Here is a 43841-nt window from a genome sequence, read left to right as displayed (position 1 = left end):
TGAATCTTTATTTTAAGGGGTGACTATTCTATTTTAAAATTGTATTGCGAAAATTATTTTATTGTCATTTAGATACAATAAAAAAGCGGCTGAAAAGCCGCTCTTTTATAGCGTAAAAATGTATAAAATTAAAACATGGTATTAGAAACGATTAAAACATTGCATCTTCAGAATTTGCAGAAATTTTATGAATGGATAAATCCGCACCACGAAACTCTTCTTCTTGTGTTAAACGAATACCCATAGTGGCTTTAAGTATGCCGTATACGGCAAACCCACCTGCTAAAGCCAGTAAAATGGCAAGTGAGGTACCAATAAGCTGAGACATCAAGGATACTCCGCCGATTCCCCCCAACCATTGCTGACCAAATATGCCCACAGCAATACCACCAAATGCACCACAAACGCCATGTAATGGCCAAACCCCAAGTACATCATCAATCTTGAGTTTATTTTGTGTGTATGTGAACAGTTTAACAAACAGAAAACCTGCACAGATACCAATAAATAAAGCGCCAATTGGGTGAACAACATCAGAACCTGCACAGATTGCCACTAAGCCTGCTAAGGGGCCATTATGTAAAAAGCCAGGATCTTCTTTTCCAAAGAAATTTGCAGAAAGCGTGCCGCCTACCATTGCCATGAGTGAGTTCATTGCAACTAAACCTGAGATTGCATCTAAGCGTTGAGCACTCATGACATTAAAGCCAAACCAGCCAACAATTAAGATCCAAGAACCGAGCGCTAAGAAAGGAATAGAAGAGGGTGGATGCGCACTAACGCGACCATCTTTTTTATAGCGCCCATGACGTGCACCGAGTAGTAACACTGCTGCAAGCGCAATCCAGCCACCCATCGCATGGACAACAACAGAGCCAGCAAAATCATGGAAGCTTGCACCAAATGTATCCGCTAACCACTTTTGCAGGCCGAGATTACCATTCCACGCGATCCCTTCAAAAAAAGGATAAACCAGCGCTACTATAAATAGAGTTGCAATGGCTTGAGAACGCATTTTGGCACGTTCTGCAATGCCGCCAGAAACAATAGCGGGAATTGCTGCAGCAAAGGTCAAAAGGAAAAAACAACGCATCAAATTGTAGCCATGCTCAGTTGAAAGCGTAGCGCCTGTATGGAAAAAGTGTTGTCCATAGGCAATATAATAGCCAACAAAGAAGTAGGCGATTGCTGAGATTGAAAAATCAGTAATGATTTTACTGAGTGCATTGACTTGATTTTTATGGCGAACTGTTCCCAGCTCTAAAAAAGCAAAGCCAGCATGCATAGCGAGTACAAGCACTGCGCCAAGCAAGAGAAAGAGTAGATCAACGTTTTGCATATACGATTCTTTTTGGTGCTATTTGTCACAAATTGGTTCAAGTATAACCAACGATTTGAATCCGTGAAGCGTTTGGCTGTATGAAAAAATAGATCAACAATTTCAAAATATTATTAAGACTCGATATAAAGCAAAAGCATGCACTATATTGGAATTTATGCACTAACTTGATGCAATAAGATATTCTGGCTTATTTTTAAGGTACTGATAATTATTGATTTTTATTTGTTGTGTTTCACCTTAAACTCATGCAGTCAAATTTTAATCTAAAAATAAACCGATAAAATGTTTTAACTAAAATTAAAAAATAACTTAGAGATCAATTTTTGGAAACACCCAGACTGCAAACTTGATTTTTGTATTCGAAACGGTTTCTTTGAAATTTTTGACCGTTCCATCTATACACAGCAAAGCATTTAGTTGAGTCATTGATGGCAATATCTGGCCAACCATGTTTTCCTAAAGTAGATAGAAATTCAGGCGTCCCATGACTGTTAAATATTCTCACCCATTGTTTATTGGTCTGTTGGGTAACAATATAAAATCCAATTCCTGTGTTTGCGTAGCAACCGACACCACCATCGACTACAACGGCATCAGGACGACCATCTTTATTGAGATCACCATAATAGGAGATATTGCCAAGGCTACAGCGGCTTTCCCAGCCAAGATTGGTTTTTTGAAACTTTGCGCTTTTAAAAATTTGTGTTGCCGTTTCCTCAGGGACTTGCGGAGCCGCGGCATAATTATGTGAAGCTAAAAATAGTGATAAAACACCACTGCTGAATATTATTATATTTTTCATCATCATATCGATTATTTTGTGATTGAATTAACATTATTTTAAAAATATGTATTTTTATCAAGCTTTTGTTGTCATGCTAATGTATTCATCTTCTGGTTTAAGCTGTATCTTAGGGCTATTTAACTTATATCATTATAAATTTCAAATGGTTGGTGTATTAGTGTATGATTTAATGAGTTGTAAATAAATGTTTAATATAAAATCAATTTGCGATTAAACGATCAATGAAGTGTATAAAAATGATGGTGTCTAAAACATATTCCAATTTTTTAGTGTATTTGATGGCGTTCTTTGGTTTCTGTCTTTTTACTGAAGCAGTGAGTGCTCAGTCCAATCAATATAAAATCTATAAATCTAAACTGTTGCAGTGTGGAGAAGCAACTTTTCAAGTTATTTCACAATGTGATGATTCTAATGAGGATACAGAGTTAGGTAGTGCGGGTTCTTTTCGAGCATCATGTTTATCCAGTCAATTAACGGTAAACTGGAAAGGTCAGCAAAAGACACTGAGTTTTCCCATGGCAACAACACAGCAGAAGAAAATATTAGCTAGCAAAGGCTATGCTTTAAAACCTGAGATCAGAGTAGGGGATTGGTCGCCACAGAGTTTAGCTTGTGGTCAAGCGGCTGGTATTGAGGGGCATTTTGTGGTGGTCAATCAGGCAACCACCAACGATATTAATCAAGAGTATCACGGCAAAGGTTCATTGAGTGATGAACCCATTTTGCTGAATTTAAACGGGACTTTTACCAGTGAAACACTTAAAGCGAAAATCTATGCTTTATTAAAGCAAGACCAAGTGAAGATTTCTAAAGTCATTGGTGCAAATGCAATTTTTGCGGATGAAAAATAGATTTAACAAAGATAAATCCGTTTAATTTTGTCATCTGTTAAGAAAAAGGCAGATGCAGCACAGGTTTCTTCGAGGACATTGACTGAAACACCATCACCGTTAAACTTTAAATAATGTTTAGGATCAATCTGTTCGTTAGCAATAATATCGCCATTTTCTCCAAAGCGATATTCTTCATCAACATAAATATTTGTTTTAGGTGCGACTTCGAACTTAGCAAAAATATCTAAATCATCATCTTCTTCATTATTTTGATAGTAATAAACTTTATCACTGTCCGAAATACGGAATTCAAACAGATATTTCATGCCTTTTTTATTGGAATTCTTTAAGACTTGGAAAGCATCTAGTTTTCCATCTCCATCAAAATCGATGGGCAATGGCTTTTTAAGATATGTCGTATCGACTAAATAACCTTGAGGGAGCTGTGTTGGATTATTGACGAGGTGGTCTGGCTCTGGCTGAGCAGGAATCACAATAGGTTCTGCTTTGGTTTGAACATGTTGAGGCGTTTCTTGTTTGGTTGGCTCACTTTCAGTTGATGTACTGGGTTTCTCATGACAGACAAGGAGAAAAATAAGGATGATGCATAATAAAATTTTGTTTTTCATAGAATATGAATCATTCAATAATTTTGAATGCGGGAGATTCTATCTTAAAAATTGATTTTTTGATGCCCAATGTCCTAAATTGGAGATATAGTCGTGGGTTTTATCACGTGCCAGTTTGCTGTCCATACTGATTCATCACCACAATGGGGAATATTTTGAACACATCAAATTCTGATCAAGCTTTGTCTGTCGTGATTACAGGAGGTACGCGTGGAATTGGTTTTGCTTTGGCAGAAGCTTTTTTAAAGTTAGGTTGGTCTGTAATGATTTCAGCACGAAATGTAGAGCAGTTAAATCAAGTTGTTGCAGACTTTGCGCAACGCTATGTGCCGAATAGAATTTATGGGGTGACCTGCGATGTGGCTCAATATGAAGATTTACACAATTTATGGGAAGAAACAGTTTTAAAGTTAGGTCAGGTCAATGTTTGGATTAACAATGCCGGTACCTGTAATGCAGCAAGGGCATTTACCGAGATTGCTAGCTCAGATTTGGAAAGTGTAATCAAAACCAATGTACTTGGTACGATGTTGGGTTCGCAAGTGGCTTTAAAAGGAATGATGCAGCAAGGTTTTGGGCAAATTTTTAATATGGAAGGTTGGGGCAGTCGTGGCGAGTGGAGTGCGGGGATGACGCCTTATGCAACCAGTAAACGAGCAGTTGCTTATCTGAATCATGCTTTAAATAAAGAAACCAAGAATAGTGATATTTTGATTGGAACGCTCAGCCCTGGAATGGTGGCCACGGATTTATTGATTTCTTCTTGGCAGCAGGGTGAAGTTAAAAACTGGCATAAAATGAAATGGTTGTTTATGTTTGTAATTGACCCGCCTGAGCGAGTGTGTGGTTATTTAGCAGAACGCATCAGCAAGAATAAAAAGAGCAATACGCGTATTGTTTGGATGACACCATGGCGTTTGTTGCTTCGGTTTTTCCAACCTTATTATTGGAAAAGAAATCCGGTACAGGGGACGGCTTTAGATCAGCTTAAGGAATAGGAATTTTTGATTCTTTAGTTACCTCTATCCGTTTTTGTACACGAATTCATCTTTTTATATTATATTTGAGATTGATAATGGCGAGAAAACAATAATGAAAAAGTTAATAATAGGATTACTGACAGGATTTCTAAGTATGAGTGGATGGAGTGCTTGTACTTATGATTTAGATGTGACTCAAGCTACATTGAATTCTGAAGAACCAGGTTCTTTAATTTTTCCAAATAGATCAGGTCAAAAAGTTGGCTTTAATATTTTTTCAACTTCTACATTGAAATATTTTTTAGCGACAAATAATAATGTTACTCTCAATTCTAGCGGCATCACTGTACCATCAAGCTCTATTTATGCTTATGAATATAAATTTAAAGTTCCTAAAAATCAGTTATTAAGTACAGAACAATTATTATTTTTTCCTGTAGCCCATATCGGGAAAAATGGCGGTCAATCAACCTTTTTAAGTAATGTTGGGTATACCAATGCATCAACAGAAAATAGTGCTGTAAATAAATTTACTATAAGCGATCCTAATGCGAATACTTCTTTAGTCGAATTAAATATTTCAAACAACAGTAATGACTATCAATACATAGGCATTTATATAAACCCAATTTCAAAACAAGCAGGATTTATTGTGAATGGCGTGAATAAAGGTTACTTATCAAATTACACTTTACCTGTAATTAATTCATTTTTTATGATTGCTGCTGCTTTAAATGGAATATCACCCAACTCCCCCAATATTGGAAAAGAGGTTTCAATTGAATTAATTACAGATGCTACAAAAATGACACAGTCTTATCCAACAGGTACAACTGATATTTGTGGCAATACAATTTGAATTATTCTTTAAAATATAACGAACTAATTTCAATAACAATATTTTGATTGGAATATTAAGTCCCGAAATGTTGGCCACGGATTTATTGATTTCTTCTTGGCAGCAAGGTGAAGTTAAAACTGGTATGAAATGAAATGGTTATTTATGTTTGTGATTAATCCACCTGAGCAAGCATGTGGTTATTTGGCGGAACGCATCAGCAAGAATAAAAACAGCAATGTGCGTATTGTCTGGATGACACCATGGCGTTTAGTAATTCGATTTTTCCAACCTTATTATTGGAAAAGAAATCCTGTGCAGGGGACAGCTTTGGATCAACTGAAGGAATAGTGATTTAAATTTGGAGTTTGATTAAAAAATAACAATGGAAAAGCTTAGTCCAGCACTACTTATTTTATAAAATACAGAGTAGTGCATGCATCTGTTTTAGGAAAAAATAAAGGACTTGAACTTGAATGAATATATTTCTTATAATCTAACAAGATTTGGTAGAAAATCTTAATAAAAAATTTACCAAATTCACATCATGCTCTTGAGTACAACAGTATTTCATATGACTAGAGCATTTATAAATAGAGCATTCAGTGCTGAAAATATTTGAATAATTAAGGGGCTTTTATGTTTATTAAATTCAGTTTAACAATAATTAGTCTATTCGCTACAACAATACTTTGGGCAGGATCAGATTGGGATTATCAAAACCCCAAAGATTGGGCGAGTGCGAATCAAAAATTTCAATCGTGTGCAGGTGTAAATCAATCTCCAATTGATATTCGAGATACGGTGACTGCGAATTTACCACCATTGGAATTTAATTATCACACTACAGCAAAGTCTGTGCAAAATATTGGTCATACGATGCAGATTGAGTTTAATCAAGGAGCAAGTTTAGTTTTAGATGGGCAGACTTTTTTACTGGAACAATTTCATGTACATAGTCCAAGTGAAAACAATATTAATGGTCAAAGCTATCCCATGGAATTACATTTAGTGCACGCTTCAGACAAAGGTGAATTGGCAGTTGTCGCATTAATGTTTCAATATGGATTGGAGAATGAAAAACTAAAACATATCTGGAATTCCTTGCCTAAAAATGTGGGTGAAAGTAATCAGCTATATTCAAAAAATAAAGCAGACAGCTATTTACCCAATAACTTAGAGTATTACCGTTTTAATGGGTCTTTAACAACACCGCCGTGTTCAGAAGGAGTCCGATGGGTGGTGTTTAAGGAAATTCAGCAGGCGTCGAATGAGCAAATTGAGTCTTTTATGGAGTTAATGGGACATCCAAATAATCGTCCGATACAACCGATTGGCGCGCGGTTGATTTTGGAGTAATTCAGGGTAAAAAGTAGATCAGAGGATCTACTTTTTTAATTCTTTTGTGGGATTTGCTTAGAAAAATTCTTTTAATTTTTTTTTGCACTAAAGTTATTCGTTATTGGAATGATGATGTGTTAAATCAGACTGAGGCGGTGTTGGATGGTTTGTGGAATATCTGTATTGAATTGAAAGACACCTCTCCCTAACCCTCTCCTGGAAGGAGAGGTAACCTCATTGGGTATTAAATAACTATTAAATTCTCAAAGAATGTTCCTTCCACATTTTGGGGAAGATTGAGGTGGTGGAGTTTATGCAAATATTTTAGTTGCCTCTCTATTTAATCCTCTGTTGAAAGGAGAGAGAAACCTATTGTGTATCGAATGATTATTAAACTCTCAAAGAGTGTTTCTGCCACATTTTGGGGAAAATTAAGGTTGTGGAATTTTATGCACATATTTTTAGCCACCTCTCTTTAGCCTTTTTCTGAAAGGAGAGAACTCCATTGTGTATCGAATAATTATTAAATTCTCAAAGAATGTTCCTTCCACATTTGATGGAGATTGAGGTGGTGGAATTTATACAAACATTTTAGTTACTTCTCTTTAGCCTTCTTCTGGAAGGAGAGAAATTTATTGTGTATCAAATAAAGATAAAATTAGTAACGGAAGTCCCCTCTCCCCGTGGGAGAGGGTTAGGGAGAGGGAAAATAAAATGAAGCTAAACCCCAAATTATTAGAATACGCTAAATCTATGCGACACGATGCCACAGATGCCGAACATCTTATGTGGCAACTTTTACGAGCTCAACGATTTATGAATTTAAAGTTTCGTCGTCAACATGTGATTGAGCCTTATATTGTTGATTTTTACTGTCATGAATTGGACTTAGTGGTTGAGTTGGATGGTGGTCAACATAATACAGATGTGGTCGTAGCTTATGATAATGAAAGAACTCAGTTTTTAGAGGCCTTGGGACTTAAAGTTATCCGTTATTGGAATGATGATGTGTTGAATCGGAGTGAGGTGGTATTGGAAGATTTGTGAAATATCTGTATTGAATTGAAAGACACCTCTCCCTAACCCTCTCCTGGAAGGAGAGGGAACTCCATTTTTGAATTCAGATTTTCATGAAATCAAATGATACTCCCTCTCCCTATGGGAGAAGGGTGGGGTGAGGGTAATTAATATTTTTAAAAAACAAATATTTATTTTTAATAATTTAAATTATAATTTTGCGATAATTTAAATTTTTTAATAAAAAGTGAGTACTATGATTTTAAATTTGTTGATAATTTTGGCTTTGTTGATTTTTATCACTCTTGTTGTCATCGTAATAAAAAATAATAAAAGTTCAAAAGATACGTCTTATCCTCATCAAAAAGAAATGAATGATTCGCAATCAACATATTGGACTGAAAGTTTCAAAGTCCAATCAGATGAAAAGCGTAAAGACATGATTGATGCTGAAAAAATTGGCTTTTTAAAACTGAGTTTAAAAGACGATGGTTTAATTGATTTAAAGCATCAACTCAATCTTTCAAATATACAAATGGATGTATTGATTCAAGAAGCTCCTAAGTCGCTTAATCGATTGATTATAGATTTTGGGTGTGTCTATGATCATGATGGTGACGAAGATGTCCGATATGTACCTGTAGAGCTTTCTACAGAGAGTGTTACATTAAATTTTGATCAGGCTTTTTTTTGTTGTTTTTACTTGGCGGATCGAGAGATTTATTCATACAATATTTCTGATCGCTGGAGTGATGAAAATGCAACTTTGGAACAAGCTTATAAGCAATTTACTCAAAAGTTAGCAATCTTACTTAAACAGGGATGGAAAAATTATTATTTACCTCATGATGCTAGATATGCAGTTTCATGCGAAGAACGTTTATTAAAAGAGCAACAGCATACAATTTTACCTAATCAATCCATTTTATCTTTTGAACAATTTTGTAATTGTTTAGAGGGTGAACTTCATGCAATTGATCTCAATCTTTATTTAGATGGGATCTATATGAGTGTTTTTTATGATGATGCATTTTCTGTTTCGTTCGAAATAAATAAGGCAAATAATTTGTTATCTTATAAAAGTTATTGTCCAGAAGGTCTTGATGATGTGAATGAAATTGAAGCTTACAAAGTAAAGGCTAAACTACTTCGCTACAAAGCAGAGCAAGAAGCGAGACAACATGGTTTTGAAATTGATGAAAGTTATATTGACCCGATATAAATCAAGAAATTATTCAATTCAGTGTTCAGAATCATGAAAGATGATCACAATCATTTGTCATCATCATTGAGATAAACTCTTCAAAACTGTTACAAACCTTATTATGCGTATTACAGATTTCATAAATGCCGAATTCATTGCCATGTTCGTCTAGTTTTACTGCATATGCAGTCATCCAGAGTAAGAATTCAGAGAATACAAAACAATTTGCATGAGGAAAGTTTTCAATCCCTTTTAAATCTTTTACAGGTCTAAATTCAGCTAAAGAAAAGAAAGAATAGCCCTCATCACCAAAATTGGCTTCACCTGTACCATTGAAAAAAATAAAATATTCTTTAAAAATTTGTGGAAGTCTAACTCCATATTTTTGTTCAAATTTTAACGTTTCTAACAATGTAGTCGGTTGATTGATACGTATATTTTGATTGATGAAATGTTGTTTTAATTTTTGAATAACCATAATTATTTTACTCAAAAAAAGAAGGAAGCTTAATTAAGCTTCCTTCTTTAGAGGCAAAATTGCAAGCTTAGCTTAAAGCGCCGCAATCTGTTCCATATTGGCTTTAATCTTGGCTAACTGATCTACAAACTCAGCAAGTTTAACTTTTTCACCTTCAACAACAGCAGCAGGTGCTTTAGCCACAAAGCCCTCATTTGCAAGTTTAGAAGCAATTTGGTCATGCTGTTTTTGAACCTTATCTAAGTCTTTTTGCAAACGAGCAAGTTCTGCTTTCGGATCAATCAAGCCTTTCATTGGTACAAATACAGACACATGACCAACAACAGAAGATGAAGACAACGGTGGTTGCTCAGCATCGGTTAAGAAGGTAATGCTTTCAACTTTAGCCAAAGCCTTAAAAAGTGGTTCAATACGTGCAATTTGTGCTTTTTCAGCATCAGTGGCGTTTTGAAGCAATACAGGTAATAAACGTGCATTACCTAAGCCCATTTCGCCACGAATATTACGTACAGCGCCAATCAAGCCTTGTAGCCCAAGCATATCTGCTTCAGCCTGATCATTGATACGTTCAGGATTTGGAACAGGGTATGGCGCAAGCATGATGGTTTCACCACCAATACCAATCATTGGTGCAAGGGTCTGCCAAATTTCTTCAGTTAAGAATGGCATGATTGGATGTGCAAGACGTAAAGACGCTTCCATTACAGAAAGAAGGACACGACGAACTTCTGCTTTACGCTCAGCCGATACGTTTTCATCATTCAGTACTGGTTTGGTCAGTTCAACATACCAGTCACAGTATTCATTCCAGATGAACTCATAAATCGCTTGAGCAGCCAAATCTAAACGGTAGGTGGCAAACGCTTGTTGAACGGCAGCTTCCGCTTTTTGTAAACGGCTGACAATCCATTGTTCAGGAAGTTCCCAAAGATCTTGACGGATTTCCTGACCAATTGGCTGTTGTTCACAGTTCATCATCACGAAACGGGTTGCGTTCCAGATTTTGTTGGCAAAGTTACGATAGCCTTCAACACGTTTCATATCGAACTTAATGTCACGGCCTGTATTGGCAAGTGCACAGAAAGTAAAACGAACCGCATCTGTACCGTAAGCTTGAATACCTTCAGGAAATTCTTTACGCGTAGATTTCTCAATTTTTGGTGCATCTTTAGGGTTCATTAAACCAGTGGTACGTTTTTGTACTAAGGTTTCAAGATCTACACCATCAATCAAATCTAATGGGTCGAGTACGTTGCCTTTAGATTTAGACATTTTTTGACCTTCACCGTCACGAACCAAACCATGTACATACACAGTTTTAAATGGAACTTGCGGTGTGCCATCTTCATTTTTCATGAAGTGCATGGTCATCATGATCATTCGGGCAACCCAGAAGAAAATGATGTCAAAACCTGTTACCAATACATCCGTTGGGTGGAATGTATTTAAGAAATAGTTTTCTTTATCTTTTGCTTCATCACCGGTCCAACCCAGTGTAGAGAAGGTCCAAAGACCTGAAGAGAACCATGTATCCAGTACATCTTCATCTTGATTTAATTCAATATCAGCAGCGATATTATTTTTTTCACGAACTTCTTCTTCAGAACGACCAACATAAATGTTGCCTTCTGCATCGTACCAAGCTGGGATACGGTGACCCCACCACAATTGACGAGAAATACACCAATCTTGAATGTTGTTCATCCAAGCCATATACATATTGCTGTATTGTTCAGGCACAAACTTAATATCGCCGTCTTTTACTGCTTTGATTGCAGGCTCTGCAAGAGGCGCAATCTTGACATACCATTGGTCGGTCAATAATGGTTCAATGATCACACCTGAACGGTCACCACGTGGTGGTTTCAGCGTATAGGGTTGAATTTGGTCTAACCAACCTTCAGCTTCAGCTTGTGCAACCAATTTTTTACGTGCAACAAAGCGCTCTAAACCAATATAATCAGCTGGTGCTGGGATGGTTTTAGAAATCGCTTCGCCAGCTTTTGCGATAAACTCAAAATCAGCTAAAACTTCGGCATTTTTGTTGAAAATGTTGATGATTGCGAGTTCACAACGTTTGCCCACTTCATAATCATTGAAGTCATGTGCAGGGGTGATTTTTACACAACCTGTACCGAATTCTTTATCGACATATTCATCTTTAACAATCGCAACCGCACGACCTGTAATCGGCAGGATAATATTTTTACCAACAAGGTGTGCATAACGTTCGTCATCTGGAGCAACTGCAACAGCAGTATCACCCAGTAATGTTTCTGGACGGGTTGTTGCAACTACTAAATAATCGTGACCGTCTTGAGTACGTAGAGACTTATCTTCAAAGAAGTATTTGAAGTGCCACAATGAACCTTGTTCTTCTTTATCTGATTCAACTTCTAGGTCTGAAAGTGCAGTTTGTAGTTTAGGGTCCCAGTTTACCAAGCGTTTGCCACGGTAAATCAAACCTTGTTCATGCAGTTTTACAAATACTTCTTTAACAGCATTTGAAAGGCCATCATCCATGGTGAAACGTTCACGTGACCAATCTACAGATGAGCCAAGACGACGAATTTGACGGGTAATTGTGCCGCCAGATTGTTCTTTCCATTCCCAAATTTTGTCGATGAACTTTTCACGCCCTAAATCATGACGACTAATGTCTTGAGCTGCCAATTGACGCTCAACCACCATTTGCGTTGCAATACCCGCATGGTCAGTACCCGGTTGCCATAAAGTATTTTTACCAGACATACGGTTGTAACGTGTCAAGGCATCCATGATGGCATTGTTAAAACCATGACCCATGTGCAAGCTACCTGTGACGTTCGGTGGCGGAATCATGATACAGAATGAATCGCCTTTACGAGACGGTTGGAAATAACCTTTCTCTTCCCAAGTCTTGTACCATTTTTTCTCGATCTCGGTAGGATCGTAGGTTGTAGCAATATTTTGCGCTGAATCAGTCATAGTAAAAACAGATCAAAAGTAAGTAAAAAATTGCATTCATTGTAGCAAATATTCATTAGGAATGTTGATTCCTGTTATGGCATATTTATCTTGAATTAAATGCAGCAATCAAAACATGAGAATACAAGATGCATTTGTTGTTTTTATCGATCTTAAATATGACAAATGTTGGATATTGTGGGGTTTTAACTGAGTCATATTTACAAATGCGTGTTTTAGATATTTGATTTGTTGAGAGTATTTGTGATTGATATTCAACAGATAGCAGTAGTTAAAGACAATGCAAGATATTTCAAGTTTTGCTAAGATCAAAATTGAATAGGACAAAACAACAAAAGGACACATAACAATGCAGTATAAAATCGATTTATTGATTAAACAGCAGACTTACCAAGAGTTAAAAAGCATTACCCAAAGTTTGAATCATGGCGAAAAAAGAGATCTGGCAAAACAATTAGGTAATGTCTTTACGGAAATGTCATGCCAAGTGCTGGATCAGGTTTTTGGAACCTTACTTGATGAACAACGTAAAAATGATGCACTAGATGCGACAGGGAAGAAAAAGCTCAAAGAAGCTGAACAGATTTTTGATCAGATTGAAGGGGCATTAAAAAAATATATGCCGTGGTCAATTTCCTTTTTTAGTAATGATCGTCTAAAGCCTGTGGCAAACCATATTCTTAAAAAGTTTGAAGATTCAGATGCAACTGAAGTGGTGATGTATTACCAATTAGACCGTAGCTTAGGGCAAGAAGCGACTAGCAATATTCAAAAGGTCATTCAAGGGGATACCAGTGCTTTGCCTGTGACACTAAAAAATTTGGTTAAAATTATTGACCTCGGTGTATCAGAATTTATCCGTGACCCTAAGACTTTGTTAAAATTTAACTTTGTGGTCGATAAAACCTTAAATGGTGTGATTAATATGATCACCAGTACTGGCTATAAACGCTTAGAAAAAGTTGGCGATGAATACAATCCTCGCAATGTAGAAAAGGCGCAACATTATGCAGAACATTTTAAAAAGTTTTTAGTTGAAGGTTAGTTTTTAAAAGCAAATCACTTGATTGATTTGGTGGGTCACGTGGTCTAATATTTATTCACCATATTCAAGAGCATAATAAAATGGAAAGCTTAGAAGGAAAGGTGGTTTGGATTACAGGCGCATCTTCAGGGATTGGTAAAGCCTTGGCTGCTGAATGTGCTTTACAAGGTGCACAAGTGGTTTTAAGTGCAAGACGTTTAGAAGAACTTGAAAAAGTTCGTATAAGTCTTCTTAACCCAGATCATCATATTTCTGTGGCAATGGATATTACCGATGAAGCACAAGTACGCCATGCATATGAACAAGTCTTAGATGAGAAAGGGCGTATTGATTGGTTGATCAACAATGCGGGTTTAAGCCAAAGGGCACTGATTGCTGATACCACAATGCAAACTGAACGTGCGATTATGGAAATTGATTACTTCTCTCAAGTGTTTTTGACCAAATTGGTTTTACCAACCTTTTTAGCTCAAAAATCTGGGCGAATTGCGTATATTTCTAGCGTTGCGGGCTTATTGGGGACGCAATATCGGGCATCTTACTCTGCAGCAAAAGCAGCGATTCATATGTGGGCAAACAGTTTACGCGCAGAAGTGGCACAAGATGGTGTTAATGTTTCTGTTATTTTCCCTGGTTTTGTAAAAACCAATGTATCTTTCAATGCCTTAAATGGTGCAGGAAAAGCACAGGCACATCAGGATGAAGCCATTGAAAATGGATTAGAAGCTGATGATTTTGCGCAGAAAACAGTTTCCGCTTTATTAAAGGGTCAAGAATATATTGTCGTGGGTGGGCGTAAAGAAAAATTGGGTGTGTTGGTTTCTCGTCTATCACCATCGACACTTTATAAAATGATTCGCAAGATGAAAGTAAAGTGATTGAAAATTCATAAATTTTGCCTGTATTGATAAGGCGTTTATACATTGTCTAAGCGCTTTTTCTTAATATGTTCCGTCTTTATAAGCACAAAAAAAGATGTTAAATCTAATGAAAATAATTTTTAAAATCATCAGTCTACAATTCATATTGATCAGTGCTGTTTATGCAAATATTTGTGATGATACTCAAGTTGTTGCGCAAATATTGAAGCAGGCTAAAATTGTAAAGCTTGAACAGTCTTTAATCGACTGTAAACTCGATCCTGTTGATAATTCAAATATGATCATGGCCTATGCCCAATGGATTCCTGTAAAAGGACACCCAGAAGAAGGGAATTATGCTTTAGACTTATTTAAGTTTAATCCAAAAAATTTAAAGCTTATTTATCACTATGCTGTTGCAGAACGCATGGTTTCGGATGCAATTAGCTTAAATTCAATTGAGCTGGATACAGCAAATTATAAAGTCACTGATTCAAATCGAGCTTTGGGTCTAAGATTAAATTACTCAGGTCACTCACAGCCCTTTCCTTTTTCTATGCAACTTTTAAATTTATATGACCTTAAAAATAAGCAACAAATTCTGGACAGCTTGATTGTGACACGTAACCGGGCAGAAATAGATATGCATTGTAATGCAGATATTGAAGAACGCGCTTCTACCTTAGTGATGCAGTCAACCCAAACCAAGAAATATACGGATATTTTGGTCAATAGCAAAATTAAACGCTACCAGACGCAAGTGATAAACGAGGATTGCCAAGAAGTTAATCATCACTCATCGCAACAACGGTTTGTTTTAAAATTTGATGGGAAAAAATATCAATTTCCTAAAAGTTTTAAAGATGAATATCAGTACCGATAGGCAATATAAGCAGTTGGATAGTAATGCTGATTATTAAACATTCATCTTCTCGTTAGCGAGTAAAAATAGCAGTGAGCTAAAAGATGAATGCTTTTAAAATAACAGGATATTTGAAAGGGTAAAAATCGAATGCTTAATGTATTTTATTGAAGTAGTTTAATAATAATTCAGCATTTTTGCCTCTTAATTGCCATGACATACAGCGCACTCCACCGCCCATATGGCATACCTGTGCAGAGTAAATTGGAATGACAGTTCGTTTTGTTAGACGACGAATTTGCTGTAATGCCAGAGTATCTTGTTTAATACCAAATTGCGGAAAATAAATACGCTCAGGCGTGACCAGCATATTGGTATATAAACCACAAGCAGAACCAAATTTTTCATCATAGATCTCACTACCATCATAAGGTGTGGTGATTTCATGAATTTTGATATTTGGAATACCGCGTTTTAAATCAATTTTTAACTGTTTTGCATAGTCGGGATCTTCAGGATAGGAGTTAATCACTAAAGTGTTCTGATCTATAAAGCTCACCACGCCATCCGCATGTTCTAAACCACCTTGTTCATCCGCTTCAATAAATGCAATATGTTTAGCACCTGTCAAACGGATCAGTTGTGCTCTTGCTTGGGTTTCGGTTAAATGATTGTCAGCTAAGAACTTGGTGCTTAACACCACATTGCCATAGCCATCTTCAACCCAATTACCACCATCATTGAGCAGTTGGGTCTGGGTAAATTTTAAGCCAGCCTTTTGGCTATAGGCTTTAAAGTCTGATTGAACATCATCAGAAATAGCTTGAGCTTTTTTGGTTCCACCTTGTCCTGCAGCGGTATATCGAAAAAGAACAGGTTGATTGGGATTGGCACTGCTAAAATCACGCATCCAAATATCTTGCATAGGCGCGATGGTGACATGCTGTTTACCCAATGCTTTGACATAATCAGGGTAAAGTTGTTGATCGGTTAAGATCATCACATTGTCACCATTTTGAATAATTTTCTTTGCATAATCGACGTGGAAATCAAAGATATCATCGATTTTTTCTGCATAGTACTTATCCTGACTTTGTGGCGAAGCCAATACAATCAATTCTGCATTTATTGTGAATGGAAGCATAGACAGTAATCCGATACTTATTTTAAGTGCTAAAGCTTTCATGATGTCTAACCTGTTCATGAAGTTAAGATTTTTCCATTTTTGTTATGGTCAAGGTATTCCCAGAACTTTACATCACCAGAATACAAAACCAGACAGTCCAACAGTGATTATGTATTCTGATGAAAAAATCATGATTATTTAAAAAGAGGAGTGAGATTAAGTTGCTGTTCCATAGGCAAAGACTTCAACCATTCCACCTTGCATACCGAGTTCAGTGGTACTTAAACGTAAGCCCATAATATGCGTTGCTCCAATATTTTCAGCTTCCTGTTTTAATCTAACAATTGCTTCTCGACGTGCGCGATCTACGACACTCTCATAGGTGGTTAAACGACCACCAAAGAAGTTCTGAATTTGCGCGATAATATATTTAAAATAATCATGTGAAATCACCACATTACTACTGATGAGTTGCCCATGCTTTTCAGAGACTTTGAACTTATTGGTATCAATCCGAATATGAGCAAGCCGCTGTTCATTGTCGGCCAATTCTTTTAAATGCTTTTGTTCGATAAAACGTCCAAACCCCCAGCCAATAAAAAACAGAACCAGTGTGAGCCCAATTTTAAAAATTAAACCATCCATCTGTTTCGCCTATTTTGAAAATGGGTCAGGAAGTTGTGTTGTGGTCGGTTCAACAATGACCGCAGTACCATAGACAAAAAGTTCTGAAGCACCTTGCGCAATATTAGACGTAGAAAAACGGATACCGACAATTGCATTGGCACCTAAAACACGTGCTTTTTCAATCATACGATTCATGGCTTCTTGACGTGATTCTTCTAATAATTCGGTATAGCCTTTGAGTTCACCACCGACAATATTTTTTAGACCAGCCATAAAGTCACGTCCGACATGTTTACTGCGGACCGTGCTTCCATAAACGACATCAAGCTGTTGCTTTATGACATGTGCTGGAACAGTTTCTAAATTACTGAGTTTCATTTTAAATATTCATTGATGATGTCTTGCTTTAAACATAGGAAATTATCCATCAAAAAGCAATAAAAAAAGCCCACCGAAGTGAGCTTTGATTATCAAACTGAGATTAACTGACTTTTTTATCTTTTGAATGATATTTCAATTCAGATGAAGAGGCCGGTTGTGCAATTTGATCCGCAGTGTTGGCTTTTAGACCACCACCAAGGGTTTTATAAACTTCTACCTGATTGTTTAAGTTTGCTTGCTCTAATAGCAATAAACCTTGTTCAGCAGAGTAAGAAGTACGTTGAGCATCTAAAACAGTTAAGTAACTATCAATACCTGCACGGAAGCGGGCATTTGAAAGTTTATACGTAGTATTGGTTGCATCAACTAAACGTTTTTGAGCAGAAAGACGATCACCAATATTTTGGCGAGTCGCTAATGCATCATTGACTTCACGGAAAGCAGATTGAATTGATTTTTCATAGTCAGATAACGCAATTTGTTGATCTGTTTCTGAAATCTTAATGTTCGCTTTACGTGTGCCCCAATCCCATAACGGAATATCAAGACTAGGACCTAAAGACCAAACGAAAGCACCTGATTTAAATAAATCACTTAAATCAGTAGATGCATAACCTGCAGTACCTGTCAAGCTGATGGTTGGGAATAAGCGTGCTTTCGCAGCACCGATATTCGCACCAGCAGCAGAAAGTTGGTATTCAGCCGCTTTGACGTCTGGACGGTTGTTCAGCAAGTCACTTGGTAAACCAGAAGCGAACGCAGCATTTGAGGTAATACGCGTTACACGTTGTGTTGGCAATAAGTTGTCTGGAACTGATTGTCCAACAAGCAGATTTAGCAAGTTCTGAGCTTGTGCAATTTGAGTCTTATAATTGGCAACATCATTACGTGCGGTTTCAACAGAAATCTGAGCCTGACGAACAGGCACTTCACTGTCGATACCGACATCAAAACGTTTTTTGTTGAGGTTATAAGAGTCAAGCTGCGCTTTTAATGTTTGGTCAGCGAGCTTAAGTTGTGCGCTGGCAAAAGAGTAATTTAACCAAGCTTGTGCAACTTGACTAATTAAGCTGATTTGCGTTGCATCACGCGCACTTGCAGTCGATAAATAAGTATCAAGCGCATTGTCTTTTAAACTTTTTACCCGACCCCAGAAGTCTAACTCATAAGCAGTTACACCAAGACCCACATTATAACGTGTTTGAGCACCTACGCCTTGATCTTGACGTAACAGACCACCACTTGCACCAATCGTTGGTAGCTGATTGTTTTCAGTGATTTGATAGGCTTGTTGAGCACGTTGAATGTTCAATGTTGCTGTACGTAAATCACGGTTATTGGCTAAAGCAAGATCAAGCACTTGAAGTAAGCGTTGATCTGCAAAAAACTCTTTATAACCTTGTTCAGCAATAGATGTACCACCGTTATTTTGAATATAACCTGTTGGTATGTTCGCTTGAGCTACGGGTTCTGGGCCACGCATGCTTTGACAAGCTGTCAAAGCAAGCGCAAGTGCAGATACCGCAATGCTACGACCTGAAATAGACCATACTTTTTGCATCACGATTTATGCTCCTGAATATTTTGATTTTTAGGTTTGTACTTAAAGATACTACGAATCCATACGAAGAACACAGGAATAAAGAAGATACCTAAAAGTGTTGAGCTAATTACACCACCTAATACACCATAACCGACTGAGTGTTGGCTACCGGCACCAGCACCGCTTGATAAAGCAAGTGGTAATACACCGAAACCGAACGCTAAGGTTGTCATGATAATTGGACGTAAACGCATTTTTGCAGCATGCAATGTCGCTTCAAACAATTCTTCACCTTGTTCTTGCAACTCTTTTGCAAACTCTACAATCAAAATCGCATTTTTTGCAGACAAACCGATGACTGCAACGATCGCGACTTGGAAGTAGATGTTAAATGATAAGTTAGGATCACCTTTGATGACCATGCCCAACCAGGTTAAAGTAAATGCACCAATAACACCTAAAGGTACGACTAGCAATACTGAAACAGGGATCGACCAACTTTCATATAAAGCTGAAAGGCAAAGGAATACAATAAGCAAAGAAAGAATCAAAAGCGGAACAGTTTGACTACCAGATTCACGTTCTTCTAAAGACAGCCCCGTCCATTCATAGTCGAAACCTGTTAAGCCCATAGACGGTAACTTACCAATAATTTCTTCCATGGCAAGCATCGCATCTCCCGAACTTACGCCCGGTGCTGGAGTACCTTGAATGTTTGCAGAAGCTACACCGTTATAACGCTCAAGACGAGGTGAACCATAAGTCCATTGGCCTGTTGCAAATGCAGAGAATGGAACCATGGTGCCGCTATTGTTACGTACATACCATTTGTTTAAGTCTTCAGGCATCATACGAGCGTTTGATTCGCCTTGAACATAAACTTTTTTCACACGACCACGGTCAACGAAGTCATTGATATAAGAACCACCCCACGCCATGCTCATGGTCGAATTAATATCCGCAATACTGACTCCCATTGCACCAGCTTGCGCTTGATCAATGTTGATTTGATATTGAGGGGTATCTTCTTGACCATTTGGACGAACACCTGCAAGACGTTTGTCTTGAGAAGCCATACCTAAAATAGCATTACGTGCAGCAATGAGTTTATCGTGACCTTGACCACTGGCATCTTTTAATTGGATGTCAAACCCTGATGAAACACCTAATTCAGGCATTGCAGGTAATTGCAATGGCATGATGTATGATGCATCTTTTACAATCATATTCAGTGCCATACCGCGTTGAATAATGGCGCCAATTTGTGATTCAGGTGTGGTACGTTCACTCCAGTCTTTCAATTTAATAAAAGCTAAACCAGCATTTTGCCCGACACCTGTAAATGAGAAACCAGAAACTGTAAAAATAGTATCTACATGTGCTTTTTCCTTATTTAAGAAGTAATCGGTCATGGTTGTGATGACTTTATCTGTTCGTTCAAGGCTGGCACTTGGTGGTAGCTGAACCAACGTCATAACTACGCCTTGGTCTTCTTCTGGTAAGAAAGAAGAGGGGAGCATTTTGTATAGTCCAACTAAGGCAACAATCACAGCAATATAGATCGCACCAGAGAATATCTTATGATGGGTCATACGATTGACACCACCTTGGTATTTCTCTGCTACTTTTTCAAAACTGCGGTTAAACCAACGGAAGAAACGCGCAAAAATGTTATTGCTTGGTTCTTGATTTGGATCATGCTGTTTTAACAATGTTGCACAAAGAGCTGGGGTAAAAGTTAAAGCAACGATTAAAGACAAAACCATTGCTGTAACTAGCGTGATCGAGAACTGACGGTAAATTACCCCCGTAGTACCACCAAAGAATGCCATTGGCACAAATACAGCAGTCAATACGCTGGTAATACCGACCAAAGCACCTGAAATTTGTTTCATCGATTTTTCAGTGGCTTCAACTGGACCGGCATGTTCTTCTTGCATTACCCGTTCGACGTTCTCAACCACAACGATGGCATCATCGACCAATAGACCAATCGCCAGTACCATGGCGAACATGGTTAAGGTATTGATCGAGAAGCCAAAAATATTAATAACTGCAAATGTCCCAAGTACAACTACAGGAACTGCCATTGTTGGGATAATCGTTGCACGCCAGTTCTGTAAGAACAAGAACATCACGAAGAATACAAGAACGATTGCTTCAATTAACGTATGTACCACACTTTCAATTGAAAGCTTAATAAACGGTGTGGTGTCATAAGCAATTTTATCTTTTAAGCCTTCAGGGTAGTTTTTACGCAATTCAGTGAGGCGTTTTTCTACAGCAGCGGCTGTATCAAGTGCATTGGCACCTGTTGCCAATTTAATTGCTACACCGCCCGCAGGGTTACCATTAAATTTAGAATCGAATTGATAACTGTCTGAACCTAATTCTACGCGTGCAACATCACCCAAACGAACTTGAGCACCAGAAGACGTGTTTTTTAGGAAGATGTTTTTAAATTGTTCAGGTGTTTGCAACATGCTTTGCGCATTGACAGTCGCATTCAGGATTTGACCTTGTACAGCTGGAGCACCACCCAATTGACCTACAGCCACTTGTGAGTTTTGTGCACGAATGGCAGCAGCAATATCACTTGGTGTAACTTGCAAACTGGTCATTTTAGCTGGGTCTAGCCAGATACGCATTGCATATTGACCACCAAAGACTTGAATTTCACCTACGCCTGCAACACGACTCAGTGGTTCAGAAATATTTGAGTTTACATAGTCTTTAATGTCAGCGCCAGAAAGGCTGCCATCTGGCGAATAAAATGCAAGTACTTGCATAAAGCTCGCGCCAGATTTGGTCACTTTTACGCCTTGACGTTGTACATCTTCAGGTAAAAGTGCTGTCGCTGACTGTAATTTGTTCTGTACTTGAACCTGTGCAATGTCTGGATCAATACCTTGTTCAAAATTCAGGTTGATTGATGCCTGACCATTACCCGCACTGTTTGATGAGATATAACGTAAACCATCTAGACCATTCATTTGTTGTTCAATGATCTGAGTTACGGTGTTCTCAACAGTTTGTGCAGAAGCACCAGGATAAGTCGCAGCAATTGTCACTACAGGAGGAGCAATTGTTGGATACTGAGCAACAGGCATTTTTGTTAGCGTCAGAATACCCGCCAACATAATTACCAGTGCAATCACCCACGCAAAAATGGGGCGATGAATAAAAAATTGAGCCATATTCGTCTACCCCTTATGCATTTGAAGTAGCTTTTTGTTCACTGGATTTATTTTGTTGAACAGGTTGTGCTGCTGTACCTGGTTTAGCACCTGCTTGTGGTGCAGCCGCTTGAGGCTGATAAGGTTTAGCAACCACAGCTTGTTCTGGTTTTACTTTGGCAATACCATCAACAATCACTTTATCGCCAGTATTTAGGCCTTGAGTGACGATCCAATCTTTACCTTGAACACCTACAGTTGTTACAGGACGGCTTTCAACTACACCTTTTGCATTTACAAGCATTGCGATTGCTTGGCCAGTTGGTGTGCGTGTAATTGCTGCTTGTGGAACTAAGTAAGCATTTGGAATTACGCCTTGTACGATCTGCGCATTGGCAAACATACCCGGCAATAATAAATGATTAGGATTTGAGAAGACTGCACGTAAAGTCACAGAACCTGTGCTTGGATCTACACTAGCATCAGAAAATGCAAGGTTTCCTTCCACACCGTAGTAGCTACCATCTTCAAGTTTTAAACGAACTTTGGTGTTGTTGCTACGATCAATACTACCTTGGCTTAACTGTTGACGTAGACGTAATAACTCAGCACTTGATTGGCTGATGTCTACATAAATTGGGTCAAGTTGCTGAATCGTAACCAATGCATTGGCTTGGTTTGCAGTCACCAAAGCACCAGCAGTGACTGAAGAACGACCAGATTGACCTGAAATAGGTGAACGAACAGTCGAATAACCTAAGTCAATTTGCGCATTTTTAACAGCCGCATTTGATGCCGCAATATCTGCTTCAGCAAGTTTGATTTGTGCAAGCAAATCATCAAACTCTTGCTTAGAAACAGCATTGATGCCGACAAGTTGACGATAACGATTTGCTTTAACCTGCAAGGCATTTAAGTTTGCTTGCTGACGTACTAAAGCTGCTTTTGCACTGTCTAAGTTTGCACGATTGATGCTCGAGTCAATCTCATAAAGAGGTTGACCTTCACGAACAAAACTACCTTCAGTAAACAAACGTTTTAAAATTACGCCATTTGTTTGTGGGCGAACATCAGAGATTTGATACGCTGAAGTACGACCAGAAAGTTCAACACTTTGTTCTACGCTTTGTGGCTGAGCAACAATGACACCAACTTCAGTCGGCGGCATTTTTTGGGCAGCACCACCAGCTTGTTGTGCTGATTTAGGATCTTTGCTGCAGCCTACAAGTGCAATACTTGTTGCGAGAGCACAAGCAGTAAGGGCAGGAGCCCAAAGCTTTGCCGACATCATTATTCCACCTCGTTTAGATTCTTATCTAAAAATAATTTGTTCTGTCTTAACGTTTCTCGTGACAGTATGAGCCATAAAATTGCAGCCCATATGACACCTATACCCCATCCAGTGAGTACATCAGTTGGGAAATGTGCCCCTAGATAAATTCTAGAGCCCCCCATGCTTAGAAACCATAAAAAGCCCCCCAAGCTAATCCATTTAACTTGGCGATGCTTTTGAAATATAAACATAATCGAACAGCATACAATCGCTGCATAAATACTGTGAGCACTAGGAAATGAAGCACCATAGGTTTGCACCATTTGGTAGATTTCATCGGGTCTAGGACGATTGACCAGATATTTGAGTATCCAACCAATTGCCGCAGCACCGAGCAGTCCAATACTAATCATCAGCACATTTGCATATTGTTTTAGACGTATGAAATATAAATTACATAGCCCTGCAATCACGATCATTGACGGTAAGCCGCCCAGATAGGATAGGGTGAGTGCTAGACCATTTAAGACCTCTAAACGGTGTGAACTCATCCATACAACGCTTGAAAAATCAAACTGTTGTATCTGGTTAATGTTTAAACCAACACTCCCAATAAGTAAACCTATACAGCCAATAAGGAGCAATACGTAAGGCATAAGTTAACCTAGAGTATATAAATTGCGTACGTTAAGTTTATTTAATCAACCGAAGTGTACTAGCCAGTACACTTTTTTTCAAGTGAGTAAATTTAGGTAATTTATACTAATTTCTTTTTGTGAAATATTTAACAATTTGCACAAAAAATAACAAAAATCCTAGTGATTTAGTTTGCTTTGTGAGTTTGCCTCATCTTCAAGTTGTAAGGGTTGTTTTGGCGGCCAAAAGAAATCTAGCGGACGGGTAGAAAAATGGGTAAATATAAGTTTTGCCAATGGTTTCCATTGTGAAAAACGAACTTGTCTTGCTCTGAGTGCCACAATAATGGTGAGCGTGAAGCTGACAAATAAGTTGGTCAAACCAATACACAACACCCCAAGGAAAGACACTATGATGAGGCCAATATCAGGTGAACCATTGATGGTCATTAAGCCTTGAATAAAGTTGGCAGCAGCAAATGCAATATGGCGGATATCTAAAGGTAAACCTAAGATAAAACCAATGGTTCCCATACTTCCAAGCATGATCCCAAAGATAAAATTACCCGCTAAAGCGCCTAAGTTTCGCTCTATATAATCTGCAAATTTGTCCAGTCTGGCTTGTCCCATCATTTTTTTCAATTTTATGTGGGCTTTTAAGCGGGGACCGACTTTTCGATAGACTGACATATTGTCAAAATATCCAGCGATTAATCCTGATAAAAATAAACAAACACCGGCAATTGCTGCATGAGGAATTGCCAATGAAGTAAATGGATTTAGACTGGCGAGTAAGGTTGTGGCTTTAGCATGCGTCAAAAGTGGTTCATGCATTGACAGCTGCCATAGATAGGTAATTAATGCGGCAGTAGGAATCGCAATCGAAATATTTCCTAGAATTGCAATAAACTGGGTCCGAATAATATTAATAATCAGTCCGGCAAGTTCAGCAATTTGCGCTGTTTTTGAACCTTTTTGGTGCTGAACTGTTGATGCAAGTGCGGCCGCTGTCATAGCCGGTTGTTTGGTTGCTACAGTAAAGTGCAAAACATGGATCAGGATAAAACCCAATGAATAATTCATACTGTAGAGAAAAGCATGCAAAAAGGGTGCAAGGACTAAACGTGCAGTCAGTATTTTCAGGGTTGCCATGGTTGCAATAATCGCACCTGCACCTGCAGCTGCTTTATACATGCCAAAGAAACCTTTCTTATCGGTACTTACATAATGTTCGCCTGTCTTACTGGCATTTTCAGTGACTTGTAGTGCGATTAACTCACTGTTGGTTTTAAGTAAATCACGCACACTGGTTTCACTATAGTGTGCATTGACTAAGTCCGTGAGCAATTCACCGCAGAGCTGATAACGAATCTGATCATCTTCGACCAGAAGATTGAGTAAGAGTTCAATTCGATCAATACATTGTTCTAGTAGCGAGAGTAAATAAGTCAGGCTTAAGCTCACACCAATCCGTTTAATTGCTCGACGGATTTTCTGTACCACATCACGACATTGTTCAATCATGACCAATGCTTGGTCTGCATCGGGAGGAATGCCCACAGCAAACTCATCTTCATCGCGATGTTGCTTTTTATATGCTTCTATAAACTCAACAATTTCACGGTTTTGAACTAAAAATGGCGATTCATATTCTTGAAGCTCAGGGTAGGCATTGATAAATTCAGGATATAAGCCAATACCACTGATTCGATAGGAAAGCACCGTAATGGCTTTGACAATATCGCGTTTAATTCCCAATTTATCGTTTTTATAACGATGACCTTGATTGAGTAATCGGAACAATTGTTCCCATTTCTTTTCACTGATATTTTCCAGCCAATATTTATCACTACGCTGGTGAAACACTTTGCCAACCAAATCTTTGAGATCTGATTCGTCTGTTAATAAAGGTAGAAAATGTGCACCAATCCGTTGCCCAAGCTGATTCCAAAAGCCGTCTAAAGATAAAATCCCACTATCTGCATACAATCCTGCTTGTTTATAGTGATTGACCAGCTTGAGTAAATAACCTTGAAATGCAGAAGATGCATTGGGCGTAGTGAGCAGTGCTTGAATTAAAGCATCAAATTTATTTTGACTTTCTTCTAAATTGTGGCTGTCACTGGGTCTGATACGATTGATTAACTCAATTAATATATCAGGATTGGGAACAACTTTTATGCCATCGAGTTGTTCCTGCATAAGGAGGAAAAGATCATTAAATTGTATATGCATAAGCCTTGTTAAATTTTATTGAATTCGATGTAAGGCAAGTTGCGCTAAATTATACAATGCCTGGCGATACTCAGATTCAGGTAAATGATTCAAAGCTTGAATCGCAGCTTGAGTTTCTTCTGTGGCACGGCGACTACAATAATCTAAAGCACCTGAGCTCTGAACAATTTCAATCACACGATCTAAATCGCTTGTTCCACCAGTTGCGATACTTTTACGGATAATTTCGTGCTCTTCACCCTGAGTATTTGCTAAGGCAGAGATTAAAGGTAAAGTGGGTTTACCTTCCATTAAATCATCACCAATATTTTTACCTAATGTTTCAGCATCAGAGGTATAGTCTAAAATATCATCAATGATTTGAAAGGCATTGCCAAAATGACCTGCAAATAAACGTAATGGTTCACGATACTCAGGTTTCCCTGCAATGATGGCAGCACCTTCAGTTGCAAGTTCAAATAAACGAGAAGTTTTACCGTGAATAATATCTAAATAAGTTTGTTCAGTCGTTTCGGGTTGATGCTGTGCTTGAAGCTGTAACACTTCACCTTCGGCAATTTCACAAGTGCCAGTCGAAAAGTCTTTGAGCAAGATCATATTGTCGAGATCAACCAGAAGATCAAAAGCTCGAGAAATCAGAAAATCACCCACCAACACAGCAGTTTGGTTGTTCCAAGTTGCGTTTGCAGTTGGACGGCCACGACGTAAACCAGATTCATCTACAACATCATCATGTACCAATGTTGCGGTATGCAGCATTTCAATGATTGCTGCCAGTTTGCGATAAGGGTCCATCTGTAGATCTGTTGCACCACATGCTTTCGCTGCAAGTAGGCACATGATTGGACGCATGCGTTTACCGCCAGCTTCAACAACATGTTTACTGACGGCCATCACTAAAGCAACTTTTGAGGTAATCCCTTCATTAATAAACTTGTCCATTGCAGCAAAGTCGGTTGCAACTGGAGCGAGAATATCTTGCTTAAAGTCGATGGTCATCGGGTGGGAGCCTCATGCAAATGCGTTATAAGTTGCTAGTGTAACAATTAACATGTCTGAATGTTGCTTTTGCAAGCAGACATCGTGCCTGAATCTTAATGATTTGTTCTTTCTTTGTCCAAAGATGAATAAAGCATTGAACATTCAATCGATCATTCTTTTGAGCTACATAGTAGCGGATTTGTTTTAAAAATCTATTTCAATTTTAGCTGTATCTTAAAAAAAAATTCATATTATCAAAGGGGAAATCTTAAAAAAACCGTTTTATGTAGATTATTTTCTATACAATGATAATATTTGCTGGAAATGACTTGTTGTTTAATTCATTATCACTTAAAATCTTTGCCCTTGAATAACCCCCAGTGGCGTTCGTCTTAAGATCGATATATTCCTTTATCGGCACGACGACACGGGTAAGTTGGAGTACATTATGTACGCAGTAATCCAAAGCGGTGGTAAACAGCACCGTGTTGTTGAGGGTGAAACCCTTAAAGTAGAATTGTTGAAAGCTGAAACTGGCGCGACTATTACATTTGATGATGTATTAATGGTTGTGAATGGCGAAAGCATTCAAATCGGTGCTCCAGTTGTAGCTGGCGCAAAAGTAACTGCAGAAGTGGTTGGTCACGGTCGTCATGACAAAATTCGTATTGTTAAAATGCGTCGTCGTAAGCACTACCGTAAACAACAAGGTCACCGTCAATGGTTTACCGAGTTGAAAATTACTACGATCGCAGGTTAATCACTAGGAGTATATAGACATGGCAACTAAAAAAGCCGGTGGTTCGACCAAAAACGGTCGTGATTCGAATCCTAAAATGTTAGGTGTTAAAATGTACGGTGGTCAAGCTGTGACTGCTGGTAACATTATCGTTCGTCAACGTGGTACAGAATTCCACGCTGGTACAAATGTTGGTATGGGTCGTGACCATACTTTATTTGCTACTGCTGACGGCGTAATCAAATTTGAAGTGAAAGGTCAATTTGGCCGTCGCTATGTATCTGTTGAAGCGTAAGCTTTAATAGTGCAAAAAAGCCCGCTTTATTGCGGGTTTTTTTATCACTTTTTTTTATTATTAAAGAAAAACCCATCTTCATCATGATGAATAATTTTCAACATATTGCACCAATAACAATACAAAACTTCTTATTTTCTCAATTATTACTGACTCAATTTGGTTTAAGATAAGCAATCTAATAAATTACATTCTGTGCCAAATATTATTTGAATATTTTAATTGAGGTACAGACATAGAAAAGGTGAACATATGAATATGCTTCGTAAAACGATGGGTGCAGTGGCTATAAGTGCAGCGCTGTTTGCACCTGTAATGAGCACAACAGTTTTTGCAGCAACTGCTGCTTCGGAGCAACAAGCAACTGCCAATCTGGTTAAACAACTCAGTGGTGTAAAAAGCTTCACTGCAAATTTTGAGCAAACCACAAAAGCGACTCAAACAGGTAAAGTTGCACAGAAAAAGGGTTTGGCCGCTCAGCATATGAATCAAACCTTTAAAGGTACAATGAAGGTTGAACGTCCTGGTAAATTCTATTGGGAAACCACTACACCCGCAAAACAGACTATTGTGACCGCAGGTCGTACAGTGTGGATTTACGATCCTGACTTACAGCAGGCTGTACGCCAAAGTTTAGATGAGCAGGTTGCCAATACACCAGCATTACTCCTCAGTGGTAATACAGAACAAATTCAAAAGGCTTATCGTATTACTCAGCCAAATGCAGGTAAAACTTACTATACCTTGTATCCAAAACAAAAAGATGGTGCTTTCCAAAGTTTGACGATCAGTTTTGGGGCGAAAAATGCACCGACTTTAATGATCTTGCAAGATTCTTTAGGTCAAACAACCACTGTGCGTTTTAACAATGTACAGGTCAATGCCGCTATCCCTGCGTCTACCTTTAATTTTGTGCCGCCTAAAGGCACAGACATTATTGATCAATAAACGACTTTGATTGAATAGAAGAGCAACCGTAAGGTTGCTTTTTTATGCCGATTAAACAGAACACAGCAATAGACTCAGTCATGTTGATCAGGCGAAGGATGGATGTCTTTCAAGGAATACGGTAGCTTTCAATACAAGAGTATTCTATGCTCAAACAAGGGCTTGAATATAAAAACTGAGATGCTGTATGTATCGCAAAACACAATTGAAACTCAAACATTACCCAAAGATGACTGCGCAAAAGTCATTTTTGAATGTTTTGAGACAAAAGTTAATCAGCATGATTGGGCGATTTTTAAGACGGCATCGTCGTGATAAAGAAGTCAATCTTTATCACAAAAAGCTTTACCAGCCAGTTGAAGAAATTATCACAACCACCTTAAAAATATCAGGAATTATCCCACCACATTTAAATGGTTTATTGTTAAGAATTGGCTCAAATCCGATTGGAGTAGAAAAGCCTACATTATTTGAGTGGTATCTTGGTCATGGAATGATTCACGCGCTTAAATTACAAGCGGGTAAAGCAATCTGCTTTAAAAGCAGTATGCTGGCCACAGATACGGTGCAGCAATATAAACAACAACCAGCAATAGGCGGCTTTCGCCGTGGTGCACATGATGTTGTAAATACCAATATTTTTAAGCATGCGGGAAAGCTTTGGGCGGTGATTGAAGCTGGCGCGTTTCCGATCTGCCTAGATGATGAGTTAAATGCAGAACGTTATCAGTTGTTTAATAGTGATGCTGATTTACCGTTTACCGCACATCCTCGTAAAGATATTAAAACAGGGCATTTACATGCGATTAGTTATGATGCCTTAGATCGTAAAAATGCCTATTACCAAGTGATTGATCAACATGGCGATTTAATTCATGTAACGCAAATTTTATTACAACATGGTCCCATGATTCATGATTGTCTCATTACACAACAAGAAGTTTTGGTTTTTGATTTTCCACTTACTTTTTCAATGACTCGATTATTGCGTGGCGCAAGTGTTCCCTATCAATGGAATAAACAACATCCAGCACGCATTGGGATATTGCCTAAATATGCAAATGCTGAACAGATTCAGTGGATTGAGCTTGAACCATGTTTTGTTTTTCATGCAGCAAATGCTTTTCGTGATCATGAAAATAGAATTATTTTAGATGTTTTGGTACATCAGGATGATTTTGAACATTCCCAACACGCAGCTTATGAATTGCAACATGCACAGCTAGAACGTTGGCGTATTGATTTAAGCTCACAAACGCTACATAGAGCTGTACTCGACTCTCGGATTCAAGAGTTTCCGAAAATTGATGCGCGTTTTACTGGGGTCCCATATCGCTATTTATATACTTTGGGTTTTGCTGAAACTGCATTGTTCAATTGTTTATATATTCATGATTTAGAAATGCAAACATCTGTGAGTTATGATTTTGGTATACAGTGGGCAATTGGTGAAGTCACTTTTGTGGCTGAGCATGAACACAGTGCAGAAGGGCATGGTTATTTGATGGCCTATTTGCATCATGTGGAGGGAGCAGCAGCCAAAGCTGTTATTTTAAAAGTAAATGGATTGGAAATTCAGCCACAAGCTGAAATTGATTTAGGCATACATATACCACTGGGGTTTCATTGTAATTGGGTTGAGACCCATACAAATGTAGATTTCAATCAAAATGACAAAGTTGGCGCTAATTTGAATAAAAGAGTTAGCACATCGGGATAAACAACAAAATTTCAATAATTAACAATTATGAATATTAATTTAAAGGTTCTGGTTTTATGATAGGGCTATTACTAAATATGCTTTAAAGATATAGAAATGAAAGTAAATTTTAAAAGTGGTCTGATTTTTTTATCTCTTTTATCCAGTATGCTCATGTTTAGCGCATGCCAAGAAAAGCCAGCACCTCAAGCAGAACAAGCTGCAAGTACGACTCAACACGCGCAAATACCGCTGATTCAAGCCAAGGTTGAACGCGTCAATGTGGTAAAAAAACAGTTTTGTGATGAAGATGGTTGTACGCAATATGATTTGCAAACTGTTAAAAGTAATGTGCCTTGGCTAGATGAGTATTTTCTAAATCGTATTAAAAAAGATGTACCTGGCGCATTTGAGAAAGATCAAAATCATGCCCAAACTGAAAGTGAAGCACAATCTTCACCTAAAGGTTTAAATCAAAATTCAATTTATGTTCGTTTTATTTCACAACAAAATAATTTAGCCACTTTTGTGATCCAGACTTATACCTATGCAGCAGGTGCAGCTCATGGGATGTATCACAATGAATATGTGACATTCGATTTAAGCACGCAAAAGCGCTTAGCCTTGACCGATATTCTTAAACCAAACGTGGAAGCAAAAGTTGCTGAACAGCTTTATGATGCCAATGCGAATTGGTTGATTCAAAAAGATATTACGCGTGATAAATTGCAGTTAAGTGATAACTACTATTATGGTGTAAATGGTCTGGTTTTTGTTTATCCATTATATGAACTTACGTCTTATGCAGAAGGTATGCCTGAGTTAAAGCTGCCGTATCAAGTGGCAAAAGATTTGATTAAAGCTGAGTATTTACCAAGTCTACCTCAAGTCGAAGCGACTGTAGAAAAACCTGTTACACCTTAATTGTCTTCAAATCATACAATTCATGTATGTCTAATGCTCTGTCACTGTATTTTTTACAGTGAAGAGCTTACACTATAGTCAGTTTTTTTCTTACCCTTTAGATTGACTATGATCGACCCGAAATTAATCAGAAATAATATCGAGGCTGTAAACTTAGCCTTAGCCAAACGTGGTGTACAACTCAACGTTGAAGAATGGGCATCACTAGAAGCTCGCCGTAAAGAAATTCAGTCTAGAACTGAAAACTTACAGGCAGAGCGTAATTCGGGTGCGAAACAAGTTGGTCAAATCAAAAAATCTGGTGGCGATGCTTCAGAAATCATGGCACGTATGGGTGCGATTGGTGATGAAATTAAAGCTGCTGAAGTTGAATTGAATGAACTTCAAGCTGAATTAGAAGCAAAACTACTCTCGATCCCAAACATGCCACATGAGTCTGTGCCAGAAGGGAAAGATGAAAGTGATAATGTTGAAGTATTAAAATGGGGCACACCGCGCCAATTTGATTTCGAAATCAAAGACCATACTGACCTTGGCGAAATGATGGGTGGGTTGGAGTTTGAAACGGCAACCAAGTTAACGGGTACACGTTTCAGTGTATTGAAAGGTCCATTGGCGCGTTTACAACGTGCATTGACCCAATTTATGCTGGATACCCATACCTTGAAAAATGGTTATACCGAAGCTTATGTACCTTATCTTGTCAATGCAGACTCATTGCGTGGTACAGGTCAACTGCCTAAATTTGAAGAAGATTTGTTTAAATTACAAGGCGAAAAAGAATACTATTTGATTCCAACTGCAGAAGTTCCAGTGACGAACTTTGTCCGTAATGAAATCATCGATGCTGACCGTTTACCGTTGAAATATGCTGCGCATACGCCATGTTTCCGTAGTGAGGCAGGTTCTTATGGTCGCGACACTCGTGGTTTAATCCGTCAACACCAATTCGACAAAGTTGAAATGGTTCAAATCGTAAAGCCTGAAGATTCAATGGACGCTTTGGAAGCATTGACAGGTCATGCGGAAGGGATCTTACAAGCTTTGGGTTTACCATATCGTAAAATCGTTTTATGTGGTGGCGATATGGGCTTTGGTGCGTGTAAAACTTATGATTTAGAAGTTTGGGTACCAAGCCAAGATACATATCGTGAGATTTCTTCTTGTTCAAATATGGGCGATTTCCAAGCACGCCGTATGATGGCGCGTTATCGTGCAGACCAAAAGAAAACTGAGCTGGTACATACCTTAAATGGTTCTGGTTTGGCTGTCGGTCGTACTTTATTGGCTGTGATGGAGAATTATCAGCGTGCCGATGGCTCTATTGAAGTGCCAGAAGTGTTACGCCCGTACATGGCTGGTGCAACATTTATCGACTAAATGTCGAAAACTCGATATTTGGTTCAGTTTTGTGCATAAATATTGCTTAGTACAATCAGATTTGAACTTTTGAGGAACACTGTGGAAATTTTCCCAATTTCATTAAAACTACAAGGGCAACCTTGTCTGATTGTGGGTGGTGGGCATATTGCTTATCGCAAAGCAGTATTACTTGCAAAAGCAGGTGCAGTGATTCATGTGGTTGCACCAGATATAGAGCAAAACCTTTTAGATATTGTCCATTCAACTCATGGGCAATATCATGCCGATAAATTTGATCCTCAAATGAGCTTAAGTAGCTATCGTTTGGTGATTGCTGCAACCAATGATAAAGCTGTCAATCAAGCTGTTTTTGAAGCTTGTGAAGATTTAAATGTGTTGGTCAACAGTGTTGATGATCCTCCACATTGTCGCTTTATGGTGCCGGCGATCATTGATCGTTCACCAATGGTGGTTTCAATTGCCACCAATGGTGCTTCTCCTGTTTTATCTCGCCAGATTCGTACCCAGCTTGAAGCGTCTATTCCACATGGAATGGGTAAACTTGCTGATTTTTCTGGGAAATGGCGTAAAGCAGTTAAAGAACAGATTGCTAATCCTGATGAACGTCGAATCTTTTGGGAAGATTTATATGCCAGCCCTTTAAAAGAGCAGGTGTTTAATGACAATCTCATAGAGGCGGATCGTCTAATTGAACAAGCTTTAACAAAATGGCAAAAACCAAAAGGTGAAGTTTATTTGGTGGGTGCAGGGCCAGGTGATCCTGAGCTATTAACCTTAAAAGCACTTAGATTGATGCAGCAAGCGGATGTGGTGATTTATGATCGCTTAGTGTCCCCCGCGATTTTAGAATTGTGTCGTCGTGATGCTGAAAAAATCTATGTGGGTAAAGCACGTTCAAATCATTCTGTGCCACAAGATGGGATTAATGCATTACTGGTCAAATATGCCACTGAAGGCAAACGTGTCTGCCGTCTAAAAGGTGGTGATCCATTTATTTTTGGTCGCGGTGGTGAAGAAATTCAAGAGCTTTTTGCAGCCAATATTACGTTCCAAGTTGTTCCGGGCATTACCGCCGCATCAGGGTGTTCAGCTTATGCTGGGATTCCGCTTACACATCGTGATTATGCACAAAGCGTTCGTTTTTTGACGGGACATTTAAAAGAAGGTTCACCTGAGTTACCTTGGAATGAGTTGGTTTATGAAAATCAGACATTGGTTTTATATATGGGCTTGGTGGGACTAGAAAAAATTTGTGAAAACCTAATATCACATGGTCAACGTCCAAATATGCCAGTGGCTTTGATCTCCAAAGGGACAACCCCGGATCAAAAGGTGGTGGTTGGAACTTTGGCAGATATTGCATCAAAAGTTGAAGAAAACCATATTCAAGCACCTACTTTGACCATTATTGGTGAAGTAGTGAGTTTACGCGAACAGTTACAGTGGCAATAATATCTGCCTAAATTTTTCTTTAAAAACAGACATGGTCTTTTTTGAAGGACTTAGGTTGTATTCTGATAAGTAGAGATCTCCCGTGATTCATGTTGTTTTATACGAGCCTGAAATTCCTGCAAATACAGGGAATATCATTCGTTTATGTGCCAATACAGGTGCACAATTACATTTAGTCAAGCCTTTAGGTTTTGAACTGGATGATAAGAAGTTGCGTCGTGCAGGATTGGATTATCATGAATGGGCACATATGAAAGTTTGGGAAAACTTTGCTGAGTGTTTGGCTCATTTAAAAGGTCAGGGAATTGATCTTGATGCGATTTATCCTTTAACCACCAAAGGTACTGAAACACCACATACCTCAGATTTAAACAGACCTGTGGCTTTATTGATGGGGCCAGAAACACGTGGTTTACCAGAAGATGTCCGTATGATGTTCCCTCAGGCGCATTGGATTCGTTTACCTATGGCACCGAATTCACGTAGTCTGAATTTATCGAATGCCACCGCAGTGATTCTATATGAAGCATGGCGTCAGCAAGGGTTTAAAGAATTAAAATAAAAATCACAACCCATCGTATAGATGGGTTTTTATTCATATTCATTTATGATTGCCTTTTTGGGCGGATCAATGAAATTTGACTTGAATAAACGATTTCATCCGATTGGGATTTGCCTTTGAAATCCCTAATCCGAATATTTATTTTAATTTTTTGTCCTTTCTTCGCTGTGTAGTGAATGTCTGAGATGATCTTATCTTCTAACACCGTTCCTAAATAGTGTTGACAGCCTGTATCAGCTCGATGAGAAACCTGTGCTTTTTTTACAAGGCCTTTAAAAGAGATAAGATGGATATGACCCTTGTGTGAGAGTCCATCACTTCTAGCAACAGCTAAGGTCTCTATAGTCATATTCTCTAAAAGCTTCACCACCAAATCACAAGAGTTTTCATAAGAAGCAAACGCTTGATGGCTGTATAGGGTTAGGATAAAGAGGAATGGTATTTTCATTATTTTTTCCCATTTAACATGTTTTATTTATAAGATGTTATGTGTATTGCATCAGGTAAAATTTTTAGTTGAGTGTACATTGTATTTATAGCATTGGAATTGATGATTCATGCAAAGGTAATGACTCTTTGCTGCTTAAATTGTATCAAAGTGTCTTTGTGCAAAGGATCACAGCATGTATTGGATTGATTTCATAGTAGACTGATTAATTATTTATCTGGTCCTAAATAGGTCACCGTTTCAGATTTTGGTATACCTTTATAATCTGTGATTAAGATATTCAGTTTAATTTTTTGTCCTTTTTTAAATTCAGAGCGATTTGGGAAATCTCTTAAATTTTCTTCTAAGACTTTGCCGATATAGTGTTGACAACCACTATCTGCTCGGCCAGCGGCTTGCGCTTTTTTTACAACACCTTTTATGTTGAGTGTTGTTTCCTCAATTTCACCTAAGCCATCTTTATTGATATATAGCGTACGTGTAGACGTGTTTTCTAAAAGTTTAACCTCTAAATCACAAGAGTTTTCATAGGACGCAAACGCACTATGGCTGGATATTGTCAGCAGAAAGAGCAGTGTAATTTTCATTATTTTTTTCCCTTTGCTATGTTTTATTAAAATGATGCTGAGTTTATATCATGCTTACAACATCGCAAGCTGAGTATAAGTCATATTTAGAGTGTTGAGGTTTAGGCTTCCTGCAACAGTGCTGGCTCATTTTTTGCTTGAATTGCATCAAATTGTTTTTGAGCACGAATGATATGTTGCACATTGCCTTCAGCCCAGAGCTTAAATGATAAAGCGGTTTGTGCAAACTCAAAGCCTAGAGAGGTTAATGCATATTCAACACGAATCACATTGTTTTCATGAATTGTACGGGTGATAAATCCATCTCTTTCCAGAATTTTTAATTTCTGAGAAAGCACTTTAGGTGAGATCCCTGTTAAGTTTTTTTTCAGTTCATTGAAGTGCTGAGAATCTTGATGAAGTCGATAAATAATCATCAAAACCCACTTATCTGCAAATTTTTCAAAAAAAGATCGTGCCGGGCAATTTGGATGAAAAATATTAAAATTGAATGTATTAGTCATCAATCTATACCTCAATTTGGAAAGTTATAACCAAGAAATGACCAGTTACCATGTAGTAACTAATTGATACTAGATTTCAAAAGTATATCATAAATTAATCAGGTCAATACAACTTCTGCTGATTGATAGCGTTGATCGACCGTTTTATATTTATGAGCGTGGTTTTAATGAAAATAACAGATGCGGTCGTTTTTATTACGGGTGCAAATCGTGGTCTAGGTTTAGCGCTTGCCCAGCAAGCGATACAACGTGGCGCCAAGAAAGTTTATGCAGGAATGCGTAATCTTCAAGATTTTAATCAACAGGGTATTATTCCGATTGTTGTAGATGTTACAGATCCCGTATCTATTCAAAAAGCTGTTGCAGAATGTGGTGATGTCAATCTATTAATCAACAATGCAGGTATTGCACGCTTAAATGAAAGTCCTGTAGACGCAAATATTGCAGCAGTGACACGGACGGTTTTAGACACCAATCTTTATGGTGTGATCAATACGACTCAGCAATTCTCTCCAATTTTAGCAAGCCATGCGGAAAGTTATATCGTCAATATTTTATCGGATGTGTCTTGGGAACCCAGTACGATGCTAGCCAGTTATGCGATTTCTAAAGCGGCAGCATGGTCATTTACCAATTCAACTCGGCAATCGTTAGCTAAAGCCAATGTTCATGTGATGGGGGTACATGTCGGTTTTATCGACACAGATTTAACCCAGTCACTCGATATTGCCAAAATTTCACCACATACAGTGGCGCAACACGTATTTGATGGAATTCAACAAAATGCCTTTGAAGTGTTGGTTGGGGAATCTACCCAACAACTCAAACAAGGTCTAACTGCAACCCCTCCAAGTTATATCAAACATTAATATACCTATCATCTAGATCAGAGGACTTATCATGTCAAAAATCGCTGTTGTTTATCATTCAGGTTATGGCCATACCAAAGTCATTGCAGAAACTTTTGCTAATGAAATTCAGGCAACGCTCATCGAAGTGGATCAAGAGGGCAATATTCAAGATCAGGATTGGGACACTTTAGATGCCGCAGATGCAATCGTATTTGGTGCGCCAACTTACATGGGCGGTGTACCTTGGCAATTTAAAAAATTTGCAGATGCATCTTCTAAGCGTTGGTTTACTCGTGCATGGGCAGACAAGGTTTTCGGTGGTTTTACCAACAGTGCAAGTTTAAATGGTGATAAGCAAGTCACATTAATTTCTTTACATACCTTGGCTTCACAACATGGTGGTATTTGGGTCAGTCTTGGTTTGGCACCATCAAACACCAAAAGCGCTACACGTCAGGATGTGAACAGCTTAGGTGGTTCTGTCGGCTTATTGGTTCAATCACCTGCTGATGCCAGTACAGATGAGATTCCAAGCGGTGATTTAGAGACTGCAAAACAATATGCAAAACGAATCAAAGCGATTACGGAAAAATTTATTGCAGCATAATTACACCTGATATGACTAAAATAAGAAAGGCGCATAAAGCGCCTTTCTTATTTGATTACATATGCAATAATCAATTATTCATGTTCATTATGTTGTGGCGCAGGGTAGCGGAAACCACGAGTTTTATAGGCTAAATAGGCAACACCTAATACAGCCCATGCAAGCCCGAGTTTTAATGCCATTTCATCAATTTCTAACCACATCAAGAACACGCTGGCAAAACCAAGAGATGGAATCACCACATAATTGATGATTTCTTTCAGTGATTTTGTTCTGCCATCGCGTAAGGCGTAACGTGAAATCACGGAGAAATTCACAAAACTAAAGGCAGTTAAAGCACCAAAGCTAATTAAGTTGACAATATGTTCAAGGTCAAGAAAACCTGCTGATAACGCAACAACACCGACAATCAAAATATTATAAGTCGGGGTATGTAATTTTGGACTAATATGACCAAAAATCTTTTTGTTAATGACGCCATCACGACCCATTACATACATCAAACGGGATACCCCAGCGTGTGCAGAAATACCAGAAGCCAGTACAGCAATGACCGCAAAATACAATACTAACTTTTTAAATGCGATGCCTGTAATTGCCGTTAGAATGGTTGCATTGCCAAGTGCTTCAAGCATCACAGGTTGAGATTCATCCAGCGGATTAAAGTAAAGATTGGCATTACTTGGGAAAAATAGCTGAATAAAATAGGTACTAAAAATAAAGATAATACCCGCGATCAACGCTGTAGAGAAAATTGCTTTTGGTAAGGTTTTTTCAGCATCTTTGGTTTCTTCTGCAAGGGATGATAACGCATCAAACCCTGTGAAAGAGAAACAAAGAATCGTTGCACCACCGATTAACGCACCAATTGCAGTCATTTCACTCCAGAATGGAGCAAGTGACCATAATTCAGCTTTATCTGGGTTTAAGGTGCCATCTGCGTAAATACCCTGAGTTAACAGTAAGTAAACTTCATAAACAAAGTAGAAGATGATCGCAAGTTGCACCACTACAATGGTACTGTTAAATCGAGCAACAAAACGTGAACCAAACAAGTTGATCACAGTCATAATTGCCGTCAGTGCAATGACCCAGATCCAGTTATTCACATCTGGGAATAAGGCTCTTAAGTAAATATCAGCCAAAATGATGTTGACGAGTGGAGATAATAAATAATCTAACCAAGAAGACCAGCCAACCATAAAGCCGACATTCGGGTGAATCGATTTTTGCGCATAGGTATAAGCAGACCCTGACGAAGGGTAGCGCTTGATCATATGACCATAACTGATAGAGGTCAGGAGAATGGCAACAAGCGCAAAAATATAAGAAGTTGGAACATGTCCATGGCTTCCGTCGGACACTAAACCAAAGGTATCAAATAAGGTAAGTGGCTGAATATACGCTAGACCAATAATGATAATATGCCACAGCACAAGATTTTTTTTCAGTTTTGCTGTGGATTGAGTCCCAGAGATATCTGTCAACGGCGTTATCCTCTTAATCGTTGATCAAGGATCAGTCATATTTATAAGGATCGTTTGAGACGAACGATCCCCCCTAAGAATAAAACAAAAGTGCGCCAATCTACTCTAAAAGGTCACATTTGTCAGTAACTTTGTTGGCTTTTTTAGCAGAAAACGTGCCATCTTGATCAAAAAATAAGTGACTGCCCATTCTGCAAGATAAAAGCCCGATGTTTAGATAAACATCAGGCTATTTACTATCGGGGGCTGTCAACATTTCATCTGTAGACTACATCACTGCAAACATAGACTTAGTGCCAATAGCTCCCTCTATATTGTCGCAATTTTAGACAATTACCAAGCTTTTTCTAAGATTGACTTTAAATCTTTAAAGGTTGCTTCTTTCGGATTGAAAATAATTGAGCCGTCATTAAGTGCTTTTTCGGCAACTTCATCCAGCTGTGCTTGAGTAACTTTACCTGTTTCACTCAAGGTACGTGGAAGCTTAGTCAAATGATAGACACGATCACGCATGGTATTTAACGTCTCTATGGCCTTATCTGCACGCTGGTTTGCAGGGGTCTGTGCGTAAATATCAGCACCAGCAAGTGGCAATAATAGATCGGCAATCTTGTCACCATTCACTTCCTTGTTGTATTCCAAAACATAAGGAAGAAAGAGATTCATACATAAGCCATGAGGCAAATGCGCTACTGCACCTAAAGCATGACCAAGAGAATGTACAATACCAACCATCGAGTTAGAAAATGCAATACCAGCCATTGTTGAGGCTTGAGCAAGTTCTAAGCGACCTGTTGCATCACTAGGATGGTCCAGTACATCAAATAAACTTGTACTGATCTTTTTGATGGCAGCAGTTGCATACGCATCGGAAATTGGATTTGCTGCGATACAGGTATAGGCTTCTACAGCATGTGTCATGGCATCCATCGCTGTCATTGCTGTCAGATGTGGTGGCAATGTTTGGGTCATACGCGGATCGAGAATCGCCGCATGTGGCATTAGGTAATTTGAGGCAAATGCCATTTTCACATTTTTTTGATTGTCTGATACGACCGCAGCCAAGGTCACTTCTGAGCCTGTACCAGACGTGGTAGGAATCACAAAAAATGGTTTAAGTGGGCGAGGGAGGTTGTGTGCACCTGAATACTTAAGTAAATCATCGCCACCCTCAGAGACTAAAATATTGGCTGTTTTAGAGGTATCAATAACCGAGCCACCACCCACAGCAATAATCGCATCACAGTTATTTTCACGATACGCTTGTGCTGCAGCACGAACTGTTTCAAGGCTTGAATCAGGTGGAACATCATCGAAAATAATGCCAATTTCAATATCAGTAGATTCAAATGCAGCTTCAATAGGTGCTAAAAGGTGATTGGCACGCACACCTTTATCGGTGATGATCATTGGGCGTTTAGCGCCTAATGATGCAAGTTCGAAAGGAATATGTTCGAGTGCAGCATGACCAGCGATCACTTTTACAGGACAGAAAAATTCGTAATATGGTTTAGCCATGTGTTAAGCACTCCCTTTTAAATATGATTGGGCAACTTTAAGATAGATATTTGCAGCGCCCGCTAATTTTTCTTTTAAGCTTAATTCTGATGGATATTCTTTTACCGCGAGTTCAGCAACCAGTTTAGGTAAAATTAATGCTTCCATTTTATTCAGACAACGCACTAAACGGATGGCGTGTGCCACATCTCCATCTGCGATCATACGGTCATTTGCAAAAGCTTGAGCTGTACTTTCCTGAAATGAAAAGACTAAAAAAGCATGATGAACATGTTTGAAAATAATCGATAGATCAGGTTTAGCGTCTAAAGATTTAACCAATTCAAGTTGCTTGTTTTGATTGACTCTGGCAATAAATGAAGCGCCGTTTGGAAAAACTTTCATTGATAATGTAAAACCAACAGGGAGTACAGATACTTCATGTTTAATTTCATCATCAACTTGACTCGCCATGACCAAACCTCTGCCAATCACATCCATCATGAGTTTGACATAGGCTTGTTCTAAAGCGGGTTTGATAGATTTACTTGAAATCACTCGTTAGTCCCTTATATAAAATTGTACTTTTGTTTTAGAGTAATTACTCTAATTTGTTTTCAGATAAAAATAAAGCGATTTATTTGTGAATGACTTCATGGTCATTTGATTTTTTGTCGATGACTTCAATATCATTAAAGTAACCACTCTGTTGAAAATACTCAATCACATCTTTTGATAGTTGCTCGTAATCAGGGTGGTTTTTAATCAAATCGCTGACACGGACCATTTCTAAACCTGCATAACCACATGGGTTAATGGTATGGAAGCCATCTAAGTTACAATCAATATTTAATGCTAACCCGTGATAACTACGTCCTCTGCGGATTTTAAAGCCCAGTGAACCAATTTTACGTTCGTTGACATAAACACCTGGTGCATCAGCTTTGGCATAGGCATCGACATCATATTTCTTGAGCAGATTGATCATTAAGTTCTCTGCATAAGTGACCAATGTACGCACATTCCATTTCAAGCGATTTAAATCAAACATGAAATAAATCACCATTTGACCAGGACCATGCCAGGTAACTTGTCCACCACGATCTGATTGAACAACAGGGATATCACTGTGCATTAAAATATGTTCAGGTTTGCCGGCTTGCCCCTGAGTTAGTACGTCAGGATGTTGCAAGATCCAAAGTTGATCTGGAGAATTTTCATCACGTTGTTCAGTAAAAGATTTCATTTCCTGAAAACGCTCGGCATAAGGCGTTAAGTCTTGATATTGACGAATAATCAGATGTGGTTTTAGAACAGCATCGTTCACAGACAAGTGCCCTTAAAATATAGAAATCGCTTTAATTATAAAGAAATTTAGTTTGGAAAAGTGAAAGCAATTGCTGATCATTTGCAAATAAGCCAGCAGGGCATATTCCCCCGATAAAATCAGGGTGCAAAAAAACACGCCATTGTGGCGTGTTTTTAATTCATTTCAGCATTACAAGGCAGTACGAATATGTTCGCAAGCAGCAAGGTCAGCATACAAGGCATGCACTTGCTCAAGCTCTTCAAAACGTAATTGAGCCGTAATCGAATGATATTTACCAGTACGTGATGGTTGTACAACAAGTGTCGCTTCATTAAATTCAGGGAAATGTTTTACCAAAATTTCAACTACAGCACCACGTAATTCTTCACCCGCATTACCAATCAATTTAATTGGGTAATCCATTGGAAAAACCCAAAGATCTTCTTGTAATTCGCGAGATGGAGTGCGGTCTAACATTTTTTCACCTCTAATTTATCAACAATGCCTGCATAAGTGCAGGCATTGTGTTTCTCTTAAATACTTAATGGGGTTACTCGATTGATTTTCAAGTCCCGAAAGTATTCATAGATTGATCAAATTCAACTTAGTCATTTTCAAGGAACGAACGTAAATGTTCTGAACGAGAAGGATGACGAAGTTTACGTAAAGCTTTGGCTTCAATCTGACGAATACGTTCACGTGTTACATCAAACTGTTTACCTACTTCTTCCAAAGTGTGGTCAGTCGGCATGTCGATACCAAAACGCATTTTTAAGACTTTCGCTTCACGTTCAGTTAAGTTTTCAAGTACTTCACGTGTTGCTTCTTTTAAGCCTTCTGAAGTCGCAGCATCTACTGGAGAAGTGATGTTGCTATCTTCAATGAAATCACCAAGATGAGAATCTTCATCATCACCGATTGGCGTTTCCATAGAAATTGGCTCTTTAGCAATCTTAAGCACCTTACGCACTTTAACTTCGTCCATTTCTAGACGTTCACCTAATTCTTCAGGAGTCGGTTCACGACCCATTTCTTGAAGTAATTGGCGAGATACACGGTTGATCTTGTTAATCGTTTCGATCATATGTACAGGGATACGAATCGTACGTGCTTGGTCCGCGATTGAACGCGTAATCGCCTGACGAATCCACCATGTTGCATAGGTCGAGAACTTATAACCACGACGGTATTCAAACTTGTCTACCGCTTTCATCAAACCAATGTTACCTTCTTGAATCAAATCCAAGAATTGTAAACCACGGTTTGTGTATTTTTTCGCAATTGAAATTACCAAACGTAAGTTGGCTTCAACCATTTCTTTCTTGGCACGACGAGCTTTGGCTTCACCAATCGCCATACGTTTAGAAATGTC

The 43841-nt window shown here is 38.4% G+C and carries 42 protein-coding genes and 2 pseudogenes (1 of these 44 cut by a window edge); 21 read left to right on the top strand and 23 right to left on the bottom strand.

Annotation, left to right across the window (positions count from 1 at the left end; genetic code table 11):
• Positions 1-151: 151 nt before the first annotated feature.
• Together GJV03_RS04080 and GJV03_RS04075 are read right to left on the bottom strand one after the other, a co-directional pair.
• Positions 152-1339 (bottom strand): ammonium transporter, encoded by a 1188-nt coding sequence (locus GJV03_RS04080; protein ID WP_004722606.1) that lies wholly within the window; start codon positions 1337-1339, stop codon positions 152-154.
• A 319-nt stretch (positions 1340-1658) separates the two neighbouring features.
• Positions 1659-2144: a hypothetical protein gene (locus GJV03_RS04075; protein WP_035371666.1), complete on the bottom strand. Its 486-nt coding sequence runs from the start codon at positions 2142-2144 to the stop codon at positions 1659-1661.
• 281 nt (positions 2145-2425) lie between these two features.
• Here GJV03_RS04075 and GJV03_RS04070 point away from each other — a divergent pair, with 281 nt between their 5' ends.
• The gene (locus GJV03_RS04070; protein ID WP_042140671.1) at positions 2426-2998 is read left to right on the top strand and encodes a hypothetical protein; all 573 of its coding nucleotides are present in this window, start codon (positions 2426-2428) and stop codon (positions 2996-2998) included.
• Positions 2999-3000: 2 nt separating this feature from the next.
• Here the strand turns inward: GJV03_RS04070 and GJV03_RS04065 are convergent, their stop codons facing one another.
• Positions 3001-3609, bottom strand: coding sequence for a hypothetical protein (locus tag GJV03_RS04065; RefSeq protein ID WP_154129510.1), 609 nt, complete (start codon positions 3607-3609; stop codon positions 3001-3003).
• Between the two features lie 143 nt (positions 3610-3752).
• Between GJV03_RS04065 and GJV03_RS04060 the strand changes: the two genes are divergently transcribed.
• From GJV03_RS04060 to GJV03_RS04035, 7 genes and pseudogenes are all read left to right on the top strand, one after another.
• The gene (locus GJV03_RS04060) at positions 3753-4607 is read left to right on the top strand and encodes an SDR family oxidoreductase (RefSeq protein ID WP_004722600.1); all 855 of its coding nucleotides are present in this window, start codon (positions 3753-3755) and stop codon (positions 4605-4607) included.
• A 94-nt stretch (positions 4608-4701) separates the two neighbouring features.
• Positions 4702-5448, top strand: a complete 747-nt coding sequence (locus GJV03_RS04055; protein WP_212749877.1) for a DUF4882 family protein — start codon at positions 4702-4704, stop codon at positions 5446-5448.
• Between the two features lie 40 nt (positions 5449-5488).
• Positions 5489-5778 (top strand): annotated as a pseudogene (locus GJV03_RS04050) (SDR family NAD(P)-dependent oxidoreductase); the annotation flags it as partial.
• Between the two features lie 288 nt (positions 5779-6066).
• A complete protein-coding gene (locus GJV03_RS04045; protein WP_154129509.1) occupies positions 6067-6786 on the top strand; it encodes a carbonic anhydrase family protein in 720 nt (239 codons plus the stop codon).
• Positions 6787-6875: 89 nt separating this feature from the next.
• Positions 6876-6977, top strand: a pseudogene (locus GJV03_RS21700) (endonuclease domain-containing protein); the annotation flags it as partial.
• 505 nt (positions 6978-7482) lie between these two features.
• The gene (locus GJV03_RS04040; RefSeq protein ID WP_154129508.1) at positions 7483-7815 is read left to right on the top strand and encodes an endonuclease domain-containing protein; all 333 of its coding nucleotides are present in this window, start codon (positions 7483-7485) and stop codon (positions 7813-7815) included.
• A 226-nt stretch (positions 7816-8041) separates the two neighbouring features.
• Positions 8042-9007: a hypothetical protein gene (locus tag GJV03_RS04035; protein WP_105713118.1), complete on the top strand. Its 966-nt coding sequence runs from the start codon at positions 8042-8044 to the stop codon at positions 9005-9007.
• A gap of 31 nt (positions 9008-9038) precedes the next feature.
• Here GJV03_RS04035 and GJV03_RS04030 read toward each other — a convergent pair whose 3' ends face one another.
• Positions 9039-9467 carry an SMI1/KNR4 family protein gene (locus GJV03_RS04030; protein WP_154129507.1) on the bottom strand — a complete coding sequence of 143 codons (429 nt, stop codon included), beginning with the start codon at positions 9465-9467 and terminating at the stop codon, positions 9039-9041.
• A 72-nt stretch (positions 9468-9539) separates the two neighbouring features.
• Positions 9540-12434: a valine--tRNA ligase gene (locus GJV03_RS04025; RefSeq protein ID WP_004722591.1), complete on the bottom strand. Its 2895-nt coding sequence runs from the start codon at positions 12432-12434 to the stop codon at positions 9540-9542.
• A gap of 349 nt (positions 12435-12783) precedes the next feature.
• On the opposite strand from GJV03_RS04025, the gene GJV03_RS04020 reads away from it, so the two are divergent.
• From GJV03_RS04020 to GJV03_RS04010, 3 genes are all read left to right on the top strand, one after another.
• On the top strand, positions 12784-13479 hold the full coding sequence (locus tag GJV03_RS04020; RefSeq protein ID WP_004722586.1) for a hypothetical protein: 696 nt from the start codon (positions 12784-12786) through the stop codon (positions 13477-13479).
• 80 nt (positions 13480-13559) lie between these two features.
• Entirely contained in the window at positions 13560-14357 is a 798-nt protein-coding gene (locus GJV03_RS04015) for an SDR family NAD(P)-dependent oxidoreductase (RefSeq protein ID WP_004722584.1), read from the top strand.
• A 97-nt stretch (positions 14358-14454) separates the two neighbouring features.
• On the top strand, positions 14455-15222 hold the full coding sequence (locus GJV03_RS04010) for a hypothetical protein (RefSeq protein ID WP_154129506.1): 768 nt from the start codon (positions 14455-14457) through the stop codon (positions 15220-15222).
• A 133-nt stretch (positions 15223-15355) separates the two neighbouring features.
• Here the strand turns inward: GJV03_RS04010 and GJV03_RS04005 are convergent, their stop codons facing one another.
• The 9 genes from GJV03_RS04005 to sdsA form a co-directional block, all read right to left on the bottom strand.
• Positions 15356-16387, bottom strand: a complete 1032-nt coding sequence (locus GJV03_RS04005; RefSeq protein WP_154129505.1) for an agmatine deiminase family protein — start codon at positions 16385-16387, stop codon at positions 15356-15358.
• 156 nt (positions 16388-16543) lie between these two features.
• On the bottom strand, positions 16544-16972 hold the full coding sequence (locus tag GJV03_RS04000; RefSeq protein WP_004722578.1) for a heavy metal-binding domain-containing protein: 429 nt from the start codon (positions 16970-16972) through the stop codon (positions 16544-16546).
• A gap of 9 nt (positions 16973-16981) precedes the next feature.
• Complete coding sequence (locus tag GJV03_RS03995; protein ID WP_004722575.1) at positions 16982-17332, bottom strand: YbjQ family protein; 351 nt, start codon at positions 17330-17332, stop codon at positions 16982-16984.
• 103 nt (positions 17333-17435) lie between these two features.
• Complete coding sequence (gene adeK, locus GJV03_RS03990; RefSeq protein WP_004722574.1) at positions 17436-18896, bottom strand: multidrug efflux RND transporter AdeIJK outer membrane channel subunit AdeK; 1461 nt, start codon at positions 18894-18896, stop codon at positions 17436-17438.
• Entirely contained in the window at positions 18896-22075 is a 3180-nt protein-coding gene (locus GJV03_RS03985; protein ID WP_004722571.1) for an efflux RND transporter permease subunit, read from the bottom strand. The genes adeK and GJV03_RS03985 overlap by 1 nt, the downstream gene beginning before the upstream one ends.
• A gap of 13 nt (positions 22076-22088) precedes the next feature.
• Entirely contained in the window at positions 22089-23345 is a 1257-nt protein-coding gene (locus GJV03_RS03980) for an efflux RND transporter periplasmic adaptor subunit (protein WP_035371662.1), read from the bottom strand.
• Entirely contained in the window at positions 23345-23983 is a 639-nt protein-coding gene (locus GJV03_RS03975; protein ID WP_004722566.1) for a phosphatase PAP2 family protein, read from the bottom strand. Before GJV03_RS03975 ends, GJV03_RS03980 begins: the two co-directional genes overlap by 1 nt.
• A 159-nt stretch (positions 23984-24142) precedes the next feature.
• Positions 24143-26197, bottom strand: coding sequence for a site-specific recombinase (locus GJV03_RS03970; RefSeq protein WP_171501831.1), 2055 nt, complete (start codon positions 26195-26197; stop codon positions 24143-24145).
• 15 nt (positions 26198-26212) lie between these two features.
• Complete coding sequence (gene sdsA / locus GJV03_RS03965) at positions 26213-27196, bottom strand: All-trans-nonaprenyl-diphosphate synthase (RefSeq protein ID WP_056514413.1); 984 nt, start codon at positions 27194-27196, stop codon at positions 26213-26215.
• 430 nt (positions 27197-27626) lie between these two features.
• Here sdsA and rplU point away from each other — a divergent pair, with 430 nt between their 5' ends.
• From rplU to GJV03_RS03925, 8 genes are all read left to right on the top strand, one after another.
• Positions 27627-27938 (top strand): 50S ribosomal protein L21, encoded by a 312-nt coding sequence (gene rplU, locus GJV03_RS03960; RefSeq protein WP_004722561.1) that lies wholly within the window; start codon positions 27627-27629, stop codon positions 27936-27938.
• A gap of 19 nt (positions 27939-27957) precedes the next feature.
• On the top strand, positions 27958-28212 hold the full coding sequence (rpmA, locus tag GJV03_RS03955) for a 50S ribosomal protein L27 (RefSeq protein ID WP_004722560.1): 255 nt from the start codon (positions 27958-27960) through the stop codon (positions 28210-28212).
• Positions 28213-28464: 252 nt separating this feature from the next.
• A complete protein-coding gene (lolA, locus tag GJV03_RS03950) occupies positions 28465-29160 on the top strand; it encodes an outer membrane lipoprotein chaperone LolA (RefSeq protein WP_154129504.1) in 696 nt (231 codons plus the stop codon).
• 187 nt (positions 29161-29347) lie between these two features.
• On the top strand, positions 29348-30880 hold the full coding sequence (locus GJV03_RS03945) for a carotenoid oxygenase family protein (RefSeq protein WP_154129503.1): 1533 nt from the start codon (positions 29348-29350) through the stop codon (positions 30878-30880).
• A gap of 96 nt (positions 30881-30976) precedes the next feature.
• Entirely contained in the window at positions 30977-31783 is an 807-nt protein-coding gene (locus tag GJV03_RS03940; RefSeq protein ID WP_154129502.1) for an RsiV family protein, read from the top strand.
• 108 nt (positions 31784-31891) lie between these two features.
• Entirely contained in the window at positions 31892-33163 is a 1272-nt protein-coding gene (gene serS, locus GJV03_RS03935; protein WP_004722550.1) for a serine--tRNA ligase, read from the top strand.
• An 81-nt stretch (positions 33164-33244) separates the two neighbouring features.
• The gene (gene cysG / locus GJV03_RS03930; RefSeq protein WP_354666830.1) at positions 33245-34618 is read left to right on the top strand and encodes a siroheme synthase CysG; all 1374 of its coding nucleotides are present in this window, start codon (positions 33245-33247) and stop codon (positions 34616-34618) included.
• An 82-nt stretch (positions 34619-34700) separates the two neighbouring features.
• Positions 34701-35180 (top strand): tRNA (cytidine(34)-2'-O)-methyltransferase, encoded by a 480-nt coding sequence (locus tag GJV03_RS03925; protein ID WP_262782832.1) that lies wholly within the window; start codon positions 34701-34703, stop codon positions 35178-35180.
• Between the two features lie 43 nt (positions 35181-35223).
• Here GJV03_RS03925 and GJV03_RS03920 read toward each other — a convergent pair whose 3' ends face one another.
• From GJV03_RS03920 to GJV03_RS03910, 3 genes are all read right to left on the bottom strand, one after another.
• Entirely contained in the window at positions 35224-35628 is a 405-nt protein-coding gene (locus GJV03_RS03920; protein ID WP_154129500.1) for a hypothetical protein, read from the bottom strand.
• A 209-nt stretch (positions 35629-35837) separates the two neighbouring features.
• A complete protein-coding gene (locus GJV03_RS03915) occupies positions 35838-36215 on the bottom strand; it encodes a hypothetical protein (RefSeq protein WP_154129499.1) in 378 nt (125 codons plus the stop codon).
• A gap of 101 nt (positions 36216-36316) precedes the next feature.
• Positions 36317-36718, bottom strand: coding sequence for a helix-turn-helix domain-containing protein (locus GJV03_RS03910; RefSeq protein ID WP_154129498.1), 402 nt, complete (start codon positions 36716-36718; stop codon positions 36317-36319).
• 167 nt (positions 36719-36885) lie between these two features.
• Between GJV03_RS03910 and GJV03_RS03905 the strand changes: the two genes are divergently transcribed.
• Together GJV03_RS03905 and GJV03_RS03900 are read left to right on the top strand one after the other, a co-directional pair.
• Positions 36886-37587 carry an SDR family NAD(P)-dependent oxidoreductase gene (locus GJV03_RS03905; protein WP_154129497.1) on the top strand — a complete coding sequence of 234 codons (702 nt, stop codon included), beginning with the start codon at positions 36886-36888 and terminating at the stop codon, positions 37585-37587.
• Between the two features lie 31 nt (positions 37588-37618).
• Positions 37619-38176: a flavodoxin family protein gene (locus GJV03_RS03900; protein WP_034615631.1), complete on the top strand. Its 558-nt coding sequence runs from the start codon at positions 37619-37621 to the stop codon at positions 38174-38176.
• 74 nt (positions 38177-38250) lie between these two features.
• Here the strand turns inward: GJV03_RS03900 and GJV03_RS03895 are convergent, their stop codons facing one another.
• The 6 genes from GJV03_RS03895 to rpoD all read right to left on the bottom strand — a co-directional run.
• Positions 38251-39663: an APC family permease gene (locus GJV03_RS03895; protein ID WP_004722537.1), complete on the bottom strand. Its 1413-nt coding sequence runs from the start codon at positions 39661-39663 to the stop codon at positions 38251-38253.
• Positions 39664-39996: 333 nt separating this feature from the next.
• The gene (locus tag GJV03_RS03890; RefSeq protein WP_004722536.1) at positions 39997-41181 is read right to left on the bottom strand and encodes an iron-containing alcohol dehydrogenase; all 1185 of its coding nucleotides are present in this window, start codon (positions 41179-41181) and stop codon (positions 39997-39999) included.
• A gap of 3 nt (positions 41182-41184) precedes the next feature.
• Positions 41185-41718, bottom strand: coding sequence for a hypothetical protein (locus GJV03_RS03885; RefSeq protein WP_004722534.1), 534 nt, complete (start codon positions 41716-41718; stop codon positions 41185-41187).
• A gap of 79 nt (positions 41719-41797) precedes the next feature.
• Complete coding sequence (gene lipB, locus GJV03_RS03880; protein ID WP_105713103.1) at positions 41798-42487, bottom strand: lipoyl(octanoyl) transferase LipB; 690 nt, start codon at positions 42485-42487, stop codon at positions 41798-41800.
• A gap of 171 nt (positions 42488-42658) precedes the next feature.
• Positions 42659-42946 (bottom strand): DUF493 domain-containing protein, encoded by a 288-nt coding sequence (locus GJV03_RS03875; RefSeq protein WP_004722529.1) that lies wholly within the window; start codon positions 42944-42946, stop codon positions 42659-42661.
• A gap of 127 nt (positions 42947-43073) precedes the next feature.
• Positions 43074-43841: the 3' end of an RNA polymerase sigma factor RpoD gene (rpoD, locus tag GJV03_RS03870; protein ID WP_267313594.1), read on the bottom strand. Its footprint extends 1176 nt past the window's final position; only the last 768 of its 1944 coding nucleotides appear in the window; its start codon lies beyond the right edge, outside the window — the gene reads right to left on this strand; the stop codon is at positions 43074-43076.

Origin of the sequence: Acinetobacter sp. RIT698, assembly GCF_009668065.1 — a bacterium.
Classification (GTDB): Bacteria; Pseudomonadota; Gammaproteobacteria; order Pseudomonadales; family Moraxellaceae; genus Acinetobacter; species Acinetobacter guillouiae.
The sequence above is the reverse complement of the archived record's forward strand: the minus strand, read 5'-3'. Positions and strand labels throughout refer to the sequence as shown.

What these genes read in the sequence shown, in the direction of transcription:
- GJV03_RS04080 (WP_004722606.1), bottom strand. Translation starts at nt 1,339, where the DNA reads ATGCAAAACGTTGATCTACTCTTTCTCTTGCTTGGCGCAGTGCTTGTA.
- GJV03_RS04075 (WP_035371666.1), bottom strand. Translation starts at nt 2,144, where the DNA reads ATGAAAAATATAATAATATTCAGCAGTGGTGTTTTATCACTATTTTTA.
- GJV03_RS04070 (WP_042140671.1), top strand. Translation starts at nt 2,426, where the DNA reads ATGGCGTTCTTTGGTTTCTGTCTTTTTACTGAAGCAGTGAGTGCTCAG.
- GJV03_RS04065 (WP_154129510.1), bottom strand. Translation starts at nt 3,609, where the DNA reads ATGAAAAACAAAATTTTATTATGCATCATCCTTATTTTTCTCCTTGTC.
- GJV03_RS04060 (WP_004722600.1), top strand. Translation starts at nt 3,753, where the DNA reads ATGGGGAATATTTTGAACACATCAAATTCTGATCAAGCTTTGTCTGTC.
- GJV03_RS04055 (WP_212749877.1), top strand. Translation starts at nt 4,702, where the DNA reads ATGAAAAAGTTAATAATAGGATTACTGACAGGATTTCTAAGTATGAGT.
- GJV03_RS04045 (WP_154129509.1), top strand. Translation starts at nt 6,067, where the DNA reads ATGTTTATTAAATTCAGTTTAACAATAATTAGTCTATTCGCTACAACA.
- GJV03_RS04040 (WP_154129508.1), top strand. Translation starts at nt 7,483, where the DNA reads ATGAAGCTAAACCCCAAATTATTAGAATACGCTAAATCTATGCGACAC.
- GJV03_RS04035 (WP_105713118.1), top strand. Translation starts at nt 8,042, where the DNA reads ATGATTTTAAATTTGTTGATAATTTTGGCTTTGTTGATTTTTATCACT.
- GJV03_RS04030 (WP_154129507.1), bottom strand. Translation starts at nt 9,467, where the DNA reads ATGGTTATTCAAAAATTAAAACAACATTTCATCAATCAAAATATACGT.
- GJV03_RS04025 (WP_004722591.1), bottom strand. Translation starts at nt 12,434, where the DNA reads ATGACTGATTCAGCGCAAAATATTGCTACAACCTACGATCCTACCGAG.
- GJV03_RS04020 (WP_004722586.1), top strand. Translation starts at nt 12,784, where the DNA reads ATGCAGTATAAAATCGATTTATTGATTAAACAGCAGACTTACCAAGAG.
- GJV03_RS04015 (WP_004722584.1), top strand. Translation starts at nt 13,560, where the DNA reads ATGGAAAGCTTAGAAGGAAAGGTGGTTTGGATTACAGGCGCATCTTCA.
- GJV03_RS04010 (WP_154129506.1), top strand. Translation starts at nt 14,455, where the DNA reads ATGTTAAATCTAATGAAAATAATTTTTAAAATCATCAGTCTACAATTC.
- GJV03_RS04005 (WP_154129505.1), bottom strand. Translation starts at nt 16,387, where the DNA reads ATGAAAGCTTTAGCACTTAAAATAAGTATCGGATTACTGTCTATGCTT.
- GJV03_RS04000 (WP_004722578.1), bottom strand. Translation starts at nt 16,972, where the DNA reads ATGGATGGTTTAATTTTTAAAATTGGGCTCACACTGGTTCTGTTTTTT.
- GJV03_RS03995 (WP_004722575.1), bottom strand. Translation starts at nt 17,332, where the DNA reads ATGAAACTCAGTAATTTAGAAACTGTTCCAGCACATGTCATAAAGCAA.
- adeK (WP_004722574.1), bottom strand. Translation starts at nt 18,896, where the DNA reads ATGCAAAAAGTATGGTCTATTTCAGGTCGTAGCATTGCGGTATCTGCA.
- GJV03_RS03985 (WP_004722571.1), bottom strand. Translation starts at nt 22,075, where the DNA reads ATGGCTCAATTTTTTATTCATCGCCCCATTTTTGCGTGGGTGATTGCA.
- GJV03_RS03980 (WP_035371662.1), bottom strand. Translation starts at nt 23,345, where the DNA reads ATGATGTCGGCAAAGCTTTGGGCTCCTGCCCTTACTGCTTGTGCTCTC.
- GJV03_RS03975 (WP_004722566.1), bottom strand. Translation starts at nt 23,983, where the DNA reads ATGCCTTACGTATTGCTCCTTATTGGCTGTATAGGTTTACTTATTGGG.
- GJV03_RS03970 (WP_171501831.1), bottom strand. Translation starts at nt 26,197, where the DNA reads ATGCATATACAATTTAATGATCTTTTCCTCCTTATGCAGGAACAACTC.
- sdsA (WP_056514413.1), bottom strand. Translation starts at nt 27,196, where the DNA reads ATGACCATCGACTTTAAGCAAGATATTCTCGCTCCAGTTGCAACCGAC.
- rplU (WP_004722561.1), top strand. Translation starts at nt 27,627, where the DNA reads ATGTACGCAGTAATCCAAAGCGGTGGTAAACAGCACCGTGTTGTTGAG.
- rpmA (WP_004722560.1), top strand. Translation starts at nt 27,958, where the DNA reads ATGGCAACTAAAAAAGCCGGTGGTTCGACCAAAAACGGTCGTGATTCG.
- lolA (WP_154129504.1), top strand. Translation starts at nt 28,465, where the DNA reads ATGAATATGCTTCGTAAAACGATGGGTGCAGTGGCTATAAGTGCAGCG.
- GJV03_RS03945 (WP_154129503.1), top strand. Translation starts at nt 29,348, where the DNA reads ATGTATCGCAAAACACAATTGAAACTCAAACATTACCCAAAGATGACT.
- GJV03_RS03940 (WP_154129502.1), top strand. Translation starts at nt 30,977, where the DNA reads ATGAAAGTAAATTTTAAAAGTGGTCTGATTTTTTTATCTCTTTTATCC.
- serS (WP_004722550.1), top strand. Translation starts at nt 31,892, where the DNA reads ATGATCGACCCGAAATTAATCAGAAATAATATCGAGGCTGTAAACTTA.
- GJV03_RS03920 (WP_154129500.1), bottom strand. Translation starts at nt 35,628, where the DNA reads ATGAAAATACCATTCCTCTTTATCCTAACCCTATACAGCCATCAAGCG.
- GJV03_RS03915 (WP_154129499.1), bottom strand. Translation starts at nt 36,215, where the DNA reads ATGAAAATTACACTGCTCTTTCTGCTGACAATATCCAGCCATAGTGCG.
- GJV03_RS03910 (WP_154129498.1), bottom strand. Translation starts at nt 36,718, where the DNA reads ATGACTAATACATTCAATTTTAATATTTTTCATCCAAATTGCCCGGCA.
- GJV03_RS03905 (WP_154129497.1), top strand. Translation starts at nt 36,886, where the DNA reads ATGAAAATAACAGATGCGGTCGTTTTTATTACGGGTGCAAATCGTGGT.
- GJV03_RS03900 (WP_034615631.1), top strand. Translation starts at nt 37,619, where the DNA reads ATGTCAAAAATCGCTGTTGTTTATCATTCAGGTTATGGCCATACCAAA.
- GJV03_RS03890 (WP_004722536.1), bottom strand. Translation starts at nt 41,181, where the DNA reads ATGGCTAAACCATATTACGAATTTTTCTGTCCTGTAAAAGTGATCGCT.
- GJV03_RS03875 (WP_004722529.1), bottom strand. Translation starts at nt 42,946, where the DNA reads ATGTTAGACCGCACTCCATCTCGCGAATTACAAGAAGATCTTTGGGTT.